This window comes from Streptomyces sp. NPDC054813 (genome assembly GCF_053611365.1).
On record NZ_JBSHAF010000004.1, the window covers coordinates 186861 to 244531 of the forward strand.

The 57671-nt window shown below is 71.0% G+C and carries 48 protein-coding genes (1 of these 48 only partly in view); 17 read left to right on the plus strand and 31 right to left on the minus strand.

The window, feature by feature from the left end:
- Positions 1 to 380: 380 nt before the first annotated feature.
- From ACWGJB_RS09370 to leuA, 3 genes are all read right to left on the minus strand, one after another.
- Positions 381 to 1562: a sialidase family protein gene (locus ACWGJB_RS09370; RefSeq protein WP_453379605.1), complete on the minus strand. Its 1182-nt coding sequence runs from the start codon at positions 1560 to 1562 to the stop codon at positions 381 to 383.
- Between the two features lie 119 nt (positions 1563 to 1681).
- The gene (locus ACWGJB_RS09375) at positions 1682 to 2377 is read right to left on the minus strand and encodes a TerB family tellurite resistance protein (protein WP_453379606.1); all 696 of its coding nucleotides are present in this window, start codon (positions 2375 to 2377) and stop codon (positions 1682 to 1684) included.
- Positions 2378 to 2562: 185 nt separating this feature from the next.
- Complete coding sequence (gene leuA / locus ACWGJB_RS09380; protein WP_453379607.1) at positions 2563 to 4284, minus strand: 2-isopropylmalate synthase; 1722 nt, start codon at positions 4282 to 4284, stop codon at positions 2563 to 2565.
- A 319-nt stretch (positions 4285 to 4603) separates the two neighbouring features.
- On the opposite strand from leuA, the gene ACWGJB_RS09385 reads away from it, so the two are divergent.
- From ACWGJB_RS09385 to ACWGJB_RS09400, 4 genes are read left to right on the plus strand one after another with little or no spacing between them, the layout of a single operon-like run.
- A complete protein-coding gene (locus tag ACWGJB_RS09385) occupies positions 4604 to 5686 on the plus strand; it encodes a M4 family metallopeptidase (RefSeq protein ID WP_453379608.1) in 1083 nt (360 codons plus the stop codon).
- Positions 5687 to 5707: 21 nt separating this feature from the next.
- Complete coding sequence (locus ACWGJB_RS09390) at positions 5708 to 5974, plus strand: protealysin inhibitor emfourin (protein ID WP_453379609.1); 267 nt, start codon at positions 5708 to 5710, stop codon at positions 5972 to 5974.
- A 59-nt stretch (positions 5975 to 6033) separates the two neighbouring features.
- On the plus strand, positions 6034 to 7449 hold the full coding sequence (locus tag ACWGJB_RS09395) for a GH1 family beta-glucosidase (RefSeq protein ID WP_453379610.1): 1416 nt from the start codon (positions 6034 to 6036) through the stop codon (positions 7447 to 7449).
- Positions 7446 to 8699 (plus strand): MFS transporter, encoded by a 1254-nt coding sequence (locus ACWGJB_RS09400; RefSeq protein WP_453379611.1) that lies wholly within the window; start codon positions 7446 to 7448, stop codon positions 8697 to 8699. The genes ACWGJB_RS09395 and ACWGJB_RS09400 overlap by 4 nt, the downstream gene beginning before the upstream one ends.
- Before the next feature lie 4 nt (positions 8700 to 8703).
- Here the strand turns inward: ACWGJB_RS09400 and ACWGJB_RS09405 are convergent, their stop codons facing one another.
- Positions 8704 to 9561: an NAD-dependent epimerase/dehydratase family protein gene (locus tag ACWGJB_RS09405; RefSeq protein ID WP_453379612.1), complete on the minus strand. Its 858-nt coding sequence runs from the start codon at positions 9559 to 9561 to the stop codon at positions 8704 to 8706.
- Between the two features lie 132 nt (positions 9562 to 9693).
- Here ACWGJB_RS09405 and ACWGJB_RS09410 point away from each other — a divergent pair, with 132 nt between their 5' ends.
- The 3 genes from ACWGJB_RS09410 to ACWGJB_RS09420 all read left to right on the plus strand — a co-directional run bounded on the left by ACWGJB_RS09410 (position 9694) and on the right by ACWGJB_RS09420 (position 15435).
- On the plus strand, positions 9694 to 10542 hold the full coding sequence (locus tag ACWGJB_RS09410) for a helix-turn-helix transcriptional regulator (protein WP_453379613.1): 849 nt from the start codon (positions 9694 to 9696) through the stop codon (positions 10540 to 10542).
- Between the two features lie 67 nt (positions 10543 to 10609).
- Positions 10610 to 15139: an RHS repeat-associated core domain-containing protein gene (locus ACWGJB_RS09415; protein ID WP_453379614.1), complete on the plus strand. Its 4530-nt coding sequence runs from the start codon at positions 10610 to 10612 to the stop codon at positions 15137 to 15139.
- Positions 15136 to 15435 (plus strand): hypothetical protein, encoded by a 300-nt coding sequence (locus tag ACWGJB_RS09420; RefSeq protein ID WP_453379615.1) that lies wholly within the window; start codon positions 15136 to 15138, stop codon positions 15433 to 15435. Before ACWGJB_RS09415 ends, ACWGJB_RS09420 begins: the two co-directional genes overlap by 4 nt.
- Before the next feature lie 166 nt (positions 15436 to 15601).
- Here the strand turns inward: ACWGJB_RS09420 and era are convergent, their stop codons facing one another.
- Complete coding sequence (era, locus tag ACWGJB_RS09425) at positions 15602 to 16570, minus strand: GTPase Era (RefSeq protein ID WP_453379616.1); 969 nt, start codon at positions 16568 to 16570, stop codon at positions 15602 to 15604.
- 142 nt (positions 16571 to 16712) lie between these two features.
- Between era and ACWGJB_RS09430 the strand changes: the two genes are divergently transcribed.
- Together ACWGJB_RS09430 and ACWGJB_RS09435 are read left to right on the plus strand one after the other, a co-directional pair.
- Entirely contained in the window at positions 16713 to 18023 is a 1311-nt protein-coding gene (locus tag ACWGJB_RS09430) for an ammonium transporter (RefSeq protein WP_453379617.1), read from the plus strand.
- Complete coding sequence (locus tag ACWGJB_RS09435) at positions 18020 to 18358, plus strand: P-II family nitrogen regulator (protein WP_453379618.1); 339 nt, start codon at positions 18020 to 18022, stop codon at positions 18356 to 18358. Before ACWGJB_RS09430 ends, ACWGJB_RS09435 begins: the two co-directional genes overlap by 4 nt.
- On the opposite strand, the gene ACWGJB_RS09440 is transcribed toward ACWGJB_RS09435, so the two are convergent.
- The 8 genes from ACWGJB_RS09440 to ACWGJB_RS09475 all read right to left on the minus strand — a co-directional run bounded on the left by ACWGJB_RS09440 (position 18252) and on the right by ACWGJB_RS09475 (position 25351).
- Complete coding sequence (locus ACWGJB_RS09440) at positions 18252 to 19310, minus strand: WxL protein peptidoglycan domain-containing protein (protein WP_453379619.1); 1059 nt, start codon at positions 19308 to 19310, stop codon at positions 18252 to 18254. The genes ACWGJB_RS09435 and ACWGJB_RS09440 overlap by 107 nt on opposite strands.
- A gap of 80 nt (positions 19311 to 19390) precedes the next feature.
- Positions 19391 to 20725, minus strand: a complete 1335-nt coding sequence (locus ACWGJB_RS09445) for a beta-xylosidase (RefSeq protein WP_453379620.1) — start codon at positions 20723 to 20725, stop codon at positions 19391 to 19393.
- A gap of 154 nt (positions 20726 to 20879) precedes the next feature.
- The gene (locus ACWGJB_RS09450) at positions 20880 to 21347 is read right to left on the minus strand and encodes a hypothetical protein (protein ID WP_453379621.1); all 468 of its coding nucleotides are present in this window, start codon (positions 21345 to 21347) and stop codon (positions 20880 to 20882) included.
- 347 nt (positions 21348 to 21694) lie between these two features.
- Positions 21695 to 22045, minus strand: a complete 351-nt coding sequence (locus tag ACWGJB_RS09455) for a cytidine deaminase (RefSeq protein ID WP_453379622.1) — start codon at positions 22043 to 22045, stop codon at positions 21695 to 21697.
- Positions 22046 to 22095: 50 nt separating this feature from the next.
- Entirely contained in the window at positions 22096 to 22455 is a 360-nt protein-coding gene (locus ACWGJB_RS09460; RefSeq protein ID WP_453379623.1) for an MmcQ/YjbR family DNA-binding protein, read from the minus strand.
- A complete protein-coding gene (locus ACWGJB_RS09465; RefSeq protein WP_453379624.1) occupies positions 22452 to 23753 on the minus strand; it encodes a hemolysin family protein in 1302 nt (433 codons plus the stop codon). Before ACWGJB_RS09465 ends, ACWGJB_RS09460 begins: the two co-directional genes overlap by 4 nt.
- Before the next feature lie 18 nt (positions 23754 to 23771).
- A complete protein-coding gene (gene ybeY, locus ACWGJB_RS09470; protein ID WP_351691360.1) occupies positions 23772 to 24269 on the minus strand; it encodes an rRNA maturation RNase YbeY in 498 nt (165 codons plus the stop codon).
- Positions 24270 to 24283: 14 nt separating this feature from the next.
- On the minus strand, positions 24284 to 25351 hold the full coding sequence (locus ACWGJB_RS09475; protein WP_453379625.1) for a PhoH family protein: 1068 nt from the start codon (positions 25349 to 25351) through the stop codon (positions 24284 to 24286).
- Between the two features lie 251 nt (positions 25352 to 25602).
- Here ACWGJB_RS09475 and ACWGJB_RS09480 point away from each other — a divergent pair, with 251 nt between their 5' ends.
- Complete coding sequence (locus tag ACWGJB_RS09480; protein ID WP_453379626.1) at positions 25603 to 26292, plus strand: FAD binding domain-containing protein; 690 nt, start codon at positions 25603 to 25605, stop codon at positions 26290 to 26292.
- A 181-nt stretch (positions 26293 to 26473) separates the two neighbouring features.
- On the opposite strand, the gene ACWGJB_RS09485 is transcribed toward ACWGJB_RS09480, so the two are convergent.
- The 3 genes from ACWGJB_RS09485 to ACWGJB_RS09495 all read right to left on the minus strand — a co-directional run bounded on the left by ACWGJB_RS09485 (position 26474) and on the right by ACWGJB_RS09495 (position 29928).
- The gene (locus ACWGJB_RS09485; protein WP_453379850.1) at positions 26474 to 27649 is read right to left on the minus strand and encodes a carbohydrate kinase family protein; all 1176 of its coding nucleotides are present in this window, start codon (positions 27647 to 27649) and stop codon (positions 26474 to 26476) included.
- Positions 27650 to 27745: 96 nt separating this feature from the next.
- A complete protein-coding gene (locus ACWGJB_RS09490; protein WP_453379627.1) occupies positions 27746 to 29035 on the minus strand; it encodes a glucarate dehydratase family protein in 1290 nt (429 codons plus the stop codon).
- Positions 29032 to 29928, minus strand: a complete 897-nt coding sequence (locus ACWGJB_RS09495; protein WP_453379851.1) for a 5-dehydro-4-deoxyglucarate dehydratase — start codon at positions 29926 to 29928, stop codon at positions 29032 to 29034. Before ACWGJB_RS09495 ends, ACWGJB_RS09490 begins: the two co-directional genes overlap by 4 nt.
- A gap of 153 nt (positions 29929 to 30081) precedes the next feature.
- On the opposite strand from ACWGJB_RS09495, the gene ACWGJB_RS09500 reads away from it, so the two are divergent.
- The gene (locus ACWGJB_RS09500) at positions 30082 to 30861 is read left to right on the plus strand and encodes an IclR family transcriptional regulator (RefSeq protein WP_453379628.1); all 780 of its coding nucleotides are present in this window, start codon (positions 30082 to 30084) and stop codon (positions 30859 to 30861) included.
- Between the two features lie 332 nt (positions 30862 to 31193).
- Positions 31194 to 32375 (plus strand): MFS transporter, encoded by a 1182-nt coding sequence (locus ACWGJB_RS09505; RefSeq protein ID WP_453379629.1) that lies wholly within the window; start codon positions 31194 to 31196, stop codon positions 32373 to 32375.
- Here the strand turns inward: ACWGJB_RS09505 and ACWGJB_RS09510 are convergent.
- The 10 genes from ACWGJB_RS09510 to hrcA all read right to left on the minus strand — a co-directional run bounded on the left by ACWGJB_RS09510 (position 32372) and on the right by hrcA (position 43374).
- Positions 32372 to 33364: an adenosine deaminase gene (locus ACWGJB_RS09510; protein ID WP_453379630.1), complete on the minus strand. Its 993-nt coding sequence runs from the start codon at positions 33362 to 33364 to the stop codon at positions 32372 to 32374. The two genes, ACWGJB_RS09505 and ACWGJB_RS09510, sit on opposite strands and share 4 nt — an antisense overlap.
- Positions 33365 to 33384: 20 nt before the next feature.
- Positions 33385 to 34290 carry a ribonuclease Z gene (locus ACWGJB_RS09515; protein ID WP_453379631.1) on the minus strand — a complete coding sequence of 302 codons (906 nt, stop codon included), beginning with the start codon at positions 34288 to 34290 and terminating at the stop codon, positions 33385 to 33387.
- Between the two features lie 6 nt (positions 34291 to 34296).
- The gene (locus ACWGJB_RS09520) at positions 34297 to 34650 is read right to left on the minus strand and encodes a histidine triad nucleotide-binding protein (protein ID WP_453379632.1); all 354 of its coding nucleotides are present in this window, start codon (positions 34648 to 34650) and stop codon (positions 34297 to 34299) included.
- A gap of 148 nt (positions 34651 to 34798) precedes the next feature.
- The gene (locus ACWGJB_RS09525; protein WP_453379633.1) at positions 34799 to 38023 is read right to left on the minus strand and encodes a S41 family peptidase; all 3225 of its coding nucleotides are present in this window, start codon (positions 38021 to 38023) and stop codon (positions 34799 to 34801) included.
- A gap of 46 nt (positions 38024 to 38069) precedes the next feature.
- On the minus strand, positions 38070 to 38573 hold the full coding sequence (locus ACWGJB_RS09530) for a hypothetical protein (RefSeq protein ID WP_453379852.1): 504 nt from the start codon (positions 38571 to 38573) through the stop codon (positions 38070 to 38072).
- Between the two features lie 160 nt (positions 38574 to 38733).
- Positions 38734 to 39126, minus strand: coding sequence for a VOC family protein (locus tag ACWGJB_RS09535; RefSeq protein ID WP_450755534.1), 393 nt, complete (start codon positions 39124 to 39126; stop codon positions 38734 to 38736).
- 29 nt (positions 39127 to 39155) lie between these two features.
- Positions 39156 to 39914, minus strand: coding sequence for a 16S rRNA (uracil(1498)-N(3))-methyltransferase (locus tag ACWGJB_RS09540; RefSeq protein WP_453379634.1), 759 nt, complete (start codon positions 39912 to 39914; stop codon positions 39156 to 39158).
- Complete coding sequence (locus ACWGJB_RS09545; RefSeq protein WP_453379635.1) at positions 39911 to 41002, minus strand: nitronate monooxygenase; 1092 nt, start codon at positions 41000 to 41002, stop codon at positions 39911 to 39913. Before ACWGJB_RS09545 ends, ACWGJB_RS09540 begins: the two co-directional genes overlap by 4 nt.
- Positions 41003 to 41220: 218 nt before the next feature.
- Positions 41221 to 42357: a molecular chaperone DnaJ gene (dnaJ, locus tag ACWGJB_RS09550; RefSeq protein WP_453379636.1), complete on the minus strand. Its 1137-nt coding sequence runs from the start codon at positions 42355 to 42357 to the stop codon at positions 41221 to 41223.
- Positions 42358 to 43374: a heat-inducible transcriptional repressor HrcA gene (gene hrcA, locus ACWGJB_RS09555; protein ID WP_453379637.1), complete on the minus strand. Its 1017-nt coding sequence runs from the start codon at positions 43372 to 43374 to the stop codon at positions 42358 to 42360.
- Between the two features lie 163 nt (positions 43375 to 43537).
- Here hrcA and ACWGJB_RS09560 point away from each other — a divergent pair, with 163 nt between their 5' ends.
- Together ACWGJB_RS09560 and ACWGJB_RS09565 are read left to right on the plus strand one after the other, a co-directional pair.
- Entirely contained in the window at positions 43538 to 44260 is a 723-nt protein-coding gene (locus ACWGJB_RS09560; protein WP_453379638.1) for an MBL fold metallo-hydrolase, read from the plus strand.
- A 34-nt stretch (positions 44261 to 44294) separates the two neighbouring features.
- Complete coding sequence (locus ACWGJB_RS09565; protein ID WP_453379639.1) at positions 44295 to 45101, plus strand: DUF3097 domain-containing protein; 807 nt, start codon at positions 44295 to 44297, stop codon at positions 45099 to 45101.
- Positions 45102 to 45118: 17 nt separating this feature from the next.
- On the opposite strand, the gene hemW is transcribed toward ACWGJB_RS09565, so the two are convergent.
- A complete protein-coding gene (hemW, locus tag ACWGJB_RS09570; protein WP_453379640.1) occupies positions 45119 to 46351 on the minus strand; it encodes a radical SAM family heme chaperone HemW in 1233 nt (410 codons plus the stop codon).
- A 27-nt stretch (positions 46352 to 46378) separates the two neighbouring features.
- Positions 46379 to 48283, minus strand: coding sequence for a SpoIIE family protein phosphatase (locus ACWGJB_RS09575; RefSeq protein WP_453379641.1), 1905 nt, complete (start codon positions 48281 to 48283; stop codon positions 46379 to 46381).
- 102 nt (positions 48284 to 48385) lie between these two features.
- On the opposite strand from ACWGJB_RS09575, the gene ACWGJB_RS09580 reads away from it, so the two are divergent.
- Complete coding sequence (locus ACWGJB_RS09580) at positions 48386 to 52213, plus strand: HAMP domain-containing protein (protein ID WP_453379642.1); 3828 nt, start codon at positions 48386 to 48388, stop codon at positions 52211 to 52213.
- Positions 52210 to 52773: a response regulator gene (locus tag ACWGJB_RS09585; protein ID WP_453379643.1), complete on the plus strand. Its 564-nt coding sequence runs from the start codon at positions 52210 to 52212 to the stop codon at positions 52771 to 52773. The genes ACWGJB_RS09580 and ACWGJB_RS09585 overlap by 4 nt, the downstream gene beginning before the upstream one ends.
- 64 nt (positions 52774 to 52837) lie before the next feature.
- Here the strand turns inward: ACWGJB_RS09585 and ACWGJB_RS09590 are convergent, their stop codons facing one another.
- Both ACWGJB_RS09590 and lepA read right to left on the minus strand, forming a co-directional pair.
- Complete coding sequence (locus ACWGJB_RS09590) at positions 52838 to 54712, minus strand: AMP-dependent synthetase/ligase (protein ID WP_453379644.1); 1875 nt, start codon at positions 54710 to 54712, stop codon at positions 52838 to 52840.
- Positions 54713 to 54985: 273 nt separating this feature from the next.
- Complete coding sequence (lepA, locus tag ACWGJB_RS09595; protein WP_453379645.1) at positions 54986 to 56860, minus strand: translation elongation factor 4; 1875 nt, start codon at positions 56858 to 56860, stop codon at positions 54986 to 54988.
- A gap of 221 nt (positions 56861 to 57081) precedes the next feature.
- Between lepA and rpsT the strand changes: the two genes are divergently transcribed.
- A complete protein-coding gene (gene rpsT / locus ACWGJB_RS09600) occupies positions 57082 to 57348 on the plus strand; it encodes a 30S ribosomal protein S20 (protein ID WP_390691950.1) in 267 nt (88 codons plus the stop codon).
- Between the two features lie 209 nt (positions 57349 to 57557).
- Here the strand turns inward: rpsT and holA are convergent, their stop codons facing one another.
- A protein-coding gene (gene holA, locus ACWGJB_RS09605; RefSeq protein WP_453379646.1) for a DNA polymerase III subunit delta crosses the window boundary here: on the minus strand, positions 57558 to 57671 show its final stretch. Its footprint extends 876 nt past the window's final position; 114 of the gene's 990 nt are visible here — the last part of the coding sequence; its start codon lies off the right edge, out of view — the gene reads right to left on this strand; it ends in the stop codon at positions 57558 to 57560.

The following is a 57671-nucleotide window of genomic DNA, read 5'->3' on the forward strand; positions in this document are numbered from 1 at the left end:
CCGAACAACTCCGGCGGCTACCGCCCCAAAAAACCCCTCCGGGGGGCATGCTCACCGGCCCGCTGGGTGGCCGGGGGGGGGGCCCGCGGGGGCCCCCCCCCGGGGGGGGGGCGCCCGGCGCCGGGCGGTACGCCTTCGCCAGCGCGGTCTGCGTGAGGTCCTCCGCGTGGTGCGGGTCGCCGGTGAGCAGATAGGCGGTCCGCACCAGATGGGACCACCGCGCTCTGACGAATTCCTGGAACTGGGCCTCAAGTTCGGCCTGCATCAGCCCCCCTCGCCCTCCAGACCACCGGCGGGGCGGATTCGGTTGCCCGGTTCATGGCAACAACCGGTTCACGGCGGCGGCCGGTTCACGGCGGCGGCCGGTTCACGGCCACGGCTCACTCCCGGGGCGCCGCGACCCGCCGGAACTCGATCGTGTCGTACGCCGTCCGCGTCCCCGTCTCGTACAGCACGCCCACCGTGCTCTTGTCCACCTGCACCAGGTCCGAGTAGGCCGCCTTCCGGCCGGACAGGGTGAGGAGCTTGTCGAAGCTGATGCCCTCGTCCGTGCTGGTCCACAGGGCCATGGCCTGGCGGGACGTCGGGATCGAGGGGGCGGAGAAGAGCAACGGGGCGTCGAACCCATGGAGTTGGAGGACCGAGCCCTCGACCACCGGGACCCGGCGCAGGCTCGGCTGGACGGTGTACTGCGCGTCCAGGGTTTCCGCGCCGTCGCTCGACCAGGCGTTGAGGCGGTTGCCTGGGCTGCTGCCGTTCTGGTCGCGGGCGTTGAAGTAGAGGCGGCCGTCGGAGAGTTGGGCGGCGGTCGTCTCGTTGGCGTTGTCACGGCCGGTGTAGGAGCCGTCGACGAAGCCGAGGTGCCAGCTGCGGCCGCCGTCGTCGCTGTAGATCGCGTGACCGCCGTAGTACCTGGCCTCCCGGCCGGTGTCGGAGGAGCCGGGACGCGGCGTGCCGGAGTGGTCGGCGGCGACGACCAGGCGGCCACGGTGCGGTCCCTCGGTGACGGCGACGGCATGGCCGGGACCGGTGGCGTACCAGCGCCAACCTGCGGGTTTCACCTGTGCCGTGATCTCCCGCGGGGCGGTGAAGGACCGGCCGTCGCTCCGGCTGCGCTGCACGAACACCCGGCGGCTCTGCTCCTTGGTGACCTGGCCGCGCATGATCTGCGCCTCGCTCACCGAGCCGTCGTTGTAGGAGGTCACCAGGACGATGTCGCCGGTGCGCGGGTCGACCACGGGTGCCGGATTGCCCCGGGTGTTCCCCTTGCCGTCGGCCACCACCTGGAGCGGGCTCCAGGTGCAGCCGCCGTCGGAGGAACGTCTCAACACGACGTCGATGTCACCGCTGTCGCCGGTGGTGGTGTGCCGGCCCTCGGCGAAGGCGAGCAGGGTGCCGTGCCAGGTGCGGACGACGGCCGGGATGCGGTACTGGGTATAGCCGCCCTCGCCGGACACATACGGCACGGCGGACTCGCAGGTCGCCGCCCAGGCCCTGGGTTCGACGGTGAACGCCCCGAGCAGCAGGGCGGCCGCGAGGGAGATCCGGCTCACACGGGTCACAGGAGACACATGGCTCACCCTTCCATGTTCCTCGCCGCCGCCTTCACCGCACCCCCGCAACGGCCGAACGAGTCACGCGGTTTGGCACATCGTCAGTTTCCGCGGAGGCGGCCGGGGGCTCAGGAGGGGGTGCGGGCCGCCGCCAGCAGGCGGGTCACGTCGTCGGCGCAGATGGTCAGGGCCGCGCCGACCGTGCCGAGGACCTCGCGTTCGGCGTTGGTGTAGGGGCCGTCGGCGAGCGCTATCCGGGCGGCCTGGAGGAGCAGGGACTCGCGGCCGGCCGGGGCGAGGTGCGGGGCCAGCGGGTCGAGGGCCTCGTGCAGTTCTATCGCGAGGCTCGCCCCGCCCGGCTGCTCGAAGACCCTGCCGGTGTCGGCGGCGAGCGCGTCGACGAGCGCGCTCAGCTGCTCCTCCGTGACGTCCTCGAAGCCGGCCGCGCGGACCGCGGCCGCGGCCGCCTCCAGGGACGTACGGGCGCAGGCGCCGCCCGCCGCGAGGACGGCGAGGGCGACGGTGTGCACGGCGTCGCGGAGCATCGCCGAGAAGCGGGAGGTGGTCGGGTGGTCGAGGACGTCGGTGCCGAAGTGGTGACGGCAGGCGGCGCACTCCACGACCGGGCCGGTGGTGCCGCGCGGCAGCACCGGCACGCCGAGCAGGGTGAAGCGGCGGCGGCCGGTGAGCCGCTGGTAGTTGCGGTCGCCTCCGCAGCCGGGGCAGAAGAACTCGCCGTCGCCGACGGGCGTCCATGCGGTGCGGGTGCCCAGAATGCGGGCAGGCCTGGCGGTTCGGCCGTCTCGTCCCCGTACTGGCAGCACGTCGCACCTCCTTAACGCCGTGGCAACATCGCCACCGCTGGCGTGATGTTAGCCACATCGGTGAGGTGGAGTCAGTACCCCGTACGAGACCTTTCCGTGACCTCCACGGCCGGATGGCCGGTAAACGACGGGGCCCTGATCGCCGTACAGCACGATCAGGGCCCTTAAACCGCCGGTCAGAGCGATTATCGCGTCGCGCGGTTGACGGCGGACACGACCGCCTTCAGCGATGCACGCGTCGTGTTCGCGTCGATGCCGATCCCCCACAGAACCTTGTCGTCGATCGCGCATTCGATGTAGGAGGCGGCCTGCGCGGAGGCACCCTCGCTCATCGTGTGCTCCTGGTAGTCCAGGAGCCGTACGTCGATGCCCAGCCCCTGCAGCGCGTCGAAGAACGCGGAGATCGGGCCGTTGCCGGAGCCGGTCAGGACGGTGTCCTCGCCGTCGACGGTGGCCTCGACGGTGAGGGTGTCCACCCCGTCGGTGTCGGTGGTCGACTGACCCGTCCGCACCTGGATACGACCCCAGGGGTTCTCCGGGTTCGGCAGGTACTCGTCCTGGAAGACCGCCCAGATGGCGGAGCCGGTGACCTCGCCGCCCTCGGCGTCCGTCTTCGCCTGGATGAGCTTGGAGAACTCGATCTGCATCCGGCGCGGCAGGTCCAGCTTGTGGTCGTTCTTCAGGACGTAGGCGACACCGCCCTTGCCGGACTGCGAGTTGACCCGGATGACCGCCTCGTAGGAGCGGCCGACGTCCTTCGGGTCGATCGGCAGGTACGGCACGGCCCACTCGATGTCGTCGACGGTGACGCCCTTCGCGGCCGCGTCGGCCTCCATGGCGTCGAAGCCCTTCTTGATGGCGTCCTGGTGGGAGCCGGAGAAGGACGTGTAGACCAGGTCGCCCACGTACGGGTGGCGCGGGTGGACCTCCATCTGGTTGCAGTACTCCCACGTACGACGGATCTCGTCGATGTCGGAGAAGTCGATCTGCGGGTCGACGCCCTGCGAGAACAGGTTCATGCCCAGGGTGACCAGGTCGACGTTGCCGGTGCGCTCGCCCTGCCCGAACAGGCAGCCCTCGACGCGGTCGGCGCCGGCCATCAGCGCCAGCTCGGCGGCGGCGACGGCAGTACCCCGGTCGTTGTGCGGATGGACGGACAGCACGACGTGCTCACGGCGGGACAGGTTGCGGTGCATCCACTCGAAGCGGTCCGCGTGCGTCGACGGCGTCGAACGCTCCACGGTGGCCGGCAGGTTGAGGATGATCTCGCGGCCCGGACCCGGCTGGTAGACGTCCATGACCGCCTCGCAGACCTCCAGCGCGAAGTCCAGCTCGGTGTCGGTGAAGATCTCCGGCGAGTACTGGTAGCCGAACTCCGTCTCCGGACCCAGCAGTTTCTCGGCGTACTCCATCACCATGCGGGTGCCGTCGACGGCGATCTGCCTGATGTCGTCCTTGGAGCCGCGGAACACCACCCGCCGGAAGACCGGAGCCGTGGCGTTGTACAGATGCACGGTGGCCCGCCTGGCGCCCTTCAGCGACTCCACGGTCCGCTCGATCAGGTCCTCGCGGGCCTGGGTCAGCACGGAGATCGTGACGTCGTCCGGGATCGCGCCCTCTTCCTCGATGATCGAGCGCACGAAGTCGAAGTCGGTCTGGCCGGAGGCGGGGAAGCCGACCTCGATCTCCTTGTAGCCCATCTTCACCAGCTGGTCGAACATCCGGCGCTTGCGCTCGGGCGACATCGGGTCGATCAGGGACTGGTTGCCGTCGCGCAGGTCGGTGGAGAGCCAGCGGGGGGCGGCGGTGATGCGCTGCTGGGGCCAGGTGCGGTCCGGGATGTCGACCTGCTCGTAGCGGCCGTACTTGTGGATCGGCATGGTGGTGGGCTGCTGGCGGTTCGCCATGATCGCGGGGCTCCTCAGGATGTCCGGAAGGACGGCCGACGACGCAACACGAAGCTCCGCGGGGAGGGAGTCGACCTGGACTACAGGCCCTCGCCGCGGCAGCTAAGAAGAAGCAGCCCGAAACGCATGATGTTCCGCATGCTAGTCGAGCCCCTTCGAACGCGGGGCGCCGTATCAGTATGCGGGACCGTGGGGACGAACAGGACAAAAGGTGCGCCATACCACTCCCCCTCACGCAGGGTCATCAATTGTCGCGGTATTTCACCAATCATGGTTGCGGGTAGTGACAGTCAAGTGACTCAGTGCGAGGGTGCGGTGCATGACGACCAACGGGGGCTCTGAGCCCGTCATCCGCCGCACGCCCGTTTTCTGCGGGATCGTGCCGCCGCACATCCTCGACCACCTCGCCACCCACGAGGACCGGGAGCTCGCCGACTCCGCACTGCGCACCCTCCAGCAGGACGCCGTGCAGCGCACCCGCCGCCGGATCACCACGGTCCGCGGCGCCGTCGCCCCGTCGGTGGCGGCCGCCACCGGCACCCCGCACCGCACGGTCTACGACGCCGGGCACGGCACCGACCTGCCCGGCACCAAGGTCCGCGACGAGGGCTCCGAGCCCGGCCAGGACGCCGGCGTCAACCGCGCCTACGCCGGCCTCGGCGCCACCTTCGACCTGTACCTGACGGCGTACGAGCGGGACTCCATCGACGGCCAGGGGCTCCCCCTCGACGCGACCGTGCACTACGACGTCGACTACGACAACGCCTTCTGGAACGGCGAGCAGATGGTGTTCGGCGACGGCGACGGGCAGATCTTCACCGACTTCACCAGCTCCGTCGACGTCATCGGCCACGAGCTCACGCACGGCGTCACCCAGTACACCGCCAACCTGGAGTACTACGGCCAGTCCGGCGCCCTCAACGAGTCGGTCTCGGACGTCTTCGGCTCGCTCATCAAGCAGCACTCCCTCGGCCAGAGTGCCGAGGACGCCGACTGGCTGATCGGCGAGGGCCTGCTCGCCCCGGGCGTGCACGGTGTGGCCCTGCGCTCGATGAAGGCCCCGGGCACCGCGTACGACGACCCCCGCCTCGGCAAGGACCCGCAGCCCGCGACCATGGCTGAGTACGTGAAGACCAACCGTGACAACGGTGGCGTGCACATCAACTCCGGCATTCCCAACCACGCCTTCTACCTGCTCGCCACCGCCCTCGGCGGCAACGCCTGGGAGCGGGCCGGGCGGATCTGGTACGACGTGCTCACCGGCGGCGAACTGCGGTCGGACGCCCGCTTCACGGACTTCGCGACGCTCACCGTGGCGGCGGCCAAGGCCCGCTTCAAGGAGGGCGAGGAGACCGAGGCGGTCCTCAAGGCGTGGGCGCAGGTGGGTGTGCAGACCGGCTGATCCCGTACTACACAGGGACCCATGCGTATTCAGGTGAGGCGTACGGGCGGGTTCGCGGGCATCGAGCGGCGGGCCGAGGTGGACACCTCGGGGCTGCCCGACGCCCATGAGTGGCAGGCCCTGGCCGAGCACGCGCTCGCGGCCGGCCGGGGCACGCCGCCGCCCGGGGTGCCGGACGGGTTCGCGTACCGGATCACGGTGGACGGGCGGACGGTGTACGCGGCCGATCCGCGGCTGACCTCCGAGCAACGCGAGCTGATCTCAAGGGTGTTGAAGGAGGGCGCCTAACCGGAACCGGTAACGGGTAGTTCACGTCCGGACGTTGACTTCTGTTACTGGCGGTAAGGATGATCCCGGCCATGGCGACTGACGCGGACCGTCCGATACCCCGTTTCCCCGGTTTCCCCGACGGCTTCCTGTGGGGTGTGTCGACCTCGGCCCACCAGATCGAGGGCGCGGCCGATGAGCGCGAGCCCTCCGTGTGGGACGTGTTCTCGGCCGAGCCGGGCCGGATCAAGGACGGCTCGACGGCGGCGGTGGCCTGCGACCACTACCACCGCTACCGCGAGGACGTGGCCCTGCTCACCGGCCTCGGCGTGGACGCGTACCGCTTCTCGATCTCCTGGCCGCGGGTGCGCTCGGCGGGCGGCCTGGACTTCTACGACCGCCTGGTGGACGAGCTGTGCGCGGCGGGCGTACGGCCGGTCCCGACCCTCTTCCACTGGGACCTGCCGGCGGCCCTCCACGCTGGGCCCGACAGCGGCTCCGCCGCGGGGGGCGGCTGGCTGGAGCGGGACACCGCCGCGCGGTTCGCCGACTACGTGTCGACGGTCGCGGACCGGCTCGGTGACCGGGTCAAGAAGTGGATCACCCTCAACGAGCCCGCCGAACACACCCTGTTCGGCCACGCGCTGGGCGCCCACGCCCCCGGCGAGCAGCTGATGTTCGACGCGCTCCCGGTCGCCCACCACCAGCTCCTCGCCCACGGCCTGGCCGTACGGGCACTGCGCGCGGCGGGCGCCGCCGACATCGGCATCGCCAACTCCCACGGCCCCACCTGGCCGGCCTCCCAGGAGCAGCCGGACCTGGAGGCGGCCGGCTTCTACGACCTCCTCCTCAACCGCCTGTTCGCGGAGCCGGTTCTGCTGGGCGAGTACCCGGAGGGCATGGGCGACCTGATGCCGGGCGATGTCGCCGCGGACCTGAAGGTGATCTCCGAGCCGCTCGACTGGTACGGCGTCAACTACTACGCCCCGACGAAGGTGGGCGCCCCGCAGGGCGCCGAGATCGAGTTCGGCGGACTCACCCTCCCCGCCGAACTCCCCTTCTCCGTCCAGGACATCGAGGGCGTACCGGTCACGGACTTCGGCTGGCCGGTGGTCCCGGAGGGCCTGACGGAACTCCTCACCGGCTTCCGGGACCGCTACGGCGACCGGCTCCCGCCGATCGTCATCACCGAGAACGGCTGCTCCTACGAGGGCGTCGACGACCAGGCCCGTATCGCCTACCTGGACGGTCACATCCGGGCGCTGCACCGGGCGGTGGAGGCCGGCGTGGACGTGCGCGGCTACTTCGTCTGGTCGCTGCTGGACAACTTCGAGTGGGCGGAGGGGTACGCGCGCCGCTTCGGCCTGGTCCACGTGGACTACGACACCCAGGTACGGACGCCGAAGTCGTCGTACGGCTGGTTCCGGGACCTGCTCCGGGCACAGAGATCCGAGGCCCAGAGATCCCAGGCGCAGGGATCCCAGGCGCAGGGATGACGACGACGGGGGCGCCGGCCGCGCTGGCGGAACCGGCCGAGAAGGTCGGCCGGGGCTGGACCTCGGCGCTCTCCCTCGCCAACGGGGCGATCTGGGTGGGCTGGTACGGCCCCCTCCAGATCCTTCTGGCCTCCCAGGCCAAGGACTTCGCACCCGGCTCCGGGATGTCCAAGGAGACGATGCTGGCGTGGGTGACCGCCGTGGGCGCGGTGGTGTCGCTGGCGGCGAACCCGGTCTTCGGCGCGCTGTCGGACCGTACGACGTCCCGCTGGGGCCGCCGTACGCCGTGGATCGTCGCCGGCACGGCGGGCGGCGCGCTGTCGCTGCTGCTGCTCGCGGGCGCCGGCGGCATGGGGACGATGATGCTGGGCTGGTGCCTGGTCCAGCTGACGCTGAACGCGGCCTTCGCGGCGGTGACGGCGGCGGTGCCGGACCGGGTGCCGAGGAGCCAGCGGGGTTCGGTGGGCGGCTGGCTGGGAGCCGCCCAGATCCTCGGGGTGGTCGGCGGCACGGGGCTGGCGACGGCCGCCGGGGGCGTCGGGGCGGGCTATGTGGCGTGCGCGGTGTTCACGGCGGTCGGCGTGCTGCCGTACGTGCTCCGGTACCCGGATCTGCGGCTGGCCCCGGAGGACCGGCCGCCCTGGTCCTGGCGGGCCTTTCTCGCCGGGTTCTGGCTGAGCCCGCGCCGGTACCCCGACCTGGGCTGGGCGTGGCTGACCCGCTTCCTGATCAACCTCAGCAACGCCCTGGTCCTGCTGTACCTGCTCTACTACCTCCGCGACCGCCTCCACTACTCCGACCCCGACCGGGGCGTGCTGATCCTGACGGCGGTGAACGGGCTGACGCTGATGGCGACGGTCGTGGTCGGCGGGGTCTGGTCGGACCGGGTGGGCCGGCGCAAGCCGTTCGTGGTCTGGTCGGGGATGCTGATGGCGGCGGCGACGGCGCTGCTGGCGGCGTGGCAGACCTGGCCGGGGGCGATCGTCGCGGCGGCCTTCCTGGGCATCGGCTTCGGCGTGTTCACCTCGGTCGATTTCGCACTGATGACGGACGTCCTGCCGAAGGCCCTGGACCGCGGCAAGGACCTCGGCGTCATCAACGTGGCCAACGCCCTGCCCCAGGTGGCGGCACCCGCCCTCGCCGCGCCGATCGTGACCTACCTGGGCGGCTACCGGGTGCTCTACCTGGCGGCGGCGGTGATCGGACTGGCGGGGGCGGGGCTGGTGGGGCGGATCCGGGGAGTCGACTAGCCGCTCACAGGGCTCCGGCGTCGCGGGCGGTCCAGACGCTGGGGTAGACGGGCCGGAAGCCGAGGTCCCGGCGGATCTTCTGATTGGACATGATCCCGAACCAGGGATCGGGGTCGGTGTGGGTGTGCAGGTCCGCGGGCACCTCGACGCCGTTGAGCCGGTACAGCTCCACGGTCGTGACGGGGGCGTCGTCGGCGATGTTGTAGAGCGGGCCGTTCACCGCCGGGGCGTACAGCAGACGCATCAGGCCCTGGCCGACATCCGCGTGGTGGGCCATCTGGAGCCGCTGGGCGGGCGCCCAGTTCGCGGCCCAGCGCAGGACGTTGACGAGGTGGGGGTCTCCTTCGCCGTAGACGAAGGGCAGCCGCCCGATCCGCACCTCCATCCCGCCCTCCAGCGCCAGCAGCTCCCGCTCCGCGACCGCCTTGGCCTCGGGGTACGCACCCCACAGCTCACCGCCGGGCCGGCTCTCGTCGTCCTCGGTGAGCGGACGGCCGCGCCCGGTGCCGTACACGTTCCCGGTGCTGACCTGCACGAACCGTCGTACGCCGGCCGAGACCGCGGCCCTCCCCAGGGCCACCGCCGCGTCCCGGTTGACGGCCCAGGCCTCCTCGTCGGGCACCCCGCGGAAAGAGGCCGCGACGTTCACGACGGCGTCCACCCCGGCGACGGCCTTGCCGAGCGCCTCCTCGTCCCGCAGGTCCCCGACGACGACCTCGGCGCCCAGCCCGGCGAACGGCTCCCCACGGGCCGCGTCCCGTACGAGCACCCGCACCCTCTCCCCCCGCCGGGTTTGGGTGAGCAGCCGCGGCACGAACCGCCGTCCGACCTGTCCTGTGGTACCGGTGACAAGAGTGATCATGTCCTTCTCCTTCTGCCGCCTTCGCTCTGGTGCCACCAGCCTCGGCCTCCTCGGAGACGGCCGGGAGAGACCTCCCGATCAGGGGATCGGCAGTCCCTGGATAAGCCGGGTGGCCCGGGCCACCCTGGAGGGGTGAACCGCCCCGAACTGGCCGACTTCCTGCGCCACGCCCGCACCCGCCTGGACCCCGCCGACGTGGGCCTGGCCCCCGGCGCCCGCCGCCGCACCCCGGGCCTGCGCCGCGAGGAGGTGGCGTCCCTGGCAGGCATGTCGGCGGACTACTACACCCGCCTCGAACAGTCCCGGGGCCCGCGTCCCTCCCGCCAGATGCTGACGGCACTGGCCCGCGCGCTGCGCCTGACGGAGGACGAACGCGATCACCTGTTCCACCTGGCCGGCGAGGAACCCCCGCGCCGGGAGGCGACGAGCACGCACGTGCGCCCCGGCCTCCTCCTGGTCCTGGACCGGCTGCACGACACCCCGGCGCTGGTGACGACCGACTACGGCGAGGTCCTGGCCCAGAACGCGCTGTCGCGGGCGCTGAGCGGCGACGTCCTGGCCCGCCCGCCGCGCGAGCGCAACCTGCTCCGCCGCTACTTCCTGGACCCCTCGACCCGCGACCTGTTCCCGCCGGAGGACCGCCCGGCACACACCCGGGACCACGTCGCCAACCTCCGGGCGGTGGCCGCGGCCCGCCCCACCGACCCGGTCCCCGCCGCCCTGGTCGCCGAACTCCTCGCGGGCAGCGACGAGTTCGCCCGCCTCTGGGCCGAACACGAGGTGTCGGTACGGCGCGCGACCACCAAGCGCTTCCTGCACCCCACGGTCGGCCTCCTGGAACTGGACTGCGAGGTCCTCCTCAACGCCGACACCCACCAGCAACTCGTCATCCACACGGCCCGCCCGGGCACGGAGTCCCATGAACGCCTGCAACTGCTACGGGTGGTGGGCCTGCAGGACATGACCCCGAGCCGCCCTTGACCCACCGGGTACCTTTGCCGGGACGCACACGCAATGAGTGAGGAACGGCAACGGGGGTTGCGGGGTTATGGCGGGGTACCGACCGGCGGACTGGCATCCACTCGACCTCGACAAGGACCCCACCCCCGGGGACCCGCAGCGCGTCCGCACCCTCGCCGCCCAGCTCCACGGTTTCGCCGACGACGTCTCCGACGCACTGCGTCTGGTCAAGGGCATGGCCGGCGAGGACACCCTTCTCCAGTGGGCGGGCAAGTCCGCGGACGTCTTCAAGGAGCAGTTCAAGGACGTCCCGAAGAACCTGAAGAAGCTGAAGAAGTCGTACGAGATGTGCGGCGACGCCCTCGCGGACTACTGGCCGAAGCTGGAGCGGGCGCAGGCCCTGGCCGACAAGGCGCTCGCCAAGGCGAAGGAAGCGCAGTCCGACCTGAGCTCGGCCAAGTCCCATCTGTCGTCCGCCGATTCGTGGGTCACCCGGGCCGGCAAGGAAGCCGACAAGTACAAGGACGACCCCACCGGCAGCAAATCCACCGCCGACAAGCCGGACGAGGCGAAGGTGCGCGCCGCCACCCGGGACGTGCAGAGCGCCAAGTCCGCGCACACCAAGGCGCAGTCGGACGTCACCAGCGCGCAGAACGCCCTCGACGCGGCGAAGAAGATGGCCGAGGACGCCCGGAAGATGCGGGACGACGCGGCGGGTGAGGCGAAGCGGAAGATCGACGAGGCCTCCGACGCGGGGATCCCGAACCGGCACTGGTGGCAGGACGTCGGCCACTGGTTCGAGGACAACTGGGACACCATCGTCACCGTCTGCAAGGTCGTCGTCGCGGTCGTCGGGATCATCGCGATGATCATCGGCGGGCCCATCCTCGGCGCGATCGTCCTCGTCGCCGCCCTCGTCGTCCTCGCCGACACGCTCTACAAATACTCCAAAGGCCAAGCCTCCCTATGGGATGTGGCGTTCGCCGCGCTGGACTGCATACCCGGCGGCAAGGGCATCACCAGCCTCGGCAAACTCGCCAAGGGCCTCAAGGAGATGAAGAACCTCCGCGGCGGCATGAAGGCCATGAGCCTGGCCGTGAAGGGCGTGGGCAAGAACGCCCGCGGCATGCTGGAGGACGGTGCCAAGGGCGCCTTCAACCGGCTGAAGAGCAGGGTCAAGGGGTGCGGCGACCCCGTCGACGTCGCTACCGGCCACACCTTTCTGGCCGAGACGGACGTCATCCTTCAGGGGACACTGCCACTGGTCTTCACCCGCCGAGTGTCATCCGGACATCGCACGGGATGGTGGTTCGGCTCCTCCTGGGCATCGACGGTCGACCAGCGGCTGGAGATCGACGAGCAAGGCATCGTCTTCGTCAGCGACGACGGACTGCTTCTCGCATACCCCCATCCCGAGAGCCCGGGCGACGGCGTTCGTCCCCATGCCGGTCCGTGCTGGCCCCTGACCCGGCTGGACGACGGCGGCTACCGGGTCGACGACCCGGTCAACGGTCTGAGCCGGCACTTCGCGCCACCCGATCACGGCGTCGCCGTCCCGACGCTCATGTCCGACCGCAACCACAACACCATCGCCTTCGAGTTCGACGCCGCCGGCACACCCCTGGCGATCCGGCACTCGGCCGGCTACCACCTCACCCTGACCGTCGGCGAAGGACGCGTCACGGCGCTGAACCTGGCCCAGGCCGGCGAAGGTGGCGCGGACCTGACGCTCAAGCGGTTCGGCTATACGGACGGTGCCCTCACCTCGGTGACCGACTCGTCCGGCGCGACAACGGAATTCGCCTATGACGAGCGCCTTCGCCCGGCGGCGTGGCGCGACTCCAACGGCAGCCGCTACACCTACACCTACGACGAGCACGATCGCTGCATCGCCCAGGGCGGGGAGGACGGCCACCTCTCCAACACCTTCTCGTACGACGGAACGGACCCCGCCTGGCCCGGACGCAGGGTCACCGAGGTCACGTCGGCCGAGGGTGCCGTCTCCCGTTACGTGATCGACGACGCGTGCCTGGTGGTCGCCGAGGTCGACGCCCTGGGCGGTACGACACGTACCGAGTACGACAGCCGGCAGTTCCTGGTGTCGGCGACGGATCAGCTGGGACGCACCACACGCATCGCCAACAACGAGCTGGGCCTGCCCGTCGCCGTGACCCGCCCCGACGGCAGCGTCGTCCGGGCCGCCTACAACGATCTCCAGCTGGCCACGGTCGTCGAGCTGCCGGACGGCGCCTCGTGGCGCTACGCATACGATGAACGGGGCAACTGCACGGCGATCGTCGATCCGACGGGCGCCGTCGACCGAGCCGTCTACACGAGCACGGGACACCTCGCCGCGATCGTCGACGCCCTCGGGCACACGACCACGGTCCAGTGCGATCCCGCGGGGCTGCCCCTGCGGATCACGGATGCCGTCGGGTCCGAGGTGGTCTGGACACGCGATGCCATGGGGCGGCCCGTGGAGATCGTCGACGAGGCGGGGCACTCCACCCGCCTCATCTGGTCCGCGGAAGGCCGGCTGCTCCGGCGGGCCGCTGCGGACGGCGCGGCCGAGACCTGGACCTACGACGGTGAGGGCAACTGCACCTCGCACACGGATCGGTCGGGGCACCTCTCGCGCTTCGAGTACACGCAGTTCGACCTGCTCAGGGCACGCGTCGCTCCCGACGGCACCCGGCACGAGTTCGCCTACGACTCCTCGCTGCGCCTCACCAGGGTCGTCAACCCCCTGGGTATGGCGTGGAGTTACGCGTACGACCCGGCAGGCCGCCTCGTGTCGGAGACGGACTTCGACGGCCGCACGGTGGCGTACACGCACGACGCCACGGGGCAACTCGGCTCACGCACCGACGCCATGGGCGAGACGGTGACGTTCGAGCGCGATGTGCTCGGCCGGATCGTCCGCAAGGATGCCGCCGGGGCTGTCACCGAGTTCGGCTACGACGCCTCCGGTCGCCTCGTCCACGCCACGAGCCCGCAGTCGACGATGACCGTCGAGCGCGACCCTCTCGGTCGGCCGCTCGCCGAGACCGTCGACGGACGCGTCCTCACCTTCACCTACGACGCCGCAGGACACCGGGTCGGCCGTACCACCCCCAGCGGTGCGGTGAGCACCCGCGCTCATGACGCCGCGGGCCGTCTGGTCAGGCTGATCACGTCCGGCAGGGTGATCGACTTCGAGCGTTCCGCGACGGGCCGGGAGACGGCCAGACGTTTCGGAGACCACGTCACGCTGGCCCACGCCTTCGACGAACTGGGCCGCCTCGTGGCGCAGTCGGTGACCACGGCGGACGGTACGCCGGTCCAGCAGCGGGCCTACACGTATCGCGCCGACGGCAACCTGGTGGGTGTGCGGGACAGCGGCTCCGGTACGCGCACCATGGAGCTGGACGCGCTGGGCCGGGTGACCACCGTCCGGGCCCACGACTGGTCGGAGGCGTACGCGTACGACGCGGCGGGCAACCAGACCCATGCCGAGTGGCCGGGATCCCCCGCGAGCCCGGACGCCGCCGGGCCCCGCAGTTACGCAGGTACAGCCATCGTGGGAGCCGGCCGGTACCGGTACGGGCACGACGCACGGGGCCGGGTCGTCTCCCGGCAGCGGACCCGGCTGTCCCACAAGCCGAGCACCTGGCGCTACGTCTGGGACGTCGAGGACCGCCTCACGGCCGTCGTCACGCCGGACGGCACCAGGTGGCGCTACCGGTACGACCCGCTCGGCCGCAGAACCGCCAAGCAACGCCTCGGCCCGGACGGCGAGACGGTGGTGGAGGAGACCGTCTTCACCTGGGACGGCAGTGCCCTGTGCGAGCAGACGACCGCTGAACCGGACGTTCCGCATCAGGTGACGCTCACCTGGGATCATCAGCGGCTCCATCCCGTCGCGCAGACCGAGCGGATCTCCGCGACGGACGCGCCTCAGAACGAGATCGACTCCCGCTTCTTCTCGATCGTCACCGACCTGGTCGGCACGCCCACCGAGCTCGTCGACGAGACCGGCGAGATCGGCTGGCAGGCACGCAGAACCGTCTGGGGTACGACGGCCTGGGCCACCGGCAGTGCGACGTACACTCCGCTCCGTTTTCCGGGGCAGTACTTCGACCCGGAATCCGGACTTCACTACAACTACTTCCGCCATTACGACCCGGAGACCGGTCGCTATCTCACCGCGGATCCCCTCGGCCTCGCTCCCGCCCCCAACCCGCTGGCCTACGTCACCAACCCCGACGTCTGGAGCGACCATCTGGGCCTCTCGCCGGAGGAATGCACACAGTCCATCTTCAAGGCGCCGGGGCGGAAGCTGGGCGAGCAACAGGAGAAATACGGGTACCGGGAGGCCGACTTCCCCGGCGATCCGGACGCTCCCGACTACATCTACCCCAACGGTAGAGTGTACTTCGCGAAGGAGCGGCACATTGCCGAGAAATATGCGAAATCCTATGGCGAGGGCGTCATAGAGATCAAGATTCCGAAATCCGAGTACGCCGCCAAGTACGAGAAGTACGAGCGGAACTACGAAGGCGGCCCGGAAAAGGAGTTGGAGATCCCGAACAATGTCGTCGAAGATCTGAATCAATATCCGAGGGTGCGGCACAAGTGAGCGGCGAGGAAATGTGGGAAGCGGCGAAGCGGCGGTACCCCCTGGGGAGCGCCGCTCGGGGCAGGGTGAAGGACCGGTTTCCGTTCGGGGTGTTCCTCGAACTCGACGACGCCCCGGGGGTCAACGGATTCATCGACCTCCTGTCGTACAACCCCGACGGCACGATCAACGACCCGGAAGCTCCGCCCGTGCCGCTCCCCGAGGCCGGGGAGACCGTGGAGGGGACCGTCGCCATGCACGTGGACCGCGACCGGCAGATCCGGATCCGAGTCGGCGCCCCCTTCTGGGAAACGTGATCGGGCCCAGTTCAGCCGACGCAGTTGCCTGGGATCCCGGTGCCGGTCCTTCGCCGCCTTGACGCGGAGGTCGAGGCGGCATCGACATGCGGCTTCCGCCGCGCGGCCGGCGTGCCCAGGAAAACCTCGATCCGCCTGCCGCCCCGAAGCCGACCCCGCACGCCCCTCAGAACCCCAGCCGCCGCAGCTGCTTCGGGTCGCGCTGCCAGTCCTTCGCCACCTTCACGTGCAGGTCGAGGAAGACGGGTGTGCCGAGCAGCGCCTCGATCTGCTTGCGTGACTTGATGCCGACCTCCTTCAGCCGGGTGCCCTTGGGGCCGATGACGATGCCCTTCTGACTGGGGCGTTCGATGAACAGGTTGGCGTGGATGTCCAGGAGGGGCTTGTCGGCGGGGCGGTCCGGGCGGGGGAGCATCTCCTCGACCACGACGGCGATGGAGTGCGGCAGTTCGTCGCGGACGCCCTCCAGGGCCGCCTCACGGATCAGTTCCGCGATCATGACCTGCTCGGGCTCGTCCGTGAGGTCGCCCTCGGGGTAGAGGGCCGGGCCCTCGGGGAGGAGCGGGACGAGGAGGTCGGCCAGCAGGTTCACCTGCTTGTCACCGACCGCCGACACCGGCACGATCTCCGCCCACTCGAAGCCCAGTTCCTTGCCCATCTGGTCGATGGCGATCAGCTGCTCGGCGAGGGTCTTGGAGTCGACCAGGTCGGTCTTGGTGACGATCGCGATCTTCGGGGTCTTGCGGATCCCGGCCAGCTCCTTGGCGATGAAGCGGTCACCGGGGCCGATCTTCTCGTTCGCCGGCAGGCAGAAGCCGATCACGTCGACCTCGGCCCAGGTGGTGCGGACCACGTCGTTGAGGCGCTCGCCGAGCAGCGTGCGCGGCTTGTGCAGGCCCGGGGTGTCGACCAGGATCAGCTGCGCGTCCGGCCGGTGCACGATGCCGCGTACCGTGTGCCGCGTGGTCTGCGGCTGGTTCGCGGTGATCGCCACCTTCTGCCCGACCAGAGCGTTCGTGAGGGTGGACTTGCCCGCGTTGGGGCGCCCGACGAAACAGGCGAAGCCCGCCCGGTGGGCGGCCTCCGACGATTCCGACGGCTCGGTTGACTGGCTGCGAACGCTCATGGCCCCCATTCTCCCTGATCCACGACGCCCCGCCGCACCGTGAGATTTCGGTAACCCAGAGGCAATGAAACGTCACGGAAACACATCCGTACGCGGCCGGAAACGCGTTCCGGTGAATCTCTGACGAGCCCCCACGACGTTGGAGACGCCCGTGATCACCGCCGCCGCGCACGCCGACACCGGCGACACCGCCTGGCTGCTCGCCGCCACCGCCCTGGTCCTGCTGATGACCCCGGGCCTGGCCCTGTTCTACGGCGGCATGGTCCGCACGAAGAGCGTCCTCAACATGCTGATGATGAGCTTCGTGTCGATCGCGCTGGTGACGGTGGTGTGGCTGGCGGGCGGGTACTCGCTGGCCTTCGGGGAGGATGCCGGGGCGGGGCTCATCGGCGGGCTACGGCACGCCGGGATGCACGGGCTCGGACCGGACAGCGTGCAGGGCACGGTCCCCACCCTCCTCTTCGCCACCTTCCAGCTCACTTTCGCGATCGTCACGGCCGCGCTGATCAGCGGCGCGGTCGCGGACCGGGCGAGGTTCGGGGCATGGCTGGTGTTCGTGCCGGTGTGGGCGCTGCTGGTATACGTTCCGGTGGCGCACTGGGTGTGGGGCCCGGGTGGCTGGATCCTGCACCACCTCGGCGCCCTGGACTTCGCCGGCGGCCTCCCTGTCGAGATCACCTCCGGCGCGTCCGGCCTGGCCCTGTGCCTGGTCCTCGGCCCGCGGCTCGGCTTCAAGAAGGACGCGATGCGCCCGCACAACCTCCCGATGGTGATCCTGGGCGCCGGTCTGCTCTGGTTCGGCTGGTTCGGCTTCAACGCGGGCAGCGCGCTCGGCGCCAACGGTCTCGCGGCCGCCGCCTTCCTCAACACCATGGCCGCCGGCTGCACGGGCCTGCTGGGCTGGCTCTTCGTCGAGCAGAAGCGGGACGGCCACCCGACCACCCTGGGCGCGGCCTCCGGCGCCGTCGCCGGCCTGGTCGCGATCACCCCGTCCTGCGGCTCGGTCTCGCTGCTCGGCGCGCTGGTCGTCGGCCTCGCCGCGGGCGTGGTCTGCTCGTACGCGGTCTCCTGGAAGTTCCGGCTGAACTACGACGACTCGCTCGACGTCGTCGGCGTTCACCTGGTCGGCGGAGTCATCGGGACCCTCCTCATCGGCCTGTTCGCGGAGAGGGCCATGACCGGCGGCGCCGAGGGCCTCTTCTACGGCGGCGGGCTCGCCCAGCTCGGCAGGCAGGCGGTAGCGGTGGTGGCCGTGGCGGCGTACGCCTTCACCGTGACGTACGGCCTCGGCAAGCTGCTGGACAGGACGCTGGGCTTCCGGGCGAGCGAGGAGCAGGAGCACACCGGCCTGGACCTTACGGTGCACGCCGAGACGGCTTACGATCACGGAGTCCTGGGCCACGGCGCCCCGGTCAGCGCGTCCGTCCTCCCCTCCGCCCAGAAGGTCAAGACCCGCCCATGAAGCTCGTCACCGCGATCGTCAAGCCCTACCGTCTCGAGGCGGTGAAGACCGCTCTTCAGGAGATCGGGGTGCACGGCCTGACCGTGACCGAGGCCAGCGGGTACGGCCGGCAGCGCGGCCACACCGAGGTGTACCGCGGTGCCGAGTACCAGGTCGACCTGGTCCCGAAGGTCCGGATCGAGGTCGTCGTCGAGGACGCCCATTCCGAGCCGGCGATCGAGGCGATCGTCAAGGCCGCGCGGACGGGGAAGATCGGGGACGGGAAGGTGTGGGCACTGCCGGTGGAGACGGTCGTACGGGTGCGGACGGGCGAGCGCGGCCCCGACGCCCTCTGAGCAGCCGCGGCAGACCGCGGCCCCGGCGGGCCCGGGCGAGCAGCACGCCGCCCGCCACCCCGGCGACGAAGGCCAGCCCCACCACGAGCCACGGCAGCGCGAGGAACGACGTGCTCGCCGACTCCTTGGTGCCGGTCGCGCTGGCCGTCAACGTCACGTTGCCCCAGTCGAGTTGGGGCGCGTCCCGCCAGGGCGCGGTGAGCCGCACCCGCTCCCCCGGCAGCAGCTCGGCGGGGACGCCGGTGAGGTCGCGACTGAGCAGCGTACGACCGAAGAGCCCCTCTGCCCGCAGCCGCACCTTGGGGTTCAACGTCACGTTCCCCGTGTTGTGCAGGGTGTAGGAGACGGTGGCCGTGCTGTCGCCGAGGCCGGGCACCAGCGGCTGGTGGTGGGTGAGGTGCACATGCTCGACGGCGACGGCCGGAAGCGTCGGCCCGCTCACCCGGAGATAGACCCGGGCGCCGACGGCCCGCTGCACACCGAGCGCGAGGGAGCCGGCCCCCGGGTCGACGCGCTCGTCCAGTGCCACGATCGCCCCCGGATGGTCACCGGGTTCGGCGCCCCGGGGCACCCGCAGGGTGAAGGGAACGGTGACCGTCTTGTGCGGCTCCACGGTGACCCGCGCCTTCGCGACGCTCGCCCAGGCCCCCACCCCGCTCATCTTCTCCTTCACCGTGCGGACGGCGAACCCGCCGTCCCGCGCGGTGTTGTAGGCGTCGGCCGCGTACAGCCGGAAGGTGAGCGGTTCGCCGGTCTTGTTGGCGACGGCCACCTTGTCGGTGATCGTCTGCCCGGGGTCGAGGGAGAGATAGAAGTACGGTCGCGCCGCGATCCTGGAGGCGACCGGGTAGACGGACCAGCTGCCGTTGTCGGCGGCGTGCGCGGGAGCCGCCGTGCACAGGAGTCCGAGGAGCAGGCTCAGGAGGAGGACATACGGCTTGACGCGACGCATGGGTGCGGACCCCCGGTCGGAAGCGGGTCGGGTGACGACCGGGTCTTTCATGGAGGCCCGGTCGCCACTGGGGAGTTGGCTCAGGTGAGCGTCAGGGTCAGGACTCCGGAGTACGACCCCGGAGGCGTGAACGCCGGTACGTCCAGGGAGAGTCCGGCGCCGACGGTGAACTCACCGCCGGTGACCGTGGAGTCCGGGGTCGACGCGAGGGTCGCTCCGGAACCGCCGACGGCGCCCGCGGAACCGGCCGCACAGGTGCTCGGGCTGCCCGCCTTGGTCGCACAGGACGGGGTCCAGCTGAGCTTCCCGGCGTCGATCTTGGCGCCGGGACCGGTGAAGTCGGTGACCTTGCCGGTGAGCGACCAGCCGGCCGGACCGCCGCGGAAGTCCTTGACGGTGACGGTCTGCAGGTTGCCCGTCGACGCCCCGCCCTGACCGAAGTCGACCGCCGACAGCGCGACGGAGTCCCCGGCCTGGGACATGGACAGGGTCCCCGCCTTGACGGTGGTCGTCAGCTTCTGGCTTCCGGCCGGCACCGGCGTGGTGTCGTTGACGACGTAGGCGGCCGGACCGGCCCCCGCCGTGTCGCTCCACGCACTGCCCTCGTACGCCACGATCCCGGTCGTCGTCTTGTCGTTGACGGTGAGCGGGGCGCTGAAGGAACCGTCCGAACCCGCGGTCGCGGTGGCCGTGTCCGCGGTCTGGCTGGACCCGGACCGCCCGGCCAGCGTCACGCTCGCGCCCGGCGTGAAGTTCCGGCCGCTGACGGTCACGCTGTCACCGGGGTTCCCGGAGGCCGAACTCAGGCTGATGGCACGGTTGTTGACCGGAGTCGAGTCGGTCGCCGTGACGGTCTCCGACACCGGGGCGGGCGGGTTGGTGACCGTGCAGGGGGTGTCCAGCTCCAGGATGTAGCTGGTGTGGATGTTGTAGTCGCCGGGCGAGAGGGTGATGGCACCCGGCGAGGTGACGGTGAACGTCCCCGTCATGGAGAACGACGGGAAGGTCCCGTACCCGGGCACCGGGTCGTTCTTCTTCGGCCCGGTCACCGTGACATCCCCGCTCTGCGCCCCGCCCAGCGTGACCTTCCCGGTCGGCGTCATGATGTCGGCCGGCAGGGCGAGAGCGGTGGGGTTGTTGGCGGCGGGCGTGACCACGGTGTAGGTCACGGTGACCGTGTCGCCGACCTTGGGGGTGGTGTCGTCCACCGAGATGCTCGCGGTGGTGGTGCCGTCGATCGGCGGGAGGCCCGCGACCGCGGGCGGGATGCAGTGCGTGGCGAAGTCGACGTTCGTCCCGGCGGCACCGGCCGGACAGGCCAGCGCGCCCCCCGTCGTGACCGCGAGCGCGGTCGCCCCGAACAGTGAGATCCAGCGCCACCGTCGGGATCTTCGTGATCTTGGGGGTGAACCCATGGAAGCCCCCTCCTGAGGGTTGCGGGCGCAGCGGCTCCTCTGCGCCGACAGGGGGCCATTGATGTGGAGGGCGCGTGAGAAGTCAATGGAGATGCCGCAGAAACCTGACGGTTCATCAGCTTCTGCGGCATCCGGAACGAACCCGTCAGCGGACTCAGAAGACGAACGGGCCCGGGGACTGGGCGGCGCTGGACGTACAGGTGACGGTGACGCCGAAGATGACCATCTTCAGTGAGCCGCCGTGGAAGTCGAGGCTGTCACCGGAGGCGACGGTGCCGGGCAGCGGGCCGACGGTGACGGCACTGCCGGCCGCCATGGCCGGGTTCACGGTGCCGCTGAAGACGACGTTGCTGCCGGTGGAGTTGGCCATGGTGAGCGTGGAGGCGATGGAGTTCGCCGACAGGGCGAGCGGGGTGGTGATCGCGCTGGAGGTGAGCGTGAGGGTGGCCGAGGTACCGCTCTGGGTCGCGGTGAGGGTGGCCGCGCCGCCGCCGAAGATGCCGCAGCTGGCGGTGACGGTGGCGGTGGTCGGGGTGACGGCGGCGGCCGAGGGGGCGAAGGCCAGCGCCGTGGCGGCGAGGGCCCCCGCCGCGAGTGCCGCACCGGTGGTCAAGCGTTTCATGGAGATCGGGCTCCCTTCCCGTTGCGTGGGAATGCCATGTGGGGATGGCGACCCCGGTCCGGGTGGATGCGGACACACCGCGGGGCCGAATCTGACGCACCGTCAAAATCTGACGGCCCGTCGGAACTTACGTTCCCATTGATACGCGAGAGGCACGGACCGACAAGGTTGAAATTTGGCCGACTGTCTGCGACGCGGCGCCGAGGGAGCGGTCGGGCCGGTGGTTCGGTGCGGCTGGGTGGGGGCGGCGCCGCACCCGCCTCAAGTCAGCCAACCCCCACCCTTCCCCCGACGGAGTCAGAGAACGCCTCGCTTCTCAGCGGAGCGAGTCGGGTGGGTGGGAAAGGTCAGGCGGGGACAGTGAGCCGTACCTCTCCGTCCGGCCCCGCCAGCAGCACCGGCGTCCCCGGTCCCCCGAGATCCCGCACCGCCGCAAGGTCCTCCGCCGAAACGCCGTCGGCAACCGTCACAACCGCCGCCGCCTCCAGCGACTCCGCCCCCGACGCCACCGCCATCGCCACCGCCGTCCGCAGCGCGCTCAGCTTCAGCGAGGCCAGCTCCACCGTCCCCGCCACATACGTCCGCCCCGTCGAGTCCCGTACGGCCGCCCCTTCGGGCACCCCGTTACGGGCCCGGGCCGAACGGGCCAGGGTGACGATCTTGCGGTCCTCAGGATCAAGCGCACTGCTCTCGGTCATGCCCCGAGCATACGAACAACTTGACTGGGTCAGACACCCCGGCCGCCGCGTCACGCCCGGTCGAGCCGCAGCCGCTCCGCTCTCGGCAGGCCGGCCACGACGAGGTCGTACGAGTCCTCGATCAGCTCTTTCACCAGCCGGTCGGGGAGGTCGCCGTCCACGGTCACGGTGTTCCAGTGGCGCTTGTTCATGTGGTAGCCGGGGATGATCAGGCCCTCGTGGTCGGCGCGCAGCCGGACCGCGTCGTCGGGGTCGCACTTGAGGTTGACCTTGAGCGGGCGGGCGTCCATCCAGCTCAGCGCGAACATCTTGCCGAGGACCTTGAAGACCGAGATGTCCGGGTTGAACGGGAAGTCCTCCTCCGCCGCGTTGAAGGAGAGGCAGAAGGCGCGCAGCCGGTCGGGGGTCACTCGGGCTCGTCCTCGGGGTCGTCGGCCACCGGCACCGGCTCCACCAGCACCGTCACGATCTTGTTCCGGCGTCCGGCGGCGGCCTCCGCGGTCAGGGCCAGTTTCCGTCCGTCGGGGAGTTCGACCTGGGCGGCGGCCCCCGCGATGGGTACCCGGCCGAGCGCCTTGGCGAGCAGTCCGCCGACGGTCTCCACGTCCTCGTCGTCGTACTCCTCAAGGCCGTACAGCTCGCCGAGGTCGGTGATGTCGAGGCGGGCGGTGACCCGGTAGCGGTCGTCGCCGAGGTCGGTGACCGGCGGGAGTTCCCGGTCGTACTCGTCGGTGATCTCGCCGACGATCTCCTCCAGGATGTCCTCGATGGTGACGATCCCGGCCGTGCCGCCGTACTCGTCGATGACGACGGCGACGTGGTTGCGTTCCTTCTGCATCTCGCGCAGCAGGTCGCCGGCGTTCTTGGTGTCGGGCACGAAGAACGCGGGCCGCATGGCGGTGGAGACCAGGTCGGACTCGGCGTCCCGGCTGATGTGCGTCTTGCGGACCAGGTCCTTGAGATACACGATGCCGACCATGTCGTCCTCGCTCTCCCCGGTGACGGGGATGCGCGAGAAGCCCGAGCGCAACGCCAGCGTCAGGGCCTGGCGGATGGTCTTGTACCGCTCGATGACCACCAGGTCGGTGCGGGGCACCATGACTTCGCGGACGAGCGTGTCACCGAGTTCGAAGACCGAGTGCACCATCCGGCGCTCCTCGTCCTCGATCAGGGACTCCTTCTCCGCGAGGTCGACCAGGGCGCGCAGTTCGGCCTCGGAGGCGAACGGGCCGCGCCGGAAGCCCTTGCCCGGGGTGAGGGCGTTGCCGATGAGAATGAGGAGATACGGGATCGGGCCCATGATCCTGGCCAGCGGCAGCAGCACGTAGGCGGCGGCCGTGGCCGTGTTCAGCGGGTGCTGGCGGCCGATGGTGCGCGGGGAGACGCCGACGGCGACGTACGACACGAGCACCATCACGCCGATCGCGGCGAGCAGCGCCTCCCAGGTGGTCGGGATCTCCTGGAGGCAGGCGTAGGTGACCAGGGCCGCGGCGGCCATCTCGCAGGCGACGCGGACCAGCAGCGCCACATTGAGGTAGCGGGTGGGGTCGGCGGCGATCTGGGCGAGCTTGGCGCTGCCGCGCCGCCCGGACTTCACGGCCTCCTCGGCACGGAAGCTGGAGACGCGGGCGATACCGGCCTCGGCGCAGGCGGCCAGCCACGCCACGACGACCAGGGCGATCGCTCCGGCGACGATCTGCGGACTCATAGATGGACGACCACCCGGTTACGAGACCGTCGGCGCCGGGGAGGGGCCGGTCAGGCCCTTCTCCCCCCGCCAGCCGTCCACGATGGCCGCCTGCAGACCGAACATCTCGGCCTTCTCGTCGGGCTCCTCGTGGTCGTAGCCGAGCAGGTGCAGCACGCCATGGACGGTGAGCAGCTGGAGCTCCTCGTCCATGGAGTGCTGGGTGTCGGCCTCGGCACCCTGCTTCGCGGCGACCTCCGGGCAGAGCACGATGTCGCCGAGCAGCCCCTGCGGCGGCTCGTCCTCGTCCTTCGACGGCGGCCGCAGCTCGTCCATCGGGAAGGACATGACATCGGTCGGCCCGGGCAGGTCCATCCACTGGATGTGCAGCTGCTCCATGGCGTCGGCGTCCACGACGATCACCGAGAGCTCGGAGAGCGGGTGGATGCGCATCCGTGCGAGGGCGTAGCGGGCGATGTCGAGGATCGCCTGCTCGTCGACCTCGGTTCCGGACTCGTTGTTGACGTCGATCGACATGGCGCTGTGCTTGTCTACTTCCCCTTGTGCCCGGACTTCGAGCGGCCGCCCTGGTGCGAGCCGTTCTCCGTGCCGTGCGTGCTGTCGTACTGCTCGTACGCGTCGACGATACGGCCCACCAGCTTGTGCCGTACGACATCGTGGGACGTCAGCCGGGAGAAGTGCACATCCTCCACGCCTTCCAGGATGTCCTGCACCTGGCGCAGACCGGACTTGGTCCCGTTGGGCAGGTCGACCTGGGTGACGTCACCCGTGATCACGATCTTCGACTCGAAGCCGAGCCGGGTGAGGAACATCTTCATCTGCTCGGGCGAGGTGTTCTGGGCCTCGTCGAGAATGATGAAGGCGTCGTTGAGCGTACGGCCGCGCATGTACGCCAGCGGCGCCACCTCGATCGTCCCGGCCGCCATCAGGCGCGGGATCGAGTCCGGGTCGAGCATGTCGTGCAGCGCGTCGTACAGCGGGCGCAGGTACGGGTCGATCTTCTCGTAGAGCGTGCCCGGCAGGAAGCCGAGGCGCTCGCCCGCCTCGACCGCCGGCCGGGTCAGGATGATGCGGTTGACCTGCTTGGACTGCAGGGCCTGCACCGCCTTGGCCATGGCCAGATAGGTCTTGCCGGTACCGGCGGGGCCGATGCCGAAGACGATCGTGTGCTTGTCGATCGCGTCGACGTACCGCTTCTGGTTGAGGGTCTTGGGGCGGATGGTGCGGCCGCGCGAGGACAGGATGTTCTGTGTCAGAACCTGGGCCGGGGTCTCCTCCGGGCCCTCCCCGTTCTCACTCGCCCGCAACATGGCGATCGAGCGTTCCACTGCGTCCTCCGTCATCGGCTGCCCGGTGCGGAGCACCAGCATCATCTCGTCGAACAGGCGCTGGACGATGGCGACTTCACGGGCATCGCCGACCGCGCTGATCTCATTGCCCCGGACATGGATGTCGGCCGCCGGGAAGGCCTTCTCGATCACGCGCAGCAGGGAGTCGCCGGATCCCAGCACGGTGACCATCGGGTGCTGGGCGGGAACCTCGAACTGAGCTCGGGCCTGCTGCTGCGCGGGAGTGTGAGCTGTGGGTGTCTGAGTCATGGGCCGGCGCTTAAGGCCTGCGGTTCCTCCTCTTCACGGCCGCGTAGCTGAGGGCGGCCTCGCGATACCAAGCGTACGACGCGGGGCTGACAACGCCGTAGGCCTTTTCACAGCGGAAGGCGCCCCCATTGCAGCCGTGAGCCCTACATGCGCTCCGGTGCGCCGGGGCAGAATCCGGGCCGTCACTGCCATGCGTGGCCGGGGGGCCGCGTTCGCTCCACGCCACCTGTCCGTTCAGAAAGCAGGTAGCCGTGCTGCTGCGTCTGCCCACGTCGGTGTCCGAGGCCCGGGAATGCCTGGCCGAGGGGGCGATACCCGTCGGCGGTGCGACCCTCATCTGGGCCGTCTGGCAGCGGGACGGCTTCCCGGAACAGGCGGTGTCCCTGCGGAAGGTGCCGGAGGCGACGGCGATCGGGGACGGCGTCCTGGGGGGTGCGGTGCTTCTGCACCAGGTGGACGACCGGGTTCCGGAGGTGCTGCGGAAGGCGGCGAAGGGGGTCGGCACGGGGTCGGTGCGCCGGACGGCGACGGTGGGCGGGAACATCGCCGGCTCGAGCCTGCGGGATCTGCTGCCGGCGGCGATCGTGCTGGACGCGTGGGCCGAGGTGCTCACGGCGGACGGGGTGGACGAGGTGGACCTGTCCGAGGTGGAGGTGAAGGCGCCGGTGCTGCTGGCGCTGCGCTGGCGGGAGCCGGCGAAGGGGGCGTACGCGAAGGTCGCGGACCCGGGGGGCGGCGAGGTACCGACGATCGCCGCGGCGGCGGTGGACACGGAGGGTGTGCTGAGGGTCGCGGTACGGGAGGGGTATGCGGTGAGCGGCGGGAGTGTGGGGGCCGACGGGGGCGGGGTGGAGGAACTGTTCGCCGGTGCGTTGTCGGGGGTGTCGGAGGCGGGGCGGGAACTGGTGCGGAAGCAGGTTGCCGAGGTGCTCGGGGAGTAGGTGCGGGTGGTGGCGGCCGTCGTTCGGCTGCGGGCCGGTGGGGGCTTGTCGCGCAGTTCCCCGCGCCCCTTGCGGGGCACTGCCCAGCCGCCCCCTTTCAGCTACCCAGCTGCGGGCAGGCGTGCCGGCGCCGTAAGCGAAACCCCCCGCCCCAGCCCCCACTCACCCGCAACCTCGGCAGTCACCCCGCGCGCCCGAACCCGATCGTCGGCACCGCCCTCCGCAGGGGCCACGGCCTCACCTGGTCCTCCTCCGGCACCAGGCCCTCCAGGAACGCGTATCGCCGCAGCGCCGCCCGGTCCTGGCCCGGCACCGACTGGACCTTGCGCCACCACGCCCCGATCTCCGACCAGCCGGGCGCGGACAGGGAGCCGCCGAACTCCTGGACGGAGAGCGCCGCCGTGAGGCCCGCGAAGGCGAGGCGGTCGGCCAGCGGCCAGTCCGCGAGCGTGCCGGTGACGAACCCGGCGACGAAGACATCACCCGCACCGGTCGGGTCGAGGGCCTCCACGGCGATCGCCGGCACCTCCGCGGACTCCCCGGTCCGCCCGTCGACGGCATAGGCCCCCTCGGCCCCGAGGGTGACGACGGCGAGGGGCACGTACTCGGTGAGGGCATGCGCGGCGGCCCGCGGGCAGTCCGCGCCGGTGTACCGCCGCGCCTCCTCCGCGTTCGGCAGGAATGCCTCGCAATGCTCCAGGTCGGCCAGGCCCGCCAGGTCCCACGCGCCGGTGTCGTCCCAGCCGACGTCGGCGAAGATCCGGGTGCCCTCGGCGGCGGCCTTGGCGATCCAGGGGTTGCGTTTGCCGGGCGTGAGGGAGGCGACGGCGGCACGGGCGTGGGCCGGGTGGCCGGGGGCGTTCTGCTGCCGGAACAGCGTGTCGGCGGGCGGCTCGTGGCCGTGCGAGACCATGGTCCGCTCGCCCTCGTAGGCCATGGACACGGTGACCGGCGAGTGCCAGCCGCGCACGGTCCGCGACGGGGAGAGGTCGATGCCCTCGCCCTGTTCGAGGGCGTCCCAGCAGTACTCGCCGTAGTGGTCGTCGCCGAAGGCCGCCGCGAGGGAGGTCTTCAGGCCGAGCCGGGCGAGGGCGGTGGCCATGTTGGCGATACCGCCGGGGCTGGAGCCCATGCCCCGGGCCCAGGACTCGGTGCCGCGCACGGGGGCGGAGTGCAGGCCGGTGAAGATGATGTCGAGGAAGACGGTGCCGGTGAGGTAGACGTCCCAGGGCGGATCGTCCGGCGTGCGCAGGCCGGCCAGCGGGTCTACCTGCGCGGCGCAGTGCGGTGTCGTTGCTCCTCTGTCGTCGTCGAGGTACTCCGGTTCCTCTCCGGCGAACGCGTTGGACGCGGTCACGGTGCGCTCCCTGGACGTGGTGCGGATCCGGCCAGTCTGCACCATGCCGGGACGGCGGCGACGGCTCTCGCCGTACGACCGCCCGAACGAGCGCCGCTACCAGCGCGGCACGGCCGGTGTGGTCCACCCCGGCTCGGCCACCCGCATCGCGGCCGCGTCGTCGCGGTCGCGGAACGTCCCGTCGTCGTCCAGCCAGCGCTGGTGCAGCGCCCGCAGCCGCTCCCGGTCCAGCTCGACCCCCAGGCCCGGCGCGTCGGAGACGGCGACCCGGCCGTCCTCGAAGACGAGCCGTTCGGTGAGGACGTCCTCGGACTGCCAGGGGTAGTGGGAGTCGCAGGCGTGGTGGAGATCGGGGACGGTCGCGGCCACGTGGGTCATCGCGGCCAGGCTGATCCCGAGGTGGGTGTTGGAGTGCATGGAGACGCCGACACCGAAGGTGCGGCAGACGGCGGCCAGTTGCTGGGTGTTGCGCAGCCCGCCCCAGTAGTGGTGGTCGGAGAGGACGACCTGGACGGCACCGCGGGTGAACGCCTCCTGGATCTCGCCGAAGGTCGTCACGCACATGTTGGTGGCGAGCGGCACGTCGGTGCCCGCGGCGACCTCGGCCATGGCCGGGGTGCCGAGCGCCGGGTCCTCCAGGTACTCAAGGACGTCCCCGAGTTCCTTCGCGACCTTCAGGGAGGTCTCGACGGACCATGCGCCGTTGGGGTCGAGGCGCAGCGGATGTCCGGGGAACGCCTCCGCCAGTGCCCGGACGGCCGCGATCTCCTCCTCGGGCGGGAAGACCCCGCCCTTGAGCTTGAAGGAGGTGAAGCCGTACCGCTCCGTGAAGCGGCGGGCCTGCGCCACCACCCCGGCCGGGTCGAGCGCGGCCCCCCAGTCGTCCGGCTCCGCCGGCACACCCTCCGGGTGGGCGGCCCACTTGTAGAAGAGATACGCGCTGTACTCGACCGCGTTGCGGACCTTCCCGCCGAGCAGGGCGTGCACGGGCAGCCCGAGCGCCTTGCCGAGCGCGTCCAGGCAGGCGACCTCGAAGCCGGAGACCACGGACAGCCGCAGCTTGTCGGCGGTCTGGACACCGCGCAGCCCGCCGACGTCGACCTGTCCGGAGACCCGGGCCGCGTCCACGGCTACCTGGTCGGCGACGGTGAACAGCCCGTTCAGATCACTGACCTGGCGCCCGCGCAGCCGCTCGGCGAACCGCCGGGCCGGCTCCAGGTACTTGGTGTCGCCGTAGGTCTCGCCGAGGCCGACCACCCCGTCGGCGGTCTCCACCTCCACGATCAGCCGGGGCGTGTACGGCTGGTGCACGCCCTGCGTGTTCAGCAGCGGCGGGTCGGCGACCAGGACCGGCGCCAGGCGGACGTCGGTGATCGTGAGGTTCACAGGGACGCTCCTACGAGGTCGAGTCCGGTGGCCAGCACGGTCTTGAGGTCGGCGAGGTGGGCGGCCGAGGGGTCGGTGAGCGGGGCGCGCACCGGGCCGACGGGGCGGCCGCGCAGCCGGGCCGCCGCCTTGACGAGGGACACGGCGTATCCGGGGACGCGGTCGCGGAGTTCGACGAACGGCACGTAGAAGTCGCGCAGCAGCTTGTCGACCGTGCCGTGGTCGCCGGCGTCGAGGGCGGCGAAGAAGGCGTCGGCGATCTCGGGGGCGAAGGCGTGCACGGCGGAGGAGTAGGCGGGGACGCCGACGGTGGCGTAGGCGCGGGCCTGGATCTCGGCGGTGGCGGCGCCGTTGAAGAAGAGGAAGCCCTCCGGGGCGGCGAGGGTGAGCCGCTGGAGCCGGTCCAGGTCGCTGTGCCCGTCCTTGAGCCCGATCACGCCGGGGATACCGGCGATACGCGTCAACGAGTCGGCTGTGAAGGCGACCTGTCCGCGCTGGTAGGCGATGAGCGGAAGGGACGTGCGGGCCGCGATCTGCTCCAGCTGCGCGACCAGCCCGTCCTGCGGGGCGGCGACCAGGTAGTGCGGCAGCACGAGCAGGGCGTCGGCGCCGGCCTCCTCGGCGACCCGGGCGAACCGCACGGCCTGCGCCCAGCCGTACCCCACCCCGGCGACCACCGGCACCCGGCCACCGGCCTCCTCGACGGCGACGGCCACGACCTGCCGGTACTCGTCCTCGTCCAGCGAGAAGAACTCGCCCGTCCCGCAGGCCGGGAAGAGCGCACCGGGCCCCGCGGCCAGCTGTCCTCCGACGTACTCCCGGAATCCGTCCACGTCCAGGGACCCGTCGGCGTGAAAGGCGGTGAGCGGGAACGACAGCACCCCGCCCGCCATCCCGTCCCGCAGCCTCCGCACCACGTCCTCCGGCTGTCCGGCCACGAATTCATCTCCCTATGTAGACATCATCCACGTATAAAAACCAAGACTAGATATGCGAACACCCCCCGTCAACGGCGCACACCGCCCCCACCCCCTTACGATTTGCACATGTCCGAGACAGCAGGCGTCCGCGAGGTGAAGTCCGCGGCGCGCACGGTGGAGCTGCTGGAGCTCCTGGCGGCCCGCGGTGACCGCCCGGCCCGCCTCCAGGAGCTGGCGGACGAACTCGGCGTCCCGCGCAGCTCGATGTACGCCCTGCTCCAGACGCTGATCACGAGGGGCTGGGTACGCACCGACACGACCGGCTCCCTCTACGGCGTCGGCATCCGCACCCTGCTGACCGGCACGACCTACCTGGACTCCGACCCACGCGTCCGCCTCGTACGCCCGTACCTGGACGAGGCGTCGCAGAAGCTGGGCGAGACGATCCACCTGGCCCGCCTGGACGGCCCGAACGTGGCGTATCTGGCGACACGGGAGTCACACGAATACCTGCGCACGATCAGCAGGGTGGGCCGACGGCTGCCGGCCCACGCGGGCGCCCTGGGCAAGGCGCTCCTCGCGGAACGCCCCGCCGAGGAGCTCCCCGAGGGCCCGTACGAGCCCCTGACCCCCAACTCCCACACCACCCGCGAGTCCCTCACCGCCGACCTCGCCGAGATCCGCACCCGCGGCTACTCGATCGACCGGGAGGAAGGCGTCACCGGCATCATCGGCTTCGGCTTCGCCCTGCGGTACGACACCCCGCCCCAGGACGCGATCAGCTGCTCGGTACCGGTGACCCGCCTGACCCCGGACCACGAGGCGGAGATCGTGACGGTGATGGAAGAGATCCGCTCGAGAATCGAGTCGGCAACGCCCCCTGGCGGCACGGTCAACTGGCGCTGACGGCACCGCCTCCATCCAGGGGCGCGGCAACGCCTCAGCAAGCAGCTCCGCAGCCAACCCAGGGGCGCGGGGCTGTATCGATATGCGGCTCCGCCGCGTGGGCGCGATCAGCCCACCACTCAGCCGCACCCGCCCTCGCACAGAACCCCTACGGCGCGCGGCGCTCCTACCCCTCCCCTCACACCCGAAACCGAACATGACCCACATCACACCCCCCGCCCTTCTTCCGGCCTCCCCCACTTGATACAAATTGCCCGCGCGTTCCTGTCCGTCGACGGCCTGCGCCCAACCCCCCTCCTCCGTCGGTCCTTTCGCATGCCCTGGGAACGCCCGTGTTCGCCCGCACCACCCCCTGGCCCCTCGTCGCCCTTTTCACGGCCGGGTATCTCGCCCCCTACCTGCTCCCGACCACCGTCGGCAGGCTCGAATCGGGGCTTCCGATCTCCGCCACCCAGGCAGGTGCCATCGGCACTGCCCTGCTGCTGAGTTCCGCGGCGGCCGGCTTCCTGCTGGCGTCCCGCGTGGACCGCATCGGCCCCCGCACCCTCGCCCGCGCCGGCCTCCTGCTCGCCGTCCTCGGTTACGGCGGCGCCGCCCTCACCACCCACGTCCCGGCGGTCGTGGCCGGCGCGGTGGTCGGCGGCTTCGGCTCCGGCACGGTCACCGCGGTGGCCGCCACCGGCATCGCCGGGCATCGGGATCCGCACCGCGCCACCACCCTCGGCCTGCTAGGCGTCTCCGCCCTCGCGGGCGCCGTCTATCTGACGGTCCCGCACCTCGGCCCCGGCCATGCACAGCCGCTCGCCGCGATCGCGCTCACCGCGCTGGCGGTCTGGCCGCTCACCGCCCGGCTGTCCCCCCGCACCGCCCCGGGCCTGCCCCGCCCGGTCACCGGCTCCCGTCTCCCGCACCTGCGCTCGGGTCTGCTGCTGGCCGCCGCGATGCCCTGCTGGTCGGCCGCGCAGAACTCGCTGTGGGGCGTGAGCGGCCGGATCGGCCTGACGCAGGCGCACCTGAGCGAGGTGACCGTCGGCGTGGTGTTCGCGGTGGCCCTCGGCGCCGGCCTGCTGGGCGTGGTCGGCGCGGGCGCGCTCGGCCCGCGGCTCGGGCAGGCCCTGCCGATCGGTCTCGGCACCGTGCTGATCGCCAGCTGCATCGCGCTCAGCGCCTCCGCCACGGACCTGACGACGTTCGCGTCCGGCGAGATCGCCTGGAACCTGCTGTACCCGGTCGTCCTGTCGTACGTCATCGGCCTGGCCGCCGCCCTGGACCCCCGGGGCCGCTGGGCGGTGCTGGTCGGGTCGGCGTCGTCGCTGGGGACGGCCGTCGGCCCGATGACGGGCAGCCTGCTGTCGGCCCGGGCCGGTTTCCCGGCGATGGGGATGGTCCTGGCGGTGGGCCTGCTGGCGGTCGCGGTCCCGCTGACGGCGGTGGCGCTGCGGCGCAGGACCACCACCGTCACGACCTACTCGGCCCTCACCGACGAGACGGTACGGCTGGACGTCGCCGCCTAGCCGAACTCGTAGGCGTCCACCTCTGCGAGGTACCGGGCCCGCAGCTCCTCGTCGTCCTCCAGGAAGGACGCGAGGAAGGAGTTGCGGGCCAGTTCCCGCATCTGCTCCCTGGACAGGCCCAGGGCGTCGTGCACGGCGTGGTAGTTGTCGGCGACGTAACCCCCGAAGTAGGCCGGGTCGTCGGAGTTGACCGTGCACAGCAGGCCCGCGTCGAGCATCGCCGGCAGCGGGTGCTCGGCGAGCACGTCGACCGCGCGCAGCCGCACGTTCGACAGCGGGCACAGCGTCAGCGGGATCCGCTCCCGCACCAGACGGGCGACCAGGTCGGGGTCCTCCATGCAGCGCAGCCCGTGGTCGACGCGCTCCACGCCGAGCACGTCCAGTGCCTCGGTGATGTAGGCGGGCGGCCCCTCCTCACCGGCGTGCGCCACGCGCCGCAGCCCGAGGTCGGCGGCGGCCTCGTACACCTCGCGGAACTTGGCCGGCGGATGCCCGACCTCGGCCGAGTCCAGCCCGATCCCGATGATCCGGTCGAGGTGCGGCCGCGCGGCCTCCAGCGTCTCCAGCGCCGAGTCGGCGGACTCGTCCCGCAGGAAGCACATGATCAGCCGGGTGGAGATCCCGTGGTTCTCGACGCTTCGGCCGAGTGCCCGCCACAGGCCGTCCACGACCGTGCCCAGGGGCACGCCCCGGGCGATGTGCGCCTGCGGGTCGAAGAAGATCTCGGCGTGCCGCACACCCTGCGCGGCGGCCCGGGCCAGATAGGCGTTCGCGAGGTCCTCGAAGTCCTGCTCGGTGCGCAGGACGGCCATGAGCTCGTAGTACAGGTTCAGGAAGGACTGGAGATCCTTGAACTGGTAGGCCGCGCGGAGGGTGTCGGTGTCCGCGTACGGCAGCTGGACGCCGTTGCGGGCGGCGAGCCGGAACGCCAGCTCCGGTTCCAGGGTGCCTTCGATGTGGAGGTGCAGTTCAGCTTTGGGGAGAGGCATCAGAGCATGGTACGGCCGTTTCACCTGCGCTTCGGAACCGGCACTCGGAGCAGATCCCGTGCCACGGTCAGCTCCTCCTGGTATCCGGCAGCCCGCGCCTGCCGCTCGAATTCCTCGGGTTCGGAGTAGCGCTGGCTGAAGTGGGTCAGCACGAGGTGCCGTACCCCCGCGTCCCGTGCGACGGCCGCCGCCTGTCCGGCGGTCAGATGGCCGTGCTCCGCGGCGAGTTCGGCGTCCTCGTCGAGGAACGTGGACTCGATGACCAGCATGTCGCAGCCCTCGGCGAGCGCGTGCACGCCGTCGCAGAGCCGGGTGTCCATCACGAACGCGAACCGCTGTCCGCGTCGCACCTCGCTGACCCGGTCGAGGGTGACGTCCCCGAGGACGCCGTCGCGCTGGAGACGGCCGACGTCCGGGCCCTTGATGCCGTGCGCGGCGAGCCGGTCGGGCAGCATGCGGCGGCCGTCGGGCTCGACCAGCCGGTAGCCGTAGGACTCGACCGGGTGGGACAGCTTCCTGGCCTGGAGCGTGTACGACGAGGTCACGGCGAGGTCGCCGTCCACATCGACCGGGGCCTCGGTGATGCCGACGGTCTCCCGGTAGGCGGTGGCGTACCGGAGCCGGTCGAAGAACCGCCGGCCGGACTTCGGGTAGTGCGCGGTGACCGGGTGCGGAACCTTGTCGAGGTTGATGCGCTGGATGACGCCGGCGAGACCGAGGGAGTGGTCGCCGTGGAAGTGGGTGACGCAGATCCGGTTGAGGTCGTGTGCGGCGACCCCGGCCCGCAGCATCTGCCGCTGGGTGCCCTCGCCGGGGTCGAAGAGGATGCCCTCGCCGTCCCAGCGCAGCAGGTAGCCGTTGTGGTTGCGGTGCCGGGTGGGAACCTGGCTGGCGGTGCCGAGGACCACCAGTTCACGGACGGACACGACGACTTACCCGGGCGGCCACTGCAGGCCACGGCCGCCGATGATGTGCGCGTGGGTGTGCCAGACGGTCTGGCCGGCGCCGCTGCCGGTGTTGAAGACGATGCGGTAGCTCTCCAGCTTGTCCTCGTCGGCGACGGCCTGCGCCTCGCGCAGTATGTCGGCGGCCACGGCGGGTTCGCCTGCGGCGAGCTCGGCCGCGTTCTTGTAGTGGACCTTGGGGATCACCAGGACGTGGGTGGGTGCCTGGGGGTTTATGTCCCGGAAGGCGACGGTGGTGTCCGTCTCCCGGACGATCGTCGCGGGGACGTGGCCTGCGACGATCTTGCAGAACAGGCAGTCGTCCTGGGGTTCCCCTGGCATGCGGTTTCCTTCCTCGGCACCGTGATCGATCTTCCGGGGCATCGTATCGCCGTCGGGTACTCGTCCGGTGGGGGCTGAGCGCGCCCACGCGGCGGAGCCGCACGTCGGCACGGCCCCGCGCCCCTCGGGTGGGACCTGGCGCCCCTCGTCAGATCGGCAGCGTCGGCGGCACCTTCGCAGGCGTCGTCTCCAGTGCCTCCAGCGCTATCCGTACCGCCTCGTCCAGTTGGGGATCCCGGCCCGTGGCCCAGTCCTGGGGGGCCTGTACGACCTCCACGTCGGGGTCGACGCCGTGGTTCTCCACGCCCCAGCCGTAGCCCTCCAGCCAGAACGCGTACTTCGGCTGGGTGACCAGCGTGCCGTCGACCAGGCGGTAGCGGCTGTCGATGCCGATCACGCCGCCCCAGGTGCGGGTGCCGACCACCGGGCCGATGCCGAGCGCCTTGATCGCCGCGTTGACGATGTCCCCGTCCGAGCCGGAGAACTCGTTCGCGACGACGACCACCGGGCCCCGGGGCGCGTCCCTCGGGTAGCTGAACGGGCGCATGCCGCGCGGCAGGTCCCAGCCGACGATCCGGCGGGCCAGTTTCTCCACGACGAGCTGCGAGGTGTGCCCGCCGCGGTTCTCCCGGACGTCCACGACGATGCCCTCGCGGGCCATCTCCACGCTCAGGTCGCGGTGGATCTGGGCCCAGCCGGGTGCCTGCATGTCCGGCACGTGGAGGTAGCCGAGGCGGCCGCCGGAGAGTTCGTGCACATGGGCCCGGCGGTCGGCCACCCACGCGTGGTAGCGCAGCGGCTCCTCGTCCGCGACCGGGACGACCACCGGGTGCCGCAACTCGCCGCCGCCCGCCGGGGACACGGTCAGTTCGATCGCCTTGCCGGCCGTGCCGACCAGCAGCGGGCCGGGTCCGGTCACCGGGTCGACGGGGCGGCCCGCGACGGCCACGACCGCGTCGCCGGGGCGTACCGCGACGCCGGGTGCGGCGAGCGGGGAGCGGGCGCCGGGGTCGGAGGTCTCGGCGGGCAGGATCCGGTCGATGCGCCAACTGCCGTCCGGATGACGGGAGATGTCGGCGCCGAGCAGGCCCTGGCGGGGGCCGTTGCCGTGGCCGCCGCGCGGGATGACGTAGGCGTGCGAGGTGCCCAGTTCGCCCTGGACCTCCCAGAGCAGGTCGACCAGGTCGTCGTGGGTGGCGACCTGCTCGACGAGCGGACGGTAGCGGTCCAGGACGCCGTTCCAGTCGACGCCGCCGAGGTCCGGCCGCCAGAACTGGTCCCGCATGATGCGGCCGGTCTCGTCGAACATCTGCCGCCACTCGGCGGCCGGGTCGAGGATCTGCCGGACCCGCGACAGGTCGACGGTGATGTTGGTGTCGCTGTCGTCGTCGTTCGAGGCACGACGGTCGCTGGGTACGACCTTGAGCTTGCCGTCGGCCCACAGCAGGACGCGTTTGCCGTCGCCGCTGACCTCGAAGTGGTCGGCGTCGGAGGAGAGGTACTCGATGCGCTGCTGGGCGAGGTCGTAGCGCTCCAGCTCGGTCTTGGGGTCGGAGTCCTCCGGGTGGGCGCGGGAGGCGCCGAGCACACCGCGCACCGGGTGGCGCAGCCACAGGACGCCGTCCTTGGCGGCGCGCAGCCCGGAGTAGCGGCCGGCCTCGACGGGGAAGGGCACGATCCGGTCGGCGAGGCCCTCCAGGTCGATCCGGGTGGCGGGGGTGCCCTCGGCGTCCGGGGTCTCGTCCTTGTCGGGCACCTCGAAGGGCCGGCCGTGCCGCTGCGGGCCGAACGGCGAGGGGGTGGTCGCGGCCAGGGTGATCAGGTGCGGCCGGTCGCCGACCACGAAGGCCAGGTCGAAGACGTGCTCGTCGTAGACCGGGTCGAAGGAGCGGGTGGAGAGGAAGGCGAGGTGCTTGCCGTCGCGGGTGAAGACGGGGTCGTAGTCCTGGAAGCGCAGCGGGGTCGCCTCGGTGACGGTGAGGTCGGTGGTGTGGGCGACACGGAGCTGGGCGAGCCCGCCGGCCCCGGGGTGGGACCAGGCCAGCCAGCCGGAGTCGGGCGAGAAGGCGAGACCCGACACGTCGCCGTCCTCGCTGCGGTCGACCTCGCGCACCTCGCCGGTCTCGCGTTCGACGAGGAGCAGCCGTCCGTCGTGCGCGGCGACCGCGACCCGGCCGCCGTCGGGGGCGACGGCGAGGTCCAGGACCCTGCCGAGCTGCCCGGCGGCGAGCCGGCGCGGGGTGGAGCCGGGCACCGGACCGGTGGCGGGCGCGAACTCCAGGGCGTCGTCGCCCTCGGCGTCCGTCACCCACACCACCCACTCCTCCGCGTCCGAGCGGAAGGTGACGGGCAGCCGGGCGCGCACCCCGGGCTGGGCGGCCAGCGCGCGGGCCGGGCCCGACCGGTGGGTCACCCAGTGCACCCCGCCGCGCACCAGGACGGCGCTGCCGCGCGCGGTGTGGTCGGGCGAGGCGGAACTGAACCAGCGGGCCGCGTTGACCGGCCCCGGCTGCCGGTCCACCCGGGCCCCGCCGAGCCGGATGTCCAGCCGGCGCGGCTCGGCGCCCTCCAGGTCGTCGAGGAGCCAGAGTTCACCGGCCGAGGCGTAGACGACCCGGGTGCCGTCACCGGCCGCGTGCCGGGCGTAGAAGCCGTCGAGCGGGGTGTGCCGGCGCAGGTCGGAACCGTCGGCGAGGGACGAGTACAGCGCGCCCGTCCCCTCGTGGTCGGAGAGGAAGGCGATCCGGTCCCCGGCCCAGACGGGGTGTTCGAGGTTCCCGTCCAGCTCCTCGTGCAGCCGTACGAACTCCCCCGCGCCTTCCCCGTCGTGGACGTCCCGGTCGATCCACAACTTGCCCGCCGTACCGCCCCGGTACCGCTTCCACCAGGCCGCCTCCCGGCCCATCGGCGCGGACAGCAGCACGGTGCGCGGCCCGAAGGCGACATGGCCGACCGGGCCGTACGGCAGGACGGTGGACGGGCCGCCGTCGAGCGGGACGGTCCGGGCCCAGCTGCGCCGGAGGCTGGACTGTCCGTAGGTGCTGATCGCCAGGACCTGTCCGTCGGCGGTCCAGCCGCGCACCTGGGTGCGGGAACTCCCCCAGTGCGTCAGGCGGGTGGCCGAGCCGCCGTCGACCGGGGCGACGTGCACCTCGGGAGCGCCGTCGCGGGTGGAGGTCCAGGCGACCGTGGTCCCGTCGGGCGAGATACGCGGCAGCGTCACGGGGACGTTGTCGGCGCTGACCCGCCAGGCCCGGCCGCCGTCCAGGGGCGCGAGCCACACGTCGTCCTCGGCGGTGAAGGCGACCAGGTCGCCGTGGACATGGGGAAATCGGAGGTAGGACCGCGGTCCTGTCGCTGCACCCTGAGTCACCCGCTCAGCCTATGCATCGAGGCACGATCGCGGTGGCCGATTTCGATCACTTGCCCTGGACCGGCCGGCACTTGGGGTCGCTCTGGCACCAGACGGTCCGCGTCACCGTCACGGTGGGGCCCGGCTGCTGTCCGTAGGTGGGCGGCCGGTAGGTGCTGTACGCCGGTCCGGGTGTGGCGTCGCAGTTGCCGAGGCCCTTCACCCGGAACCACTCCTTGCCGCCCACCTTCGCGACCAGGTTCCCGCGCACACAGGCGCCGCTGACCGCCTTGGTGACCCGTCCGGTGACGGTGATGTCCCGGCCGTCCTTGGTGCGGCCCCGGCAGTCCACGGAGACGGCGGTGGTCTCGGACGCCGAGGGCGTCCTCGGGGCCGACGAGCCGTAGTTGCCGGTGCAGGTGAGCCAGCTGACGTCGACGTGCTGCCGTTTCAGCTCGGCGGTGGCGGTCCGGTCGGTGGTGTACGCGACGGTCGCGGAGTTCAGGTCGGACGCCCGGCAGCCCACCGCACCGCCCACGGCGATCACGGCGAGCCCCGCCACGGCCGCCACCCTGGTCAGGCGCGGCCGTCGCGTCACGAGCGGCCGTCGCCAAATCGGCCTCAATGCCCCCATGGAGGGCAGCCTGCCACCGTCGCGCCCGTGACGGTAGGGGGCATGCGGCCACTCACGTGTTCGGAGTCGTCCCCCTGGAGGCGGACGGACGGGCTCCTCAGGTGCGCAGCAGCAGCCACTCCTGGAGTTCCACCAGGTTGCCCTCCGGGTCCTTGAGGTGGGCGACGCGCATGCGTTCCGTCATCGGCGCCGGCCCGTGCACCAGGACCGCGCCCCGGGCGGCGATCTGCTCGCAGTAGGCGTCCAGGTCGTCCACGCGCAGCACCACCAGCGATCGGTGCCCGGTCGCGGTGTCCCCCAGCTCGCCCAGCACCTCGGCCATCATGGCCCGGTCCTGCAGGGCTATCCCCGCCGACCCGGCGTGCGGACTGAACTTCTCGTACGGCCCCTCGCTCGCCCCCGACTGCGGCTTCAGCCCGAGCACTTCGGCGTAGAAGCGGTAGCAGGCGGCGAAGTCGGAGACCAGGAGCCGGACTTGGGCGAGTTCCACGGCGCGTTCCCCCTGTGGTGTCGTACGGGTCAGGACCACCGGCCGGTACGGCCGAGGAGCAGGGCCGCGGCCGCGGTCCCGGCGGTCGATGTGCGCATCACGGTAGGCCCCAGGGTGTAGGCCTTGGCGCCCGCCTCCTCGAAGAGCGCCACCTCGTCCCGGGCGACGCCCCCTTCGGGCCCGACGACCAGCACGATCTCGCCCTCGGCGGGCAGTTGGGCGGCGGCGAGCGGCTCGCTGCCGTGCTCGAAGTCGGAGTGGAGTACGGCGGCCAGCGCGGCGCCGGCGAGAAGTGCGGCGACCTGCCTGGTGGTCGCCGCGTCCGCGATCTCCGGGAAGCGCACCCGGCGGGACTGCTTGCCGGCCTCGCGGGCGGTGGCCCGCCACTTGGCGAGGGACTTCAGGCCCCGGTCGCCCTTCCACTGGGTGATGCAGCGGGCGGCCTGCCAGGGCACGATCCGGTCGACGCCGACCTCGGTCATGGTCTCCACGGCGACCTCGCCGCGGTCGCCCTTGGGCAGCGCCTGGACGACGGTGATGCGGGGCTGCGGGAGTGGTTCCTCGTGGAGGGTCTCCAGGTCCGTCACGACGAGCCGGTCCTTGCCCTCGGCGGCCCTGACGACGCCCTCGCTCCAGCGTCCGCGCCCGTCGGTGAGGATGACGTCCTCACCGGGCTGCAGCCGCTTCACGGAGACGGCGTGCCTGCCCTCGGGGCCGTCCAGGACGACCTCGCCGCCGGAGTGGTCGGGCACCACCAGCGGGTCGAGCACGAACACCGGGGCGGTCATCGCCCGTCCCTCTCGTACCCTTCGCCCTTGCCCGACAACGCTGTCGACGCGGCGGCGAGTTCCGTCGCGAGGATCTCCACCAGCTGCCCGGCGGGCAGCGGGCGGGCCATCCGGTGCCCCTGCCCGGCCCACAGGGCCATGCCCTGCGCGTCCCCGGCCCTGGCGGCGGCCTTGCGCAGCGGGGAGGTGAGGTGGTGGACCTCGGGGTAGGCGGCGGGCGCGTACGGGCCGTGCTCGCGCATGAAGCGGTTGACCAGGCCACGGGCGGGCCGCCCGGAGAACGCCCGGGTCAGCGCGGTCCGGGTGAACAGCGGGTCCGTCAGCGCCCGCTTGTGCGGGTCGGCGGCGCCCGACTCGGGAGTGGCGAGGAAGGCGGTGCCCAGCTGGGCCGCGCTCGCCCCCGCGGCGAGCACGGCGGCGATCTGGCTGCCGCGCATGATGCCGCCCGCGGCGACAACCGGGATGCTCACGGTCTCGCGTATCTGCGCGACCAGCGACAGCAGGCCGATCCCGGAGCCGTCGTTCTCCGGCACGTCCCGGTGGGTGCCCTGGTGTCCGCCGGCCTCCACACCCTGGGCGATCACCGCGTCGGCGCCGGCCCGCTCGACGGCGAGGGCCTCCTCGGCGGTGGTGGCGGTGACGAGGGTGAGGGTCCCCGCCCGGCGCAGGGCGTCCAGTGCCTCGGGACTCGGCACACCGAAGTGGAAGGAGACCGCGGCCACCGGGTTGTCGAGGAGTACGGCGAGCTTCGCGTCGTACCCGTCGTCCCGGCCGCTGTCCGGGTCGCCGAGCTCGGTCTCGTACCAGGCGGCCTCACCGGCCAGCTGATGCGCGTACACCTCGACCGCGCCGGACTCGGCGTGCTCCGGCTGCGGCATGAAGAGGTTCATCCCGAAGGGGCGGCCGGTCAGTCCGCGCAGCTGCTTGATCTCCTGGTACATCCCGTCGGCGGTCTTGTACCCGGCGGCCAGGAACCCCAGCCCGCCCGCCTCGGACACGGCGGCGGCGAGCTGCGGCACGGAAACCCCGCCCGCCATCGGGGCCTGCACGATCGGAAGCGGGAAGAGATCGGTCAGTGCGGAGGACATGACGGCATGTTGTCACGTCCTCCGAACAAGACCGAATCGGGCCGTCCCTTTGGCACATGCCAGATATTTCCGGGCCGAAGGGGCGGCGCCGCTGCCCGGCGAGCCGTCACCGCCCGTTGAACGCGTCCTTCAAACGAGAGAACAGACCCTGCTGACCCGGCTGACTGTGCCCACCCGGGGGCCGACCCCCGGACCCCCAGCAGCTCCCGCAGCGCGCGTCAGCGACCGTTGAACGCATCCTTCAACCGAGAGAACAGACCCTGCTGACCCGGCTGGAACTGCCCCGTCGGCCGTTCCTCGCCGCGCAGCTTCGCCAGCTCGCGCAGCAGGCGCTCCTGCTCGGGGTCGAGCTTGGTCGGGGTCGTCACCTCGACGTGGACGATCAGGTCGCCCCGGCCGCCGCCGCGCAGATGCGTGACACCGCGCCCGTGCAGCGGGATCGACTGCCCGGACTGCGTGCCCGGCCGGATGTCGACCTCCTCCATCCCGTCCAGCGTCTCCAGCGGCACCTTCGTACCGAGCGAGGCCGCCGTCATCGGGATGGTCACCGTGCAGTGCAGGTCGTCGCCGCGCCGCTGGAACGTGGAGTGCGGCAGCTCGTGGATCTCGACGTACAGGTCGCCGGCCGGACCGCCACCGGGCCCGACCTCGCCCTCGCCGGCGAGCTGGATCCGGGTGCCGTTGTCGACACCGGCCGGGATCTTCACGGTCAGCGTCCGCCGCGACCGCACCCGCCCGTCACCGGCGCACTCCGGACACGGCGTCGGCACGACCGTACCGAAGCCCTGGCACTGCGGGCAGGGCCGCGAGGTCATGACCTGGCCCAGGAAGGACCGGGTCACCTGCGACACCTCGCCGCGACCGCGGCACATGTCACACGTCTGGGCGGAGGTGCCCGGCGCCGCGCCCTCACCGTTGCAGGTGTTGCAGACGATCGCCGTGTCGACCTGGATGTCCTTGGTCGTACCGAAGGCCGCCTCGTCGAGCTCGATCTCGATCCGGATCATGGCGTCCTGGCCGCGCCGGGTGCGCGACCGCGGGCCGCGCTGCGACGCGGTTCCGAAGAACGCGTCCATGATGTCCGAGAAGTTCCCGAAACCACCGGCCCCGAAGCCGCCCGCGCCCGCGCCGCCGCTCTGCGAGAGCGGATCGCCGCCGAGGTCGTAGACCTGCTTCTTCTGCGGGTCCGAGAGCACCTCGTAGGCGGCGTTGATCTCCTTGAACCGCTCCTGGGTCTTCGGATCCGGGTTGACGTCCGGGTGCAGCTCGCGCGCGAGCCGACGGAAGGCCTTCTTGATCTCTTCCTGCGACGCGTCGCGGCGCACGCCGAGAACGGCGTAGTAGTCCGTGGCCACTTACGACTCCGCCAGGATCTGTCCGACGTACCGTGCCACCGCTCGTACCGCTCCCATCGTTCCCGGATAATCCATGCGGGTCGGTCCGACCACGCCGAGTTTGGCGACTGCCTCGCCGCCCGAACCGTAGCCGACCGACACCACGGACGTGGAGTTGAGTCCCTCGTAGGCGTTCTCGTGACCGATGCGTACGGTCATGCCCGAATCCCCCGCCTCGCCCATGAGCTTGAGGAGGACGACATGCTCCTCCAGGGCCTCCAGGACGGGCCGGATCATGAGAGGAAAGTCATGTCCGAAGCGGGTGAGATTGGCGGTGCCGCCGATCATCAGCCGCTCCTCGTTCTCCTCGACGAGCGTCTCCAGCAGGGTGGAGAGCACCGCCGAGACCGTACCGCGGTCCTCGGCCTCGAAGGCGTCCGGCAGGTCCTCCACCAGCCGGGGCACGTCCGAGAACCGGCGGCCGGCGACCCGGCTGTTGAGCCGCGCCCGCAGATCCGCCAGAGACGACTCCCCGAAGGGCGCCGGGCAGTCGACCATCCGCTGCTCGACCCGCCCGGTGTCGGTGATCAGCACCAGCATCAGCCTGGCCGGCGCGAGCGCGAGCAGCTCCACGTGCCGCACGGTGGACCGGGTCAGCGACGGATACTGCACGACCGCGACCTGCCGTGTCAGCTGCGCCAGCAGCCGCACCGTCCGCGCCACGACGTCGTCGAGGTCGACGGCGCCGTCGAGGAAGTTCTGGATGGCCCGCCGCTCGGGCGCGCTCATCGGCTTCACACCGGCGAGCTTGTCGACGAACAGCCGGTAGCCCTTGTCGGTCGGGATCCGCCCGGCGCTGGTGTGCGGCTGGGCGATGTACCCCTCGTCCTCCAGGGCGGCCATGTCGTTGCGCACCGTCGCCGGGGAGACACCGAGGTTGTGCCGCTCGGTCAGCGCCTTCGACCCCACCGGCTCCTCGGTGCCGACATAGTCCTGGACGATGGCGCGCAATACCTGAAGCCTGCGTTCACTCAGCATCCAGCGCCACACCTCCAGAAAGTCGTCCCCGCGGCCTTTCGGGTCTTTCGCCTGGCACTCTGCGAGCCCGAGTGCCAGCATCCCCGGCCCAGTGTACGGCCGTCGGGTACCGACTGGGCAAGGTCGGCGAGGACCCGGGGCGTTCTACCGCTAGCGTCGCGGTGTGACGGTGACTTGGGAAGAGCTGGGCTGGGAGCGGGTGGCCGAGGGGGTCGGCCGGTGCCGGCTGCCGGGCTGGGACTGCACGGCCGGGCTGGTCCTCGGGGCGGGCCCGGTCCTGATGGTGGACGCGGGGTCGAGCCTGGCGGAGGGCGCGAGGTTGCGCGGGCAGGCGCAGCGGCTGGCCGGACGCCGTGTGACCCATCTCGCGCTCACCCATCCGCACTTCGACCACGTCTTCGGCACCCCGGCGTTCGCGGGCACGGACGTGTACGCGGCGGCGGGCGCGGAGGCCGTCTTCGCGCACGGCCGCGAGGCACTCCGCCTGGACGCCGTCCGCAACGGCCTGCCGGCCCCGGAGGCCGAGGAGGCGGCCGACGCGCTGCCCCTGCCCCGCCGCCCGGTCTCCGGCGAGTGGACCCTCGACCTCGGCGACGGCCGCCGGGCCCTGCTGGCCGACGTGGGCCCCGGCCACACCCGCCACGATCTCGCGGTCCTCGTCCCCGGCGACCCGGCGGTGGTGTTCTGCGGCGACCTGGTGGAGGAGTCCGGCGACCCTCAGGCAGGTCCCGACGCCGTACCGTCCCGCTGGCCGGCCGCCCTGGACCGGCTGCTCGCCCTCGGCGGCGAGGACGCCCGGTACGTGCCCGGTCACGGAGCGGTGGTGGACGCGGCCTTCGTACGACGGCAGCGCGACGCCCTGGCCGCCCGTTTCGGCGTGTCGTGACCACGCCGCCGCCACTTCTCCTATCGTCATCCGAATGCGCCAGTACTCCGCCGACCTGACCCCGCCGTGGAAGAAGCCGAAACCGGCACCGGAGGTGGCCGCCGAACCCGGCCTGGTCGTCGAGGAACCCGGCACCGGCTTCTGCGGCGCGGTGATCCGCTGCGAGGCGGGCACGGTGACGCTGGAGGACCGCTTCGGCAAACACCGCGTCTTCCCGCTGGAGCCGAGGGGCTTCCTCCTGGAGGGCCGGGTCGTCACCCTCGTACGTCCCGCCTCGGCCGGCCCCGTACGTCCCGCGCGCACCGCCTCCGGTTCGGTCGCCGTGCCCGGCGCACGCGCGCGCGTGGCCCGCGCCGGCCGTATCTACGTCGAGGGCCGCCACGACGCGGAACTGGTCGAGAAGGTCTGGGGCGACGACCTGCGCGTCGAGGGCGTGGTCGTGGAGTACCTGGAGGGCGTGGACGACCTCCCGTCGATCGTGGCCGATTTCGCACCGGGCCCCGACGCACGCCTCGGTGTCCTGGTGGACCACCTGCTCCCCGGCACCAAGGAGTGGCGCATCGCCCGGTCGGTCACCAGCGAACACGCCCTGGTGGTCGGCCACCCGTACATCGACATCTGGGAGGCGGTGAAACCGGCCGCCGTGGGCATCGAGGCGTGGCCGCGCGTCCCGCACGGCCAGGACTGGAAGACGGGTGTGTGCCGCGCCCTCGGCTGGCCCTCGGACAACACGGGCGCGGTGTGGCAGGCGATCCTGGCCCGCGTGGGGTCCTACAAGGACCTGGAACCGGAGCTGCTGGGGCGGGTGGAGGAACTGATCGACTTCGTGACGGCTCCGTAGCTCCCGCCCCGGCCCCCTCAGTCCACCAGGTCCCTGACCACCGCGTCCGCCAGCAGCCGCCCCCGCAGTGTCAGCACGGCCCGCCCGTCCTCGTAGGGGCCGGTCTCCAGCAGCCCCTCCCCCAGCGCCCGCCGCGCGGCCGCCAGCCCCTGCTCCTTCAGCAGCGTCAGCGGCACCCCCTCGCGCAGCCGCAGCTCCAGCAGGATCCGCTCCACCCGGCGGTCCTCGTCGGTGAGGAGCTCACGCCCGGCCCCCGGCGAGCGTCCCGACGCCAGCGCCGCCGCGTACGCCCCCGGGTGCTTGACGTTCCACCAGCGCACGCCGCCCACGTGCGCGTGCGCGCCCGGTCCCGCGCCCCACCAGTCGGCGCCCCGCCAGTACAGCTCGTTGTGCAGGCAGCGGGCGGCTTCGGAGGTGGCCCAGTTGGACACCTCGTACCAGTCGAAGCCCGCCGCGGACAGCATCTCCTCGGCGATCAGATAACGGTCCGCGTGAACGTCGTCGTCGGTCATCGGGACCTCGCCCCGGCGGATCCGGCGGGCCAGCTGCGTACCCTCCTCGACGATCAGCGCGTACGCCGACACATGGTCGGGGCCGGCCCCGAGCGCCGCGTCCAGCGAGGCCCGCCAGTCGTCGTCGGACTCGCCCGGCGTGCCGTAGATCAGATCCAGGTTCACGTGCTCGAAGCCGGCCGCGCGGGCCTCCGCGACGCACGCCTCGGGACGCCCCGGGGTGTGGGTGCGGTCCAGGACGCGCAGCACATGCTGCCGGGCGCTCTGCATGCCGAAGGAGACCCGGTTGAAGCCGCCCTCGCGCAGGGCCGTCAGATACGCGGGGTCGACGGACTCCGGGTTCGCCTCCGTGGTGACCTCCGCGTCGGCGGCCAGACCGAACTCGTCGCGGATCGCGTGCAGCATCCGTACCAGATCACCGGCGGCCAGCAGCGTCGGCGTACCCCCGCCCACGAACACCGTGCGGACCTCGCGCGGGTCGTCGCCGAGAACCTTGCGGGCCAGCCGGATCTCGTCGATCAGGGTGTCCGCGTAGTTGTCACGGGAGGCGAGGACACCGCCGGTGCCGCGCAGCTCGGTCGCCGTGTACGTGTTGAAGTCGCAGTAGCCGCAGCGAGTCGCGCAGTAGGGGACGTGGAGATAGAACCCGAGGGGGCGGTCGGCGGCACCGGCCAGCGCGTGCGCCGGGAGCGCGCCGTCGTCGGGGACCGGTTCGCCGTCGGGAAGTGCGGAAGGCATGTCCTCCATTGTCCCGTACGACGCCGGTTACTCCGCCTGCAGGACCAGCAGCGCCAGATCGTCCTCCGGCGGCCCGCCGCCGAACTCGTGCACGAGCCGTCTGATGCGCTCGGCGATCAGCTCGGCGCTCAGGCCCGTGCAGCCCGCGAGCGCCCGTGCGAGCCCGTCGCCGTCGTCGAACTGCCGGGAGCCCGAGCGGCGCTCGGTGACCCCGTCGGTCACGCACAGCAGGCTGTCGCCGGGCCCGAGCTCGATGGTCTCGCTGGTGTACGTCTCGTCCTCCACGACCCCGAGCAGGGTCTGCGGCCGGGCGGCGGTGCGGACCGCGCCGTCGGGGCCGAGGAGCAGCGGCAGCGGATGCCCCGCGGAGGCGAGGGTGCAGCGGATACCGCCCGTTTCCAGGGGGGTGAGTTCGCCGTAGAGGAGGGAGAGGAAACGGGTCTGCGGGCCGTCGCCGGGCGGCAGGGTACGGCCGCCGCCGGCGACCAGGGCGCGGGCGGCGGCGTCGGCGGCCTCGGTGGCGTCGTCGAGGAGGAGCTGGTTGAGCCGGTCGAGGACGTCGGCGACCCGGTACCCCTCCCGGGCGAGCAGCCGCAGCCAGGGCCGGGCCAGGCCGATGACGACGGCGGCCTCGGGGCCCTTGCCCTGGACGTCGCCGACGGCGAAGCACCAGCGGCCGTCGCCGGCCGGGAAGAGGTCGTAGAAGTCACCGCTGGGGCCGCCCTTGTCGCAGGGCTCGTAGACCAGCGCGCTGCGCACGCCCGGGATCTCGGCGACCGCGCCGGGCAGCAGCCCGCGCTGGAGGACGGCGCTGATGGTGGCCTGGCGGGCGTACTGGCGGGCCGCCCCGATGGCGAGGGCGACCCGGCGGCCGAAGTCCTCGACCAGGCCGGTGATCTCGTCGGGGAAACCGGCCGGGCCGGAGCGTCCGATCACGAGCGTGCCGAGCGGACGGCCGCCCGCGATCAGCCGGTAGGAGAGCGCCGACCCGTGGGCGGCCTGCGGGCCGAGCGCCTCGCCGGGCCAGGGATACGGCTCGGGACCGGACCGTAAGCCGTCCTTCGCGCACGGCGGGTCCTTCTCCAGGGCACGGCGCAGTTCCTCGATGCGGTTCTCGCTGCCGTGCCAGACCCGGGCCAGCCGCGGCCCGCCCGCGCCGTTCGCGTCACCCCAGCCGCCGGACCGCACCGTCGACTCGTCCTCCAGCCACACCGCGCACCAGTCGGCCAGCCGGGGCACGATCAGCTGGCCGGCGAGCGCGGCCACCAGGTTCTCGTCGAGCTGTCCGGCGAGCAGGTCGGAGGCCTCGGCGAGGAAGGACAGCGCGCCCCGGTCGAGCCAGTCCCGGTCCCGGTCGGGGCGATGGGGGTCGGGCGCGAGGATCTCGGCCACCTTCAGCTCCGGCTCGTCGGGGAGCGTGCCACCGTGCCCGGTCAGGCGCGCCCACACCGTCTTCGCGCCGACGCGGTAGGTGACCCCCCAGGACTCGGCGAGCGAGGCGACCAGGCGCAGCCCGCGGCCGTACTCCGGGGTCTCGTACGGCGTCTCCCCCGGGTGGTCGCGCGGGGCGCGGGAGGGATGGTGGTCGGTGACCTCGACGACGAACGCCGTCTCCTGCCGCGCCTCCTCCAGCCACCAGTCGACCTCGACGCCGGTGCCGGCGTGCACGACGGCGTTGGTGACGAGTTCGCTGACGACGACCATGGCGTCCTCGGCGACCCGCTGTCCCGGCTCCAGCAGGCCGCAGTCGGTCCACTCGTCGAGGCAGGCGCGTACCAGCGCGCGTGCGGAACCCGGCGCGAGGGGGCTCCCGGGGAGGGTCGCGCGCCCCTGCGCGTACGCGCCCGCGTTCTCGTGCGAGGGCGCCTCGTCGTGCGCAGGCGCCTCACGGACCCGGGAGACGGTCTCCCGTTGCGTGGGTATGGCCCCCATGTCGAGCTCCCCGAGCAGTTCGGACGAATACATCCCGATCGATGCGGACAGAGTGACAGACTGGCTGCGCCCATAAGCACCGAGTTACCAAAGTGGGCCGCCATGAGTGAGAACAGTGCTACGCGTGTGCTCGAAGACGGACAGAAACCGGAACAACTCCGAGCATCCGAACTGCGCCCTCTGCTCGCCGCGATGACCGCCGCCCGCGACGGCGACTTCACGAAAGTGCCGGAGACCGGGGAGGGGATCGTCGGCGAACTCGGCGCGGTCTTCAACCAGATCATGGACCGCAGCGTTCACTTCAACACCGAGGTGCAACGCGTGAAACGCGAGCTGGTGCGCCACGGCCGCCTCGACGAACGAGTGTCGGCCAGCCCCGGCCAGGGCGCCTGGACGTCCCGGGTCAACGACGTCAACCAGGTCCTCGACGCCCTGGTCGCCCCGGCGGCGAACGCCACGCGCGTCCTGGACGCGGTGGCCGGCGGCGATCTGACCCAACGCGTCGATCTGCACGACGGCAGCCGCCAGTTGCGCGGGGATCTGCGCAGACTGGGCCGCGCCGTGAACAAGATGGTCGACCAGCTGTCCCTGTTCACCGGCGAGGTGACCCGGGTCGCGCGCGAGGTGGGCACCGAGGGGCGGCTCGGCGGCCGGGCCAAGGTGCAGCGCCTGTCCGGCAGCTGGCGGGACGTGACCGAGGCCGTCAACACCATGGCGTCCCGGCTGACCGCCCAGGTCCGCGACATCGCCCTGGTGACGACGGCGGTGGCCCGGGGTGACCTGACCCGCACGGTGACCGTCGAGGCGACCGGTGAACTGCTGGAACTGAAGCTCACCGTCAACACCATGGTCGACCAGCTGTCCGCGTTCGCGGACGAGGTGACAAGGGTCGCGCGCGAGGTCGGCACGGAGGGCCAGCTGGGCGGCCGGGCCCAGGTGCGCGGCGTCTCCGGCGTCTGGAAGGACCTCACCGACAACGTCAACTTCATGGCGTCGAACCTGACCTCACAGGTCCGCAACATCGCCCAGGTGACGACAGCCGTCGCCAACGGCGACCTCTCGCAGAAGATCACGGTCGACGCCAAGGGCGAGATCCTTGAACTGAAGTCGACGATCAACACGATGGTCGACCAGCTGTCGGCGTTCGCCGACGAAGTCACCCGCGTCGCCCGCGAAGTCGGCACCGAAGGAAACCTCGGCGGCCGGGCGCAGGTCAGAGGCGTGTCCGGGGTCTGGAAAGACCTCACCGACAACGTCAACTTCATGGCACTGAACCTGACCTCACAGGTCCGCAACATCGCCCAGGTGACGACAGCCGTCGCCAACGGCAACCTCTCCAAGAAAATCACCGTCGACGCACGCGGCGAGATCCTCGAACTGAAGGACACCGTCAACACGATGGTGGAGCAGTTGCGGGCCTTCGCCGACGAGGTGACCCGCGTGGCCCGCGAGGTCGGCACCGACGGCCGGCTGGGCGGCCGCGCCCAGGTGCTCGGCGTCTCCGGCGTCTGGCGGGACCTGACCGACAACGTCAACTACATGGCCGACAACCTCACCTCACAGGTGCGGAACATCGCCCAGGTGGCGACGGCCGTGGCACAGGGCGACCTGTCGAAGAAGATCGACGTGGACGCGCGCGGCGAGATCCTCGAACTGAAGACGACGATCAACACGATGGTCGACACCCTGTCGTCGTTCTCCTCCGAGGTGACCCGCGTGGCCCGCGAGGTGGGCTCCGAAGGGCAACTGGGCGGCCAGGCGCGCGTGGAGGGCGTGTACGGCACCTGGAAACGCCTGACGACCAACGTGAACGAACTCGCCCTCAACCTCACCACCCAGGTCCGCGCGATCGCCGAGGTCGCCTCGGCCGTCGCGCAGGGCGACATGTCCCGGTCGATCACGGTGGAGACGCAGGGCGAGGTCGCCGAGCTGAAGGACAACATCAACCTGATGGTGGCCAACCTGCGCGAGACGACCCGCGCGAAGGACTGGCTGGAGTCCAACCTGGCCCGGCTCGCCGCACTGATGCAGGGCCACCGCGACCTGATGGAGGTCGCCGACCTGATCCTGCGCGAACTGACCCCGCTGGTGAACGCCCAGTACGGCGCGTTCTTCCTGGCCGACCCGGACGAGGACGGCACCGCCGTGCGGACGGCCGTACCGGCGAAGGGCCTGGCGTTCATCGCCGGCTACGGCTCGGCACAGGGCGCGATCGTCGAGACCGGCGGCCTGCCGGTGCACGGCCTGGTCCGCCAGGCGGCCCGCGAGAAGACGCGGATCCTCGTCGAAGAGGCACCGCCGGACTACATCAAAATCAACAGCGGCCTCGGCGAAGCGGCGCCGACGACGATCGTCATCATCCCGATCCTCTTCGAGGACAAACTCCTCGGCGTGATCGAACTGGCCTCCTTCTCCCGCTTCTCGGACGTCCACCTGGCCTTCTTCGACCAGTTCGTCAACACCATCGGCGTGGCCATCAACACGATCATCGCCAACTCCCGCACGGAGTCCCTGCTCGGCGAGTCGCAACGGCTGGCGATGCAGCTCCAGGAACGTTCGGACGAACTTCAGAAACAACAGGCGGAACTACAGCGCTCCAACGCGGAACTGGAGGAAAAAGCCGCCCTCCTGGCGACTTCTTCCCAGTACAAGTCGGAGTTTTTGGCCAACATGTCCCACGAACTGCGCACTCCGCTGAACTCCTTGTTGATTCTGGCCCGACTGCTGTCCGACAACCCGGACGGCCGTCTCTCCGACCAGGAGGTCCAGTTCGCGACGACGATCCACCGCTCGGGCTCCGACCTCCTCCAGCTCATCAACGACATCCTGGACCTGTCGAAGATCGAGGCCGGCCGGATGGACGTACGTCCCAAACGCCTGCCCCTGATAAAACTGCTCGACTACGTCCACGCGACCTTCCGCCCGCTGACCCTGGACCGGGGTCTGGCCCTCGAGGTGGCGGTCGGCGAGGACGTACCGCGCGAGATGTACTCCGACGAACAACGCCTCCAGCAGATCCTGCGCAACCTGCTCTCCAACGCGATCAAGTTCACCGCCAAGGGACGGGTGGAACTGCGGGTCGGCCGGGTGACGGACCCCGACCAGCACTACGTCCGCGGCAGCGACGAGCTGATCGCCTTCGAGGTGACGGACACCGGCATCGGGATCGCCGCCGAGAAACTCCCGGTGATCTTCGAGGCGTTCCAGCAGGCCGACGGCACCACGAACCGCAAGTACGGCGGCACCGGCCTCGGCCTGTCCATCAGCCGCGAGATCGCGGGCCTGCTCGGCGGCCGTATCGTCGCGGCGAGCGAGCAGGGCAAGGGCTCGACGTTCACGCTGTACGTCCCGGTCGTCAGCCCCGGCCACACGGCGGCGGGCCCCACCCCCGAGGACCACGCCCTGCCGGTCCCCGACCCCGCCAGGCCCGGCGCCCCCGAGACCGACGACTCCTGGCCGGCGCCGACCAAGCTGGAGGCCTGGCAGTCCGGCCGCGCCAGCCAGATCCTGCCCGGCCGGTGTGTCCTGATCATCGACGACGACATCCGCAACGTGTTCGCGCTCACCCACGTCCTGGGCCGCGTCGGCATGCCCGTGCTCTACGCGGAGAACGGCCGGGAGGGCATCGAGACCCTCGAACGCAACCAGGACGTCGAACTGGTCCTGATGGACATCATGATGCCGGAGATGGACGGCTACGAGACCATCGCGGCCATCCGCCGCGCTCCTCGCTGGACCGGTCTGCCGATCGTCGCGCTGACGGCGAAGGCGATGCCCGGCGACCGGGAGAAGTCCATCGCGCGCGGCGCCAACGACTACGTACCCAAACCCGTGGACGTCGACCAGCTGCTCACCGTCGTCTGCGCACTCCTGGACCCCGACAGCACGGACGGCGGCGAGACCGCCGACAAGGAACGGACGGGGCGATGATCGCTGACGAGCGGGCCGGCATCCTCCTGGTCGACGACATGGAGGACAACCTGATCGCACTGGAGGCCGTACTGGGATCGCTGAACGAGCCGATAGTGCGCGCGCGTTCCGGTGAGGAGGCGATGAAGGCCCTGCTGCGCCGCCGCTTCGCCGTGGTCCTCCTCGACATCCGCATGCCGGGCATGGACGGCTTCGAGACGGCCGCGAACATCAAACGCCTCGACCAGACCAAGGACGTCCCGATCATCTTCCTGACGGGAGCGGAGGAGGACGCCGGGTACGCCTTCCGCGGTTATGCGACGGGCGCGGCGGACTATCTGACGAAACCCTTCGATCCGTGGGTGCTGCGGGCGAAGGTCAACGTCTTCCTGGAGCTGCACCGGAAGAACCAGCAGTTGCAGTCACTGCTGGCACGCGAACAGGCGGACCTCGGCGAACTGAGCAAGCGATTGGGGGTCCTGGAGGATCGCCTGTCCGAAGAGCCTCTCGACGCAGCAACGCTGAAAGAAGTAGCCAGGGAGCTGCGGCGCCTGTTGAGCAAGGCTCAGCTGTCCCGCTAGAGGGCGCGGGGAACTGCGCGAACAGCCCCCACGCACCCGCACCCGACAACGGACCCGCCGCCTTCTAGGCCTCCCGGCTCCCCGCGTACATCTCGTCGATCAGGTGCTTGTAGCCACGTTCCACAACCGGCCGCTTCACCTTCAGGCTCGGCGTGATCTCCCCGTGCTCCACATCCAGATCCCGGGGCAGCAGCCGGAACTTCTTGATGGTCTGCCACCGCTGCAGCCCCTCGTTGAGCTGCTTGACGTAACCGTCGACCATCTCGACGGTCGCCGGAGCGGCCACCACCTCGGCGTAGGACTTGCCGTCCAGGCCGTTCTCCTTGGCCCACTCCAGGATCGCGACCTCGTCGAGGGCGATCAGGGCCGTGCAGAAGTTCCGGTCGGCGCCGTGCACGAGAATGTTGGAGACGTACGGGCAGACCGCCTTGAACTGTCCCTCGACCTCGGCGGGCGCGATGTACTTGCCGCCGGACGTCTTGATGAGGTCCTTCTTGCGGTCGGTGATCCGCAGATAGCCGTCGGGGGACAGCTCACCGATGTCACCGGTGTGGAACCAGCCGTCGGCCTCCAGGACCTCCGCCGTCTTCTCGGGCAGTCCGTGGTAGCCCTGCATGATGCCGGGGCCGCGGAGCAGGATCTCCCCGTCGTCGGCGATCCGTACCTCGCAGCCGGGCAGCGGCTTGCCGACCGTACCGGTGCGGTAGGCCTCGCCGGGGTTCACGAAGGACGCGGCGGAGGACTCCGTCAGACCGTAGCCCTCGAGAATGTGCACACCGGCGCCGGCGAAGAAGTAGCCGATCTCGGGGGCCAGCGCGGCGGACCCGGAGACACAGGCCCGCAGCCGCCCGCCGAAGGCCTCCCGCAGCTTGGAGTAGACGAGCCCGTCGGCGACCTTGTGCTTGGCCGTGAGCCCGAAGGGGGCGGTGGCGGAGCCGGTGCGGCGGAAGTTGTCCTGGGTGGCCTTGGCGTACTCGCGGGCTACTTCTGCCGCCCACTGGAAGATCTTGTACTTGGCCGCGCCACCGGCACGGGCCTTCGCGGCGACACCGTTGTAGACCTTCTCGAAGATGCGCGGTACGGCGGCCATGTACGTGGGCTGCACGACCGGCAGGTTCTCGATGATCTTGTCGACGCGGCCGTCGACGGCGGTGACATGGCCGACCTCGATCTGCCCGGAGGTGAGCACCTTGCCGAAGACATGGGCGAGCGGCAGCCAGAGGTACTGCACGTCGTCGGCGCTGACCAGCCCGGTCGCCGCGATCGCCTTCGCCATGTACGACCAGTTGTCCTGCGGCAGCCGTACGCCCTTGGGGCGGCCCGTGGTGCCGGAGGTGTAGATGAGCGTGGCGAGCTGGTCCTTGGTGATCGCGCCGACCCGCTCCTTGATCAGCTCGGGGTGCTTCTCCAGGAACTTGGCACCGCGCTCCTCCAGCTCGGCGAGGGTGAGAACCCAGTCGCCCGTCTCCACACCGGCCGGGTCGATGACGACGACCTGGGTGAGTTCGGGCAGCTCGGCACGCTTCTCGACGGCCTTGGCGACCTGCGCCGCGTCCTCCGCGATCAGCACCCGGCTCCCGGAGTCGGAGAGGATGAACGCCGACTCCTCCGCATTGGTCTGCGGATAGACGGTCGTGGTGGCCGCTCCGGCGCACAGGATGCCGAGGTCGGCGAGGATCCACTCGACGCGGGTGGAGGCGGCGAGGGCGACCCGCTGCTCGGGCTGGATGCCGAGTTCGATGAGACCGGCGGCGATCGCGTAGACGCGCTCGGCCGCCTGCCCCCAGCTCAGGGACTTCCAGTCGTCCGGTCCCTGACCGGAGGCGGCGGGCACCGGGTACCGGTAGGCCTCGGCGTCCGGTGTGGCCGCCACGCGCTCCAGGAAGAGGGCCGCCACGGACGGCGGACGGTTCTCGATCAGTGTCTGCGTGTCGCTCACGACATCCTCCGGGGGCCCGCGACGGTGCGGCTGGCTCAGTGCGGCTGGGTTTACTCACGGTGCGGTTCGCACTACTTGTTTAACTCGCGAGTAACTATCGAGCAGGGATCAGAGTAAGCCGCGACCGGCCTGTACGTAAGGGGCATCGGCCTGTCTGTTTCCCCGCATGTTCCACACAGAGCGACCCTACGCACGCGTAGGGGTCCGCCGCACTTTCGTACGGCGGACCCCCGTTGCACCCGTTTTGCGGCCGTCGCCGATTATTACCGGCGGTTACTTCTTGCTCTTGGCCGATCCCGCGCTGTCATCACTACTGAGGACCGCGATGAAGGCCTCCTGCGGAACCTCCACGGAACCCACCATCTTCATCCGCTTCTTGCCTTCCTTCTGCTTCTCCAGCAGCTTGCGCTTACGGGAGATGTCACCGCCGTAGCACTTGGCGAGGACGTCCTTGCGGATGGCGCGGATGGTCTCACGGGCGATCACCCGGGAGCCGATGGCGGCCTGGATGGGTACCTCGAAGGCCTGCCGGGGGATGAGCTCGCGCAGCTTGGCGACGAGCCGTACCCCGTACGCGTACGCCGCGTCCTTGTGCGTGATCGCCGAGAAGGCGTCCACCTTGTCGCCGTGCAGCAGGATGTCGACCTTGACCAGGCTGGACGTCTGCTCGCCGGTGGGCTCGTAGTCCAGCGACGCGTAACCACGCGTCTTCGACTTCAGCTGGTCGAAGAAATCGAAGACGATCTCCGCGAGCGGCAGCGTGTACCGGATCTCGACGCGGTCCTCGGACAGGTAGTCCATGCCGAGCAGGGTGCCGCGCCGGGTCTGGCACAGCTCCATGATCGAGCCGATGAACTCGCTGGGCGCCAGGATGGTGGCGCGTACGACCGGCTCGTACACCTCGCCGATCTTCCCCTCGGGGAACTCGCTCGGGTTGGTGACCGTGTGCTCGCTGCCGTCCTCCATGACGACGCGGTAGACCACGTTCGGGGCGGTCGCGATCAGGTCGAGCCCGAACTCGCGCTCCAGCCGCTCCCGGATCACGTCCAGGTGCAGCAGGCCGAGGAAGCCGACGCGGAAGCCGAAGCCGAGGGCGGCGGAGGTCTCCGGCTCGTAGACGAGCGCGGCATCGTTGAGCTGCAGCTTGTCGAGGGCCTCGCGCAGCTCGGGGTAGTCGGAGCCGTCCAGCGGATACAGACCGGAGAAGACCATCGGCTTCGGGTCCTTGTAGCCGCCGAGCGCGTCCGTGGCGCCCTTGTGCTGGCTGGTGACGGTGTCACCGACCTTGGACTGCCGGACGTCCTTCACACCGGTGATCAGATAGCCCACCTCGCCGACGCCGAGGCCGTCGGCGCCCAGCATCTCGGGCGAGTTCGTACCGATCTCCAGCAGCTCGTGGGTGGCGCCGGTCGACATCATCCTGATGCGCTCGCGCTTGTTGAGCTGGCCGTCGATGACACGGACGTAGGTGACGACACCGCGGTAGGAGTCGTAGACCGAGTCGAAGATCATCGCGCGGGCGGGCGCGTCGGCGACGCCGACCGGCGCCGGGACGTCCTTGACGACCTTGTTCAGCAGGGCGTCGACGCCGACACCGGTCTTGGCGGAGACCCGCAGCACGTCGTCCGGCTCGCAGCCGACCAGGTTCGCCAGTTCCTCGGCGAACTTCTCCGGCTGGGCGGCCGGCAGGTCGATCTTGTTGAGCACGGGGATGATCGCGAGGTCGTTCTCCATCGCCAGATAGAGGTTGGCGAGGGTCTGCGCCTCGATGCCCTGGGCGGCGTCGACGAGGAGGACGGTCCCCTCGCAGGCCGCCAGCGACCGCGAGACCTCGTAGGTGAAGTCGACGTGCCCCGGGGTGTCGATCATGTTGAGGATGTGCGTGCTGCCCTGGTCGGGGCCCTCCGTGGGGGCCCAGGGCAGACGCACCGCCTGGGACTTGATCGTGATGCCGCGCTCGCGCTCGATGTCCATCCGGTCGAGGTACTGAGCACGCATCTGCCGCTGCTCGACGACACCGGTCAGCTGGAGCATCCGGTCGGCGAGTGTGGACTTGCCGTGGTCGATGTGCGCGATGATGCAGAAATTGCGGATCAGCGCCGGGTCGGTACGGCTCGGCTCGGGCACATTGTTAGGGGTCGCGGGCACGCAGGGTCCTGTCTCTTGAGGCGCCTTATGCCTCGGGTCGGATCGATACGTAGCCTCCATGGTCCCATGGCCGGGGACCGGGGACCGGTTTGGGCGGTTCCCCGCCCCGCTGCTAGTCTGGGCAGCTGTGTCTCATGCCCTCTCAGCGCGAGGCACGTCTTCGAGAAATCATCGGTACGGGATCTGCACGGTCCCGCACCAGAACCTGAAAAGGCTCTTTCGTGGCGAACATCAAGTCCCAGATCAAGCGGATCAAGACCAACGAGAAGGCTCGGCTGCGCAACAAGGCCGTCAAGTCCTCCCTGAAGACCGCGATCCGCAAGGCCCGTGAGGCCGCTGCCGCGGGTGACGTCGAGAAGGCCACCGAGTACCAGCGCGCTGCCGCGCGTCAGCTCGACAAGGCCGTCTCCAAGGGCGTCATCCACAAGAACCAGGCCGCCAACAAGAAGTCGGCGCTCGCTTCCAAGGTCGCGTCCATCCAGGGCTGACACTTGATACGCCGGAAGGACCCGGGCGGGCCCTCTCTCATCCGCCCCCGACCGGCCCCCAGAGCCTGTTCGCGGCCTGCGTTCGCCACGCGGGAACGGGCTCGAAAAGCTTGAAACCGATGCCCCGGCACTTCGCCCTTCCCCAGGGCGGACGCCGGGGCTTTCGGCATTTCCGGGCGAACCCCTCCCCCTGCGGTACGCCCGGCCGGTTACCCCCGGCCTCGCGACCGCGCCGCCCGCGCGATGGTCACCACGGCCTTCTCCAGGGCGTACTCGGGATCGTCCCCGCCGCCCTTGACCCCCGCGTCGGCCTCGGCGACGGC

Coding starts and splice junctions, on each gene's coding strand:
- ACWGJB_RS09475 (WP_453379625.1), bottom strand. CDS start 25,351: ATGACTCAGACACCCACAGCTCACACTCCCGCGCAGCAGCAGGCCCGA.
- ACWGJB_RS09465 (WP_453379624.1), bottom strand. CDS start 23,753: ATGAGTCCGCAGATCGTCGCCGGAGCGATCGCCCTGGTCGTCGTGGCG.
- hemW (WP_453379640.1), bottom strand. CDS start 46,351: ATGCCTTCCGCACTTCCCGACGGCGAACCGGTCCCCGACGACGGCGCG.
- ACWGJB_RS09575 (WP_453379641.1), bottom strand. CDS start 48,283: ATGGGGGCCATACCCACGCAACGGGAGACCGTCTCCCGGGTCCGTGAG.
- hrcA (WP_453379637.1), bottom strand. CDS start 43,374: ATGCTGAGTGAACGCAGGCTTCAGGTATTGCGCGCCATCGTCCAGGAC.
- ACWGJB_RS09440 (WP_453379619.1), bottom strand. CDS start 19,310: ATGCGTCGCGTCAAGCCGTATGTCCTCCTCCTGAGCCTGCTCCTCGGA.
- ACWGJB_RS09395 (WP_453379610.1), top strand. CDS start 6,034: ATGATCCCGGCCATGGCGACTGACGCGGACCGTCCGATACCCCGTTTC.
- ACWGJB_RS09400 (WP_453379611.1), top strand. CDS start 7,446: ATGACGACGACGGGGGCGCCGGCCGCGCTGGCGGAACCGGCCGAGAAG.
- ybeY (WP_351691360.1), bottom strand. CDS start 24,269: ATGTCGATCGACGTCAACAACGAGTCCGGAACCGAGGTCGACGAGCAG.
- ACWGJB_RS09455 (WP_453379622.1), bottom strand. CDS start 22,045: ATGACCGAGAGCAGTGCGCTTGATCCTGAGGACCGCAAGATCGTCACC.
- ACWGJB_RS09510 (WP_453379630.1), bottom strand. CDS start 33,364: ATGCCTCTCCCCAAAGCTGAACTGCACCTCCACATCGAAGGCACCCTG.
- ACWGJB_RS09540 (WP_453379634.1), bottom strand. CDS start 39,914: ATGACCGCCCCGGTGTTCGTGCTCGACCCGCTGGTGGTGCCCGACCAC.
- era (WP_453379616.1), bottom strand. CDS start 16,570: ATGGGGGCCATGAGCGTTCGCAGCCAGTCAACCGAGCCGTCGGAATCG.
- ACWGJB_RS09520 (WP_453379632.1), bottom strand. CDS start 34,650: ATGCCAGGGGAACCCCAGGACGACTGCCTGTTCTGCAAGATCGTCGCA.
- ACWGJB_RS09495 (WP_453379851.1), bottom strand. CDS start 29,928: ATGGCGGGCGGGGTGCTGTCGTTCCCGCTCACCGCCTTTCACGCCGAC.
- ACWGJB_RS09580 (WP_453379642.1), top strand. CDS start 48,386: ATGAGTGAGAACAGTGCTACGCGTGTGCTCGAAGACGGACAGAAACCG.
- ACWGJB_RS09585 (WP_453379643.1), top strand. CDS start 52,210: ATGATCGCTGACGAGCGGGCCGGCATCCTCCTGGTCGACGACATGGAG.
- leuA (WP_453379607.1), bottom strand. CDS start 4,284: ATGGCGAACCGCCAGCAGCCCACCACCATGCCGATCCACAAGTACGGC.
- ACWGJB_RS09445 (WP_453379620.1), bottom strand. CDS start 20,725: ATGGGTTCACCCCCAAGATCACGAAGATCCCGACGGTGGCGCTGGATC.
- ACWGJB_RS09545 (WP_453379635.1), bottom strand. CDS start 41,002: ATGTCCTCCGCACTGACCGATCTCTTCCCGCTTCCGATCGTGCAGGCC.
- ACWGJB_RS09435 (WP_453379618.1), top strand. CDS start 18,020: ATGAAGCTCGTCACCGCGATCGTCAAGCCCTACCGTCTCGAGGCGGTG.
- ACWGJB_RS09415 (WP_453379614.1), top strand. CDS start 10,610: ATGGCGGGGTACCGACCGGCGGACTGGCATCCACTCGACCTCGACAAG.
- ACWGJB_RS09500 (WP_453379628.1), top strand. CDS start 30,082: ATGTCCGAGACAGCAGGCGTCCGCGAGGTGAAGTCCGCGGCGCGCACG.
- ACWGJB_RS09390 (WP_453379609.1), top strand. CDS start 5,708: ATGCGTATTCAGGTGAGGCGTACGGGCGGGTTCGCGGGCATCGAGCGG.
- ACWGJB_RS09565 (WP_453379639.1), top strand. CDS start 44,295: ATGCGCCAGTACTCCGCCGACCTGACCCCGCCGTGGAAGAAGCCGAAA.
- ACWGJB_RS09385 (WP_453379608.1), top strand. CDS start 4,604: ATGACGACCAACGGGGGCTCTGAGCCCGTCATCCGCCGCACGCCCGTT.
- ACWGJB_RS09450 (WP_453379621.1), bottom strand. CDS start 21,347: ATGAAACGCTTGACCACCGGTGCGGCACTCGCGGCGGGGGCCCTCGCC.
- ACWGJB_RS09405 (WP_453379612.1), bottom strand. CDS start 9,561: ATGATCACTCTTGTCACCGGTACCACAGGACAGGTCGGACGGCGGTTC.